The sequence below is a fragment of the Streptomyces purpurascens genome (assembly GCF_045040895.1).
Taxonomy (GTDB): Bacteria; Actinomycetota; Actinomycetes; order Streptomycetales; family Streptomycetaceae; genus Streptomyces; species Streptomyces purpurascens.
Map to the genome: position 1 here is coordinate 2,045,190 of NZ_CP108341.1, position 56,480 is coordinate 2,101,669.

General features: G+C 69.7%; 52 protein-coding genes and 3 rRNA genes (1 of these 55 only partly in view). 21 read left to right on the forward strand and 34 right to left on the reverse strand.

What is annotated here, in order from left to right; translation table 11 throughout:
* The 4 genes from recN to OHU35_RS09330 form a co-directional block, all read right to left on the reverse strand.
* A protein-coding gene (recN, locus tag OHU35_RS09315) for a DNA repair protein RecN (RefSeq protein WP_359897217.1) crosses the window boundary here: on the reverse strand, positions 1–1,317 show its 5' portion. The gene continues 402 nt to the left of window position 1, outside the view; only the first 1,317 of its 1,719 coding nucleotides appear in the window; its start codon is at positions 1,315–1,317; its stop codon lies off the left edge, out of view.
* 171 nt (positions 1,318–1,488) lie between these two features.
* Positions 1,489–2,394 (reverse strand): NAD kinase, encoded by a 906-nt coding sequence (locus tag OHU35_RS09320; RefSeq protein WP_189731107.1) that lies wholly within the window; start codon positions 2,392–2,394, stop codon positions 1,489–1,491.
* Positions 2,391–3,206, reverse strand: a complete 816-nt coding sequence (locus OHU35_RS09325; protein WP_189731105.1) for a TlyA family RNA methyltransferase — start codon at positions 3,204–3,206, stop codon at positions 2,391–2,393. The genes OHU35_RS09320 and OHU35_RS09325 overlap by 4 nt, the downstream gene beginning before the upstream one ends.
* A gap of 7 nt (positions 3,207–3,213) precedes the next feature.
* A complete protein-coding gene (locus OHU35_RS09330; protein WP_189731103.1) occupies positions 3,214–3,492 on the reverse strand; it encodes a hypothetical protein in 279 nt (92 codons plus the stop codon).
* A gap of 42 nt (positions 3,493–3,534) precedes the next feature.
* Here OHU35_RS09330 and OHU35_RS09335 point away from each other — a divergent pair, with 42 nt between their 5' ends.
* The gene (locus tag OHU35_RS09335) at positions 3,535–3,882 is read left to right on the forward strand and encodes a sterol-binding protein (RefSeq protein WP_189731101.1); all 348 of its coding nucleotides are present in this window, start codon (positions 3,535–3,537) and stop codon (positions 3,880–3,882) included.
* Here the strand turns inward: OHU35_RS09335 and OHU35_RS09340 are convergent.
* The 4 genes from OHU35_RS09340 to OHU35_RS09355 form a co-directional block, all read right to left on the reverse strand.
* The gene (locus tag OHU35_RS09340) at positions 3,866–4,726 is read right to left on the reverse strand and encodes an ABC transporter ATP-binding protein (RefSeq protein WP_189731099.1); all 861 of its coding nucleotides are present in this window, start codon (positions 4,724–4,726) and stop codon (positions 3,866–3,868) included. The genes OHU35_RS09335 and OHU35_RS09340 overlap by 17 nt on opposite strands.
* Entirely contained in the window at positions 4,723–5,763 is a 1,041-nt protein-coding gene (locus OHU35_RS09345; protein WP_189731097.1) for an iron chelate uptake ABC transporter family permease subunit, read from the reverse strand. The genes OHU35_RS09340 and OHU35_RS09345 overlap by 4 nt, the downstream gene beginning before the upstream one ends.
* Positions 5,760–6,803 (reverse strand): iron ABC transporter permease, encoded by a 1,044-nt coding sequence (locus tag OHU35_RS09350; protein ID WP_189731095.1) that lies wholly within the window; start codon positions 6,801–6,803, stop codon positions 5,760–5,762. The genes OHU35_RS09345 and OHU35_RS09350 overlap by 4 nt, the downstream gene beginning before the upstream one ends.
* A 114-nt stretch (positions 6,804–6,917) precedes the next feature.
* A complete protein-coding gene (locus OHU35_RS09355) occupies positions 6,918–7,949 on the reverse strand; it encodes an HAD hydrolase-like protein (protein WP_189731093.1) in 1,032 nt (343 codons plus the stop codon).
* Between the two features lie 72 nt (positions 7,950–8,021).
* Between OHU35_RS09355 and OHU35_RS09360 the strand changes: the two genes are divergently transcribed.
* The gene (locus OHU35_RS09360; RefSeq protein ID WP_405505143.1) at positions 8,022–9,314 is read left to right on the forward strand and encodes a DUF1015 family protein; all 1,293 of its coding nucleotides are present in this window, start codon (positions 8,022–8,024) and stop codon (positions 9,312–9,314) included.
* A gap of 58 nt (positions 9,315–9,372) precedes the next feature.
* Here the strand turns inward: OHU35_RS09360 and OHU35_RS09365 are convergent, their stop codons facing one another.
* The 6 genes from OHU35_RS09365 to OHU35_RS09390 all read right to left on the reverse strand — a co-directional run bounded on the left by OHU35_RS09365 (position 9,373) and on the right by OHU35_RS09390 (position 17,743).
* Positions 9,373–10,116, reverse strand: a complete 744-nt coding sequence (locus tag OHU35_RS09365) for a tetratricopeptide repeat protein (RefSeq protein WP_194545923.1) — start codon at positions 10,114–10,116, stop codon at positions 9,373–9,375.
* A complete protein-coding gene (locus tag OHU35_RS09370) occupies positions 10,008–11,177 on the reverse strand; it encodes a hypothetical protein (protein WP_405509437.1) in 1,170 nt (389 codons plus the stop codon). Before OHU35_RS09370 ends, OHU35_RS09365 begins: the two co-directional genes overlap by 109 nt.
* Positions 11,178–11,405: 228 nt before the next feature.
* A 5S ribosomal RNA gene (gene rrf, locus OHU35_RS09375) occupies positions 11,406–11,522 on the reverse strand.
* A 105-nt stretch (positions 11,523–11,627) separates the two neighbouring features.
* Positions 11,628–14,749, reverse strand: a 23S ribosomal RNA gene (locus OHU35_RS09380).
* Between the two features lie 302 nt (positions 14,750–15,051).
* Positions 15,052–16,577: ribosomal RNA gene (locus OHU35_RS09385) — 16S ribosomal RNA — on the reverse strand.
* The 16S, 23S and 5S rRNA genes sit together here, the layout of an rRNA operon.
* A 524-nt stretch (positions 16,578–17,101) precedes the next feature.
* Positions 17,102–17,743 (reverse strand): DNA-3-methyladenine glycosylase, encoded by a 642-nt coding sequence (locus OHU35_RS09390; protein ID WP_189730187.1) that lies wholly within the window; start codon positions 17,741–17,743, stop codon positions 17,102–17,104.
* 146 nt (positions 17,744–17,889) lie between these two features.
* Between OHU35_RS09390 and OHU35_RS09395 the strand changes: the two genes are divergently transcribed.
* The 3 genes from OHU35_RS09395 (at position 17,890) to OHU35_RS09405 (ending at position 19,981) form a co-directional block, all read left to right on the forward strand.
* Complete coding sequence (locus OHU35_RS09395) at positions 17,890–18,672, forward strand: sporulation protein (protein ID WP_189730189.1); 783 nt, start codon at positions 17,890–17,892, stop codon at positions 18,670–18,672.
* Positions 18,673–18,725: 53 nt separating this feature from the next.
* Positions 18,726–19,265 (forward strand): YbhB/YbcL family Raf kinase inhibitor-like protein, encoded by a 540-nt coding sequence (locus OHU35_RS09400; protein WP_189730191.1) that lies wholly within the window; start codon positions 18,726–18,728, stop codon positions 19,263–19,265.
* 209 nt (positions 19,266–19,474) lie between these two features.
* Positions 19,475–19,981 carry an HNH endonuclease gene (locus tag OHU35_RS09405; RefSeq protein ID WP_184599740.1) on the forward strand — a complete coding sequence of 169 codons (507 nt, stop codon included), beginning with the start codon at positions 19,475–19,477 and terminating at the stop codon, positions 19,979–19,981.
* A 58-nt stretch (positions 19,982–20,039) separates the two neighbouring features.
* Here OHU35_RS09405 and OHU35_RS09410 read toward each other — a convergent pair whose 3' ends face one another.
* The 3 genes from OHU35_RS09410 to OHU35_RS09420 form a co-directional block, all read right to left on the reverse strand.
* A complete protein-coding gene (locus OHU35_RS09410; RefSeq protein WP_184599739.1) occupies positions 20,040–20,999 on the reverse strand; it encodes an SPFH domain-containing protein in 960 nt (319 codons plus the stop codon).
* A gap of 131 nt (positions 21,000–21,130) precedes the next feature.
* The gene (locus OHU35_RS09415; RefSeq protein ID WP_189730193.1) at positions 21,131–21,562 is read right to left on the reverse strand and encodes an NfeD family protein; all 432 of its coding nucleotides are present in this window, start codon (positions 21,560–21,562) and stop codon (positions 21,131–21,133) included.
* Positions 21,563–21,657: 95 nt separating this feature from the next.
* A complete protein-coding gene (locus OHU35_RS09420) occupies positions 21,658–22,455 on the reverse strand; it encodes an ABC transporter ATP-binding protein (RefSeq protein WP_189730195.1) in 798 nt (265 codons plus the stop codon).
* A 161-nt stretch (positions 22,456–22,616) separates the two neighbouring features.
* Here OHU35_RS09420 and OHU35_RS09425 point away from each other — a divergent pair, with 161 nt between their 5' ends.
* The gene (locus OHU35_RS09425; protein WP_189730197.1) at positions 22,617–23,405 is read left to right on the forward strand and encodes a hypothetical protein; all 789 of its coding nucleotides are present in this window, start codon (positions 22,617–22,619) and stop codon (positions 23,403–23,405) included.
* A gap of 186 nt (positions 23,406–23,591) precedes the next feature.
* Here the strand turns inward: OHU35_RS09425 and OHU35_RS09430 are convergent, their stop codons facing one another.
* The 3 genes from OHU35_RS09430 to OHU35_RS09440 all read right to left on the reverse strand — a co-directional run bounded on the left by OHU35_RS09430 (position 23,592) and on the right by OHU35_RS09440 (position 25,773).
* Positions 23,592–23,837, reverse strand: a complete 246-nt coding sequence (locus OHU35_RS09430) for a chaplin (protein ID WP_189730199.1) — start codon at positions 23,835–23,837, stop codon at positions 23,592–23,594.
* A gap of 156 nt (positions 23,838–23,993) precedes the next feature.
* Complete coding sequence (locus OHU35_RS09435; protein ID WP_189730201.1) at positions 23,994–24,635, reverse strand: response regulator transcription factor; 642 nt, start codon at positions 24,633–24,635, stop codon at positions 23,994–23,996.
* Complete coding sequence (locus OHU35_RS09440; protein ID WP_189730203.1) at positions 24,628–25,773, reverse strand: GAF domain-containing sensor histidine kinase; 1,146 nt, start codon at positions 25,771–25,773, stop codon at positions 24,628–24,630. The genes OHU35_RS09435 and OHU35_RS09440 overlap by 8 nt, the downstream gene beginning before the upstream one ends.
* 236 nt (positions 25,774–26,009) lie before the next feature.
* Between OHU35_RS09440 and OHU35_RS09445 the strand changes: the two genes are divergently transcribed.
* From OHU35_RS09445 to OHU35_RS09455, 3 genes are all read left to right on the forward strand, one after another.
* Positions 26,010–26,708 carry an SDR family NAD(P)-dependent oxidoreductase gene (locus OHU35_RS09445; protein ID WP_405505144.1) on the forward strand — a complete coding sequence of 233 codons (699 nt, stop codon included), beginning with the start codon at positions 26,010–26,012 and terminating at the stop codon, positions 26,706–26,708.
* The gene (locus OHU35_RS09450) at positions 26,705–27,823 is read left to right on the forward strand and encodes an S-adenosylmethionine:tRNA ribosyltransferase-isomerase (RefSeq protein WP_405505145.1); all 1,119 of its coding nucleotides are present in this window, start codon (positions 26,705–26,707) and stop codon (positions 27,821–27,823) included. The genes OHU35_RS09445 and OHU35_RS09450 overlap by 4 nt, the downstream gene beginning before the upstream one ends.
* Positions 27,824–28,102: 279 nt before the next feature.
* The gene (locus tag OHU35_RS09455) at positions 28,103–28,831 is read left to right on the forward strand and encodes a transglycosylase SLT domain-containing protein (protein WP_359896776.1); all 729 of its coding nucleotides are present in this window, start codon (positions 28,103–28,105) and stop codon (positions 28,829–28,831) included.
* Between the two features lie 90 nt (positions 28,832–28,921).
* Here the strand turns inward: OHU35_RS09455 and OHU35_RS09460 are convergent, their stop codons facing one another.
* Positions 28,922–31,432, reverse strand: coding sequence for an FHA domain-containing protein (locus tag OHU35_RS09460; RefSeq protein ID WP_189730211.1), 2,511 nt, complete (start codon positions 31,430–31,432; stop codon positions 28,922–28,924).
* 241 nt (positions 31,433–31,673) lie between these two features.
* Here OHU35_RS09460 and OHU35_RS09465 point away from each other — a divergent pair, with 241 nt between their 5' ends.
* Together OHU35_RS09465 and serB are read left to right on the forward strand one after the other, a co-directional pair.
* On the forward strand, positions 31,674–33,653 hold the full coding sequence (locus tag OHU35_RS09465; RefSeq protein ID WP_405505146.1) for a streptophobe family protein: 1,980 nt from the start codon (positions 31,674–31,676) through the stop codon (positions 33,651–33,653).
* Between the two features lie 111 nt (positions 33,654–33,764).
* Positions 33,765–34,979 carry a phosphoserine phosphatase SerB gene (gene serB / locus OHU35_RS09470; protein WP_189730215.1) on the forward strand — a complete coding sequence of 405 codons (1,215 nt, stop codon included), beginning with the start codon at positions 33,765–33,767 and terminating at the stop codon, positions 34,977–34,979.
* A gap of 113 nt (positions 34,980–35,092) precedes the next feature.
* Here serB and OHU35_RS09475 read toward each other — a convergent pair whose 3' ends face one another.
* The 4 genes from OHU35_RS09475 to OHU35_RS09490 form a co-directional block, all read right to left on the reverse strand.
* Positions 35,093–35,611: a histidine phosphatase family protein gene (locus OHU35_RS09475; protein WP_189730217.1), complete on the reverse strand. Its 519-nt coding sequence runs from the start codon at positions 35,609–35,611 to the stop codon at positions 35,093–35,095.
* A 65-nt stretch (positions 35,612–35,676) separates the two neighbouring features.
* Complete coding sequence (locus tag OHU35_RS09480) at positions 35,677–35,883, reverse strand: hypothetical protein (protein ID WP_189730219.1); 207 nt, start codon at positions 35,881–35,883, stop codon at positions 35,677–35,679.
* A gap of 167 nt (positions 35,884–36,050) precedes the next feature.
* Entirely contained in the window at positions 36,051–36,167 is a 117-nt protein-coding gene (locus tag OHU35_RS09485) for an SGM_5486 family transporter-associated protein (protein WP_104779641.1), read from the reverse strand.
* Positions 36,168–36,234: 67 nt separating this feature from the next.
* Positions 36,235–37,680, reverse strand: coding sequence for a CynX/NimT family MFS transporter (locus OHU35_RS09490; RefSeq protein ID WP_405505147.1), 1,446 nt, complete (start codon positions 37,678–37,680; stop codon positions 36,235–36,237).
* Positions 37,681–37,759: 79 nt separating this feature from the next.
* Between OHU35_RS09490 and OHU35_RS09495 the strand changes: the two genes are divergently transcribed.
* Positions 37,760–38,452, forward strand: a complete 693-nt coding sequence (locus OHU35_RS09495) for a FadR/GntR family transcriptional regulator (protein ID WP_233878775.1) — start codon at positions 37,760–37,762, stop codon at positions 38,450–38,452.
* On the opposite strand, the gene OHU35_RS09500 is transcribed toward OHU35_RS09495, so the two are convergent.
* From OHU35_RS09500 to fabG, 3 genes are all read right to left on the reverse strand, one after another.
* Complete coding sequence (locus tag OHU35_RS09500; protein WP_189730225.1) at positions 38,430–38,783, reverse strand: hypothetical protein; 354 nt, start codon at positions 38,781–38,783, stop codon at positions 38,430–38,432. The genes OHU35_RS09495 and OHU35_RS09500 overlap by 23 nt on opposite strands.
* Positions 38,784–38,944: 161 nt before the next feature.
* Positions 38,945–39,712 (reverse strand): enoyl-ACP reductase FabI, encoded by a 768-nt coding sequence (fabI, locus tag OHU35_RS09505; protein ID WP_189730226.1) that lies wholly within the window; start codon positions 39,710–39,712, stop codon positions 38,945–38,947.
* A gap of 5 nt (positions 39,713–39,717) precedes the next feature.
* A complete protein-coding gene (gene fabG, locus OHU35_RS09510) occupies positions 39,718–40,422 on the reverse strand; it encodes a 3-oxoacyl-[acyl-carrier-protein] reductase (protein WP_189730228.1) in 705 nt (234 codons plus the stop codon).
* A 273-nt stretch (positions 40,423–40,695) separates the two neighbouring features.
* Between fabG and OHU35_RS09515 the strand changes: the two genes are divergently transcribed.
* Genes OHU35_RS09515 through tyrS form a run of 3 tightly spaced genes read left to right on the forward strand, consistent with a single transcriptional unit; the run spans position 40,696 to position 44,931 of the window.
* Complete coding sequence (locus tag OHU35_RS09515) at positions 40,696–42,219, forward strand: TldD/PmbA family protein (RefSeq protein ID WP_189730230.1); 1,524 nt, start codon at positions 40,696–40,698, stop codon at positions 42,217–42,219.
* On the forward strand, positions 42,216–43,619 hold the full coding sequence (locus tag OHU35_RS09520) for a metallopeptidase TldD-related protein (RefSeq protein ID WP_189730232.1): 1,404 nt from the start codon (positions 42,216–42,218) through the stop codon (positions 43,617–43,619). The genes OHU35_RS09515 and OHU35_RS09520 overlap by 4 nt, the downstream gene beginning before the upstream one ends.
* Positions 43,620–43,662: 43 nt before the next feature.
* A complete protein-coding gene (gene tyrS, locus OHU35_RS09525; protein WP_189730234.1) occupies positions 43,663–44,931 on the forward strand; it encodes a tyrosine--tRNA ligase in 1,269 nt (422 codons plus the stop codon).
* 60 nt (positions 44,932–44,991) lie between these two features.
* Here the strand turns inward: tyrS and OHU35_RS09530 are convergent, their stop codons facing one another.
* Positions 44,992–45,267, reverse strand: a complete 276-nt coding sequence (locus tag OHU35_RS09530; RefSeq protein ID WP_189730237.1) for a GlsB/YeaQ/YmgE family stress response membrane protein — start codon at positions 45,265–45,267, stop codon at positions 44,992–44,994.
* Positions 45,268–45,511: 244 nt separating this feature from the next.
* Here OHU35_RS09530 and OHU35_RS09535 point away from each other — a divergent pair, with 244 nt between their 5' ends.
* Together OHU35_RS09535 and OHU35_RS09540 are read left to right on the forward strand one after the other, a co-directional pair.
* Positions 45,512–45,907 carry a DUF3099 domain-containing protein gene (locus tag OHU35_RS09535; RefSeq protein ID WP_189730239.1) on the forward strand — a complete coding sequence of 132 codons (396 nt, stop codon included), beginning with the start codon at positions 45,512–45,514 and terminating at the stop codon, positions 45,905–45,907.
* A 230-nt stretch (positions 45,908–46,137) separates the two neighbouring features.
* A complete protein-coding gene (locus OHU35_RS09540) occupies positions 46,138–46,344 on the forward strand; it encodes a hypothetical protein (protein WP_189730241.1) in 207 nt (68 codons plus the stop codon).
* Between the two features lie 69 nt (positions 46,345–46,413).
* On the opposite strand, the gene moaA is transcribed toward OHU35_RS09540, so the two are convergent.
* The 3 genes from moaA to OHU35_RS09555 form a co-directional block, all read right to left on the reverse strand.
* Entirely contained in the window at positions 46,414–47,403 is a 990-nt protein-coding gene (moaA, locus tag OHU35_RS09545) for a GTP 3',8-cyclase MoaA (protein WP_359896788.1), read from the reverse strand.
* 171 nt (positions 47,404–47,574) lie between these two features.
* Complete coding sequence (locus OHU35_RS09550) at positions 47,575–49,200, reverse strand: cation acetate symporter (protein ID WP_189730245.1); 1,626 nt, start codon at positions 49,198–49,200, stop codon at positions 47,575–47,577.
* The gene (locus tag OHU35_RS09555) at positions 49,197–49,553 is read right to left on the reverse strand and encodes a DUF485 domain-containing protein (RefSeq protein WP_189730247.1); all 357 of its coding nucleotides are present in this window, start codon (positions 49,551–49,553) and stop codon (positions 49,197–49,199) included. The genes OHU35_RS09550 and OHU35_RS09555 overlap by 4 nt, the downstream gene beginning before the upstream one ends.
* A 254-nt stretch (positions 49,554–49,807) precedes the next feature.
* On the opposite strand from OHU35_RS09555, the gene OHU35_RS09560 reads away from it, so the two are divergent.
* From OHU35_RS09560 to OHU35_RS09575, 4 genes are all read left to right on the forward strand, one after another.
* On the forward strand, positions 49,808–51,337 hold the full coding sequence (locus OHU35_RS09560; protein WP_405505148.1) for a S8 family serine peptidase: 1,530 nt from the start codon (positions 49,808–49,810) through the stop codon (positions 51,335–51,337).
* A 60-nt stretch (positions 51,338–51,397) separates the two neighbouring features.
* The gene (locus OHU35_RS09565; RefSeq protein ID WP_405505149.1) at positions 51,398–52,918 is read left to right on the forward strand and encodes a S8 family serine peptidase; all 1,521 of its coding nucleotides are present in this window, start codon (positions 51,398–51,400) and stop codon (positions 52,916–52,918) included.
* 77 nt (positions 52,919–52,995) lie between these two features.
* On the forward strand, positions 52,996–53,526 hold the full coding sequence (locus OHU35_RS09570; RefSeq protein ID WP_189730253.1) for a hypothetical protein: 531 nt from the start codon (positions 52,996–52,998) through the stop codon (positions 53,524–53,526).
* A 52-nt stretch (positions 53,527–53,578) separates the two neighbouring features.
* Positions 53,579–54,613, forward strand: coding sequence for a CopD family protein (locus OHU35_RS09575; protein WP_189730255.1), 1,035 nt, complete (start codon positions 53,579–53,581; stop codon positions 54,611–54,613).
* A 3-nt stretch (positions 54,614–54,616) separates the two neighbouring features.
* Here OHU35_RS09575 and OHU35_RS09580 read toward each other — a convergent pair whose 3' ends face one another.
* A complete protein-coding gene (locus OHU35_RS09580; protein ID WP_189730257.1) occupies positions 54,617–55,297 on the reverse strand; it encodes a lysoplasmalogenase in 681 nt (226 codons plus the stop codon).
* The gene (locus tag OHU35_RS09585) at positions 55,294–56,238 is read right to left on the reverse strand and encodes a sterol desaturase family protein (RefSeq protein WP_189730259.1); all 945 of its coding nucleotides are present in this window, start codon (positions 56,236–56,238) and stop codon (positions 55,294–55,296) included. Before OHU35_RS09585 ends, OHU35_RS09580 begins: the two co-directional genes overlap by 4 nt.
* Positions 56,239–56,480 lie beyond the last annotated feature (242 nt).

Genomic DNA, 56,480 nt, shown 5'->3' on the forward strand with positions numbered 1-56,480 from the left:
CCGCGGCGGCGCGCCCGGGTGCGGGGCCAGCAGCAGCTCGACCTCGTCGGCTCCCGCGGGCCCGTACGCGACCGCACGGCCGCCGACCTCGACGCCCTCCGGGTCCTCGGTCTGCCGGATGTCGAAGGACACGCGCGCGTGCGGCATGGCGAGCGAGGCCAGCTCGGCGGTCACGGCGGCGGCGAACCGCTCGGCGGCCTCCGTCCGCGCGTCCGTCAACGCCTGTGCGAGACCACCCAGTTCGGACCGCAGCGCGTCCCGCTCGGCGGTCAGCTCCCCGATCCGCTCGTCGTCGCCGTCGAGTTCGGTCAGCCGGGCGGCACTCGTCTCGGCCCAGGCCAGCACGGTGGCGATGTCCTCGCCGTACTTCCGGGTCAGCCCGGTGAGCGCGGCCCGCCGCTCCTCGACGGCCGACAGCCGCAGCGGATCGGCGTCCAGATCGTCGGCGTACCCGGCCAGGTCCCCCGCCGCGTCGCGCAGCAGGATCCCGATCTCCCCGATGCGGTCGGCGAGCGCGGCCAGCGCCGGATCGTGGGACCGTACGGCGTCCAGGGCCCGCTGGCCGCCCGCGACGAGCGTCCCGGCGTCGACGCCCTCGGGGTCCTCCGGATTGCCCGCGAGCGCCGCGTGTGCGGCCGCCGCGGCGGCCGCCAGCGCCTCGGCGTGCCCCAGCCGCTCGGCCTCCTCGGCCAGTTCCACGTCCTCACCGGCCCGGGGCTCGACGGCGGCGACCTCGTCGAGCCCGTAGCGCAGCATGTCGGCCTCCTGGGCCCGTTCCCGTGCGCGCGTGGTGATCTCGTCGAGCTCGACGGAGGCGGCCCGCAGCCGCTTGTACGCCTCGCCGTACTTGGCCAGCGGCACGGCGACGGAGTCGCCCGCGTACCGGTCGAGCGCCTGCCGCTGCCGGGACAGCTTGAGCAGCCCCTGCTGATCGGTCTGCCCGTGCACGGCCACCAGCTCGTCGGCGAGCTCGGCGAGCACCCCCACGGGCACGCTGCGCCCGCCCAGGTGCGCCCGCGAGCGCCCCTCGGCGGAAACGGTACGGCTGATCAGCAGGGCACCGTCGTCGAGCTCGGCCCCGGCCTCCTCCGCGCGTACGGCGGCCGTGGCATGGTCCGGGACGGTGATCCGCCCCTCCACGACCGCCTTCCCGGCCCCGATCCGCACGAGCGCCGGGTCGGCGCGCCCGCCCAGCAGCAATCCCAGGCTGGTGACCACCATGGTCTTGCCCGCACCCGTCTCACCCGTGACAGCGGTGAACCCGGGCGACAGCTCGACCACGGCGTCGTCGATCACGCCGAGCGACCGTATCCGCATCTCCTCCAACACGGACACGACCTTACGAGGTCCGGGCCAGGGATTGCGACTGGCCCACTCCTGTCACCCACGCGAGTGGCAGCGCCCCACTTTTGGGGGCGCGGGGAACTGCGCGGCAAGCCACAGACGCCCCGCACCCGCCGACGAAGCGAAACCACCCCCCACCAGCGGCTAGTGAGGAGCCCCCCGCCACCCCGAAACAGGCAGCGCGAACTTGGCCACCAGCCGGTCCGTGAAGGACGCGTGATGCAGCCGAGCCAGCCGAACCGGCACAGCTCCCCGCCGCACCTCGACCCGCGCCCCCGCGGGCAACTCCACGGTCCGCCGCCCGTCACACCACAGCACCCCCGGCGGAATGTGTGGCAGAACCTCCACAGCCAACACAGAATCCGGCGATGTCACCAACGGCTTCGCGAACAGCGCGTGCGCGCTGATCGGCACCATCAGCAGCGCCTCGACCTCCGGCCACACCACCGGCCCACCGGCCGAGAACGCGTAGGCGGTCGACCCGGTGGGCGTCGCGCACACGATCCCGTCACAGCCGAACCCCGTGACGGGCCGCCCGTCGATCTCGAGGACGATCTCCAGCATCCGCTCGGCGGACACCTTCTGCACGGCCGCCTCGTTCAGCGCCCAGTCCGTGTGCACGATGTCACCGTTGCGGTGCACCACGACGTCGACGGTCATCCGCTCCTCGACCTCGTACGCCTTGGTCACCACCCGGTCGACGACCTTGTCGAGGTCGTCCCGCTCGGCCTCCGCGAGGAACCCGACCCGTCCGAGGTTGACGCCGAGCATCGGCACGCCCGACGCCCGCGCGAACTCGGCGCCGCGCAGCAGCGTGCCGTCACCGCCCAGCACTATGAGCAGCTCACACCCGTCGAGGCACTGCGGAGTGGCCTCCTTGACCAGCTCCACCTCGTCCGGCAGCGGCAGGTCACGTGCCTCGGCCGCCAGGACGCGCACGCCGAGGCCGGAGCGCAGCAGCCCCTTCACGACGAGCTCGGCACTGCGCACGGCCGCGGGCCGCCCCGTGTGGGCGAGCAGGAAAACAGTACGAGCTCGGTTCTCGGTCAACGCGGCCCCTCCGCCACTGCACGGTCGACATCGGCCGGGTCCAGTTCCGGTGCACCGGCCCGCAGCCACAGAAAGTATTCGACATTCCCCGACGGCCCGGGCAGCGGACTCGCCGTCACGCCCTTCACCCCGAGCCCCAGTCCCCAGGCCTTCTCGGCCACCCCCCGCACCGCTTCGGCCCGCAGCTGGACGCTGCGGACGACTCCCCCGCTGCCGAGGCGCTCCTTGCCCACCTCGAACTGCGGCTTGACCATCATCACCAGATCGGCGTCCGGTTTCACGCACCGCACCAGTGCGGGCAGGACCAGCCCGAGCGGGATGAAGGACAGATCCCCCACGACAAGATCCACAGGCTCCCCATCGATCACTTCAAGCGTCAACTCGCGTACGTTCGTACGGTCCTTGACGGTGACGCGTTCATCGTTTTGGAGGGCCCATGCGAGTTGTCCGTATCCGACGTCCACCGCGACGACATGGGCGGCGCCCGACCTCAGCAGAACATCGGTGAAACCGCCGGTGGAGGCGCCCGCGTCGAGCGCTCTGCGCCCCTCGACGGCCAGCCCCTGCGGCACGAACGCCTCCAGCGCGCCGGCGAGCTTGTGGCCGCCCCGGGACACGTAGTCGGGATCGCCGTCGTCCTGGGCCACCACGATCGCGGCCGCCGTCTCCACCTGTGTGGCGGACTTGGTCGCGACGGTCTTGCCGACGGAGACGCGCCCGGCGGCGATCAGCTGGCCGGCATGCTCGCGCGAGCGCGCGAGCTTCCGGCGGACCAGCTCCGCGTCGAGACGGCGGCGTGCGACTCCTGCCACGTTCGGTTCAGCTCCTCGGTCCGTGCGGCGACGGGGGCACCGGAGGTCCCGGGCGGGCGTCGAGCGCGGTGAGCGCGTCGCGCAGCCCCCGGTGTACATCCTCGTACACCTCGATGTGTCCGTCCGTGGCGAGGTGGTCCGCGTCGCCGAGCCGGTCCAGGGACGCGTCCACGTCGGCCACGCCCGTGGGGGTGCGGGGCACGTTCAAGGGCCCGGGGGCGGCGGGGTCGTACTCGGGCTCGGTTTCTTCCCGCACCGGCGTCGCTTCGGGAACTGCGTCGTCCATGCCCCGACGCTACCGCGAACCGCTGCGGTACCGTCGTCGGCGATGGCCACGATCGAGGAGTGCCGCAGCGCACTCGACAAGCTCTCGGACAACATGCAGCGCGCCGAAGGGGACGTCCGCGACGCCGCGGCCCTGGACCGTTCGGTGAGCTGCCACATCACGGACCTGGACGTCACCTTCGTCGGCCGGATGCGCGGCGGGCGGATCGAGGTGCACGAGACCGTGCAGGGACCGCCGCCCGCCAAGGCGGAGATCAGACTCGTCATGGCCGGCGACGACCTGGTGGCCCTGGTCGACGGCGAGCTGAGCTTCGCCAAGGCCTGGGGCTCGGGCCGGGTGAAGCTGCACGCGGGCGTGCGGGACCTGCTCCAGCTCAGGAAGCTTCTGTAGCGGCCACCTTCTCGGCCCCGGCCACCGCCCCGGCGCGTGCCCGCCGCGCCGCCGGCACCACCAGCGGCGTCCCCGTCTCCGGGTCGTCGATGACCTGGCAGCGCAGCCCGAAGACCTCCTCGACCAGCTCGGCCGTGACGATGTCCTTCGGCGCTCCCTCGGCGATGACGCTCCCCTCGCGCAGGGCGATGAGGTGCGTGGCGTAGCGGGCGGCGTGGTTCAGGTCGTGCAGCACGGCGACGAGCGTGCGCCCCTGCTCCTCGTGCAGCTCCGCGCACAGGTCCAGTACGTCGATCTGGTGCTGGATGTCCAGGTACGTCGTCGGCTCGTCGAGCAGCAGCAGCGGGGTCTGCTGGGCGAGCGCCATGGCGATCCACACACGCTGGCGCTGACCGCCCGAGAGTTCGTCGACGTAGCGCTCGGCGAGCTCGGCGACGCCCGTCTGCCGCATGGACTCCTGGACGACGCGCTCGTCGTCGGTCGACCACTGGCGCAGAATGCCCTGGTGCGGGTAGCGGCCCCGGCCCACCAGGTCGCCGACGGTGATGCCGTCGGGCGCGATGGACGACTGGGGCAGCAGACCGAGGGTGCGCGCGACCTTCTTCGCGGGCATCGACTGGATGACCTGGCCGTCGAGCAGCACCCGGCCCTCGCTGGGCTTGAGCATCCGCGACAGTGCCCGCAGGAGCGTCGACTTGCCGCACGCGTTGGGGCCGACGATCACGGTGAAGGAGTTGTCGGGTATCTCCACCGACAGCTGCTCGGCGATCACCCGCTGGTCGTAGGCGAGGGTGACGTTCTCGGCGGACAGACGGTTCACAGTGCTCCTTTGGTTCTTGCTCATATCCGGCCCGCCCTGCGCTCGGTGACCAGCAGCCACAGCAGGTAGACACCGCCGAGCACGCCGGTGACCACGCCCACGGGCAGCTGCTCGGCGCCGAACGCCCGCTGCGAGAGCCAGTCGGCGGTAACCAGCAGGGCCGCGCCCATGCACAGGGAGGGCAGCAGGTTCGGGCCGGGCGAACGGGTCAGGCGCCGGGCCAGCTGCGGCGCGGTGAGCGCGACGAAGCTGACGGGACCGGCCGCGGCGGTCGCGGACGCGGTGAGCAGCACGGCCGCCACCATCAGCAGCAGACGCACCCGCTCCACCCGGACCCCGAGGGCGTACGACACGTCGTCGCCCATCTCCATCATCCGCAGCCCGCGCGCGTTGCAGAGGGCGAGCGGCACGAGCACGGCGCACAGCCCGAGCAGCGGCCACACCTGGTCCCAGTCACGGCCGTCGAGCGATCCGGTCATCCACACGACCGCTCGGGCCGCGTCCACGATGTCGGACTTGGTGAGCAGATAGCCGTTGACCGCGGTGACGATCGCGGAGACGCCGATGCCGACCAGCACCAGCCGGTAGCCGTGCACGCCCCGCTTCCAGGCGAGCACGTAGATCGCGAGCCCGGTCACCAGGCCGCCCACCAGCGCGCCCAGGGCGACCTGGTTCGCGTCCCCGGAGAACAGCACGATCATCGTGAGCGCGCCGGCCGTCGCTCCCTGTCCGAGACCGAGCACGTCCGGACTGCCCAGCGGATTGCGGGAGATGGACTGGAACAGCGCGCCGCCGAGTCCGAGGGAGGCGCCGACCAGCAGTCCGACCAGGACCCGCGGCAGCCGCAGCTCGTTGACGATGAACTCCTGGCCCTCGTTGCCCTGGCCGAACAGCGTCCGCAGCACATCGGCGGCCGGGATCGGGAAGTCGCCGGTGCCGATGAGCACGACACTCGCCGTGAGCGCCGCGGCCAGCAGCAGAAGCACGACGACGAAGGCCCGCACGTCCAGGCGTATCGAGAGCCCGCCCGGGGACCTCACAGCACGGTTGATGGTCTTCACAGCTGCGCCGTCCTCCGCCGTCGTACGAGGTAGATGAACACCGGTCCGCCGAGGATCGCGGTCACGATGCCCACCTGGAGTTCCGCCGGCCGGGCCACGATCCGGCCGACGACATCGGCCCCGAGCAGCAGCACGGGCGACAGGATCGCCGCGTACGGCAGGATCCAGCGCAGGTCGGGCCCGGTGAAGGAACGCACGACGTGCGGCACCATCAGCCCGACGAACACGATCGGCCCGCAGGCGGCGGTCGCGGCCCCGCACAGCACGGTCGCGGCCAGCATGGACAGCGCCCGGGTCCGGTTCAGGTTGGCGCCGAGCGCCTTGGCGGTGTCGTCGCCCATGGCCATGGCGTTGAGCGGCCGGGCCAGGGCCAGCGCCAGGACCGTACCGGCCAGCAGGAACGGCAGGACCTGATCGATGGTCGAGTCGGTCGCCGAGGACAGCGAACCCACCGTCCAGAAACGCATCTTGCCGAGCGCCGCGTCGTCCATGATCATCACGGCCTGGAGGTAGCCGTAGAGCGCGGCGCTGATCGCCGTACCGGCGAGCGCGAGCCGCACCGGCGTCGCGCCCCGGCTGCCGCCGAGGAACCAGACCAGCGCCCCGACCGCGGCCGCGCCGAAGAACGCGAACCAGACGTACCCACTGAGCGAGGTGACCCCGAGGAACGTGATGGCCGTGACGACCGCGGCGGACGCACCGGCATTGATGCCGAGCAGTCCGGGATCGGCGAGCGGGTTGCGCGTGAGCGCCTGCAGGACCGCGCCGGCCAGACCGAGGGCGGCACCTGCGAGCAGCCCCAGCACGGTCCGTGACATCCGCTCAGCTACGACGACATCGCCGTACGTCCCGGAGTCCTCGAACAGACCGTGCCAGACCTGTCCGAGGGACAGCTCTTTCGCTCCGATCGCGATACTCGCCAGCGCGACGAGCACCAGGATCGCGACGGCCAGGACCAGCCCAAAGGCTCGTACCACCCGTCGAGTCGGGGGCGCGGGGGCGGTCTCCGCGCGCTGTTCGGGGGGACTCTCGACCAACACGCAAGTTAGGTTAGCCTACCCTGCCATTCGATCACGATTCCGGATCCCGCCAGCGGTGCCCCGGACGCACGCACAGCCGCAGCGTGCCCGCGCACCGCGGGTCCCAACCGGTGCTCAGAGGCCCAGCTTTGCCAGCGCCTTCCCCCCGTCCAGCTCGCACACACCCTCACCGGCTGCCGTCCACGCCGCCGCACACAACGCGCGCAGCCCGTCCAGCGCCTCGCCGTCCCCCTCGAGCTCCAGCACCTCCGCACCAGCCGTCGCCGTCCAGCCTCCGCACCGGAACCCGCCGTCGCCCGCCGCGTCGATGTCCGGCTGGCCGCTGAGCATCCCCCGCAGATCGGCGTCCACATACGTCGGCCGGTGCTGCGGCGGCGCGGCCAGCAGCTGCGCTCCGTCGGTGACCCCGGTCAGGACGAGCAGCGAGTCGACGTCCCCGTTGAACGCGCCCTCGATGTCCGTGTCCAGCCGGTCCCCCACCACGAGCGGCCGCTTCGCCCCGGTCCGCAGGATGGTCTCCCGGTGCATCGGCGGCAGCGGCTTCCCCGCGACCTGCGGCTCGGCACCCGTGGCGATCCGGACGACCTCCACCGCCGCGCCGTTGCCCGGCGCGATCCCGCGCCCGCTCGGAATCGTCAGGTCGGTGTTGGACGCGAACCACGGCACGCCACGCGCGACCGCGTAACTGGCCTCCGCGAACCGGCCCCACGGCAGCTCGGGCCCACCGAACCCCTGCACCACCGCCGCCGGATCGTCGTCCGCCGACTCGACGGGCACGAGCCCGCGCTCGCGCAGCGCCACCCGCAGCCCCTCACCGCCGATCACCAGCACCCGGGCGCCCTGCGGCACCTGCTCACTGATCAGCCGCGCGACCGCCTGCGCCGAGGTGATGACGTCGTCCGCGCCCGTCGGTATCCCCAGCTCGGTCAGATGCGCGGCCACGGTGTCCGGAGTGCGCAGCGCGTTGTTCGTGACGTACGCGAGCCGCATCCCGCCCGCCCGCGCCTCGGCCAGCGACTCGACGGCGTACGCGATCGCGCTCCCACCCGCGTACACGACCCCGTCCAGATCGAGCAGCGCCGTGTCGTACGCCTCGCTCAGGGCCTGCCCACTGCCCTCGGGCCTCGTCCTGACGCTCCGGCTCATCCCGCATCGCTCCTCGTTCGACGGCTTTCCCCCGATCATCCCCCATGCCACTGACACCCGTACGATGCCGGGATGAACACAGCAGGTCACTCGGAGGCAACGGAGCACCGAGGCCTGGAACTCACCCCGTTCCGAGGCCTTCGTTACGACCCCGACCGGGTCGGCAGCCTTGCCGCCGTGACATCTCCGCCGTACGACGTCGTGGTGCGCCCCGACGGCCTGCACCACCTCGAGTCCTCCGACCCGCACAACATCGTGCGTCTGATCCTGCCCCAGGCCGCCACGCCCAGCGCCCGCAACGAACAGGCCGCCGAGACCCTGCACCGCTGGCTCTCCGAGGGCGTCCTGGCCACCGATCCGGAACCCGGCCTGTACATCTACGAGCAGCGGGACGGCGACGGCATGCTGCAACGCGGCATCATCGGCGCCCTGCGCGTGTCGGACCCCGCCGAGCAGGTGGTGCTGCCGCACGAGGACGTCATGCCGCACATCGTCGCCGACCGCGCGGCCCTGATGCGGGCCACCTCCGCGAACCTCGAGCCCCTCCTGCTGACCTACCGCGGCGACGGCCCGACGACCGCCACGGCGGACCTGATCGAGCGCACCGCCGACCGGCCTCCCCTCCTCTCCACCACCACGGAGGACGGTTTCAGCCACCGCCTGTGGTCCGTGACCGCCCCCGCCGACCTGACCGCGATCCAGACCGACCTGGCCCGTCACCAGGCCCTCATCGCCGACGGCCACCACCGCTGGGCGACCTATCGCCGGCTCCGCACGGAACACCCCTCCCCCAGCCCGTGGGACCACGGCCTTGTCCTCCTGGTCGACACGGCCCGCTACCCCCTCCGGGTCCGCGCCATCCACCGTCTCCTCCACGACCTGCCGGTCGACCGGGCCGTGGCGGCCCTGCACGGTCTGTTCCGGGTACGCCGCCTGGTGGCCCCCCTGCCCGAGGCTCTGGAGGCGCTGGCGGACGCGGCCTGCGAAGGCAACGCGTTCCTGCTGGCCGGCGCCGGTTCCTTCCATCTCGTCGACCACCCGGACCCGGATCTCCTGGCCCGTACGATCCCCGCCGACCGCCCCGCGGCCTGGCGCACCCTCGACGCGACGGTCCTGCACGCCACGCTCCTCGAACACGTCTGGCACATTCCCGAGGACTCCCCCGCCCACATCGCCTACATCCACGACACGGCCGCCACGGTCGCCAAGGCGGAACGCGACGGCGGTACGGCGGTCCTGATGCACCCGGTCCGCGAGGAGGTCGTCCGCGACCTGGCCCGCCAGGGCGTGACGATGCCGCGCAAGTCGACGTCGTTCGGCCCGAAGCCGGCATCGGGCCTGGTCCTGCGCACGCTGGACCTCTGAACACAAGAAGGGGGCGGATCCCCACCGGGATCCGCCCCCTTCCACCGTCCACCGGACGTCAGTCCTTCTCCTCCTCGGAGGAGTCCCCGCCGTCGCTCTCGTGGTCGGTGTCGCTCTCGTCATCGGTCACGACGTCGACGAACTCCACACCGTCCAGTTCGGCGAGCCGGTCCGACGCGTCCGTGCTGCCGTCCCGGTCGGCCTCCACGGCCTTCGCGAACCACTCCCGCGCCTCGCTCTCCCGCCCGGCGGCGAGCAGCGCGTCGGCGTACGCGTACCGCAGTCGCGCCGTCCACGGCTGCACGGAGTTGGCGGCCAGCTCAGGGCTCTGCAGCGTCACGATGGCCGCGTCCAGCTGCTCCATGTCACGCCGCGCACCGGCGGCGACGAGCCGCATCTCGACCTGTCCGGCCTTGTCGAGCTTGTGCACCTCGGGGGCCCCGGCCATGTCCAGCGCCTTCTCCGGCCGCCCGAGCCCACGCTCGCAGTCGGCCATGACGGGCCACAGATCGATGTTCCCGGTCATCCGCTTGGCGGCCCGGAACTCGGCCAGCGCCTCGCCGTACTTCTGGTTGGCGTACGCGGCGAACCCGGCGGCCTCCCGCACGGCGGCGACACGCGACGCCAGCCGCAGCGCGACCCTCGAGTAGCCGTACGCGCCCTCGGGGTCCTCGTCGAGGAGCCGCGCGACCATCACCAGGTTCCTGGCGACGTCGTCCGCGAGCGTCTTCGGCAGGCTCTGCAGCTCCTGCCGTACGTCCTTGTCGATCTCGTCGCCCGTGACGTCCTCGGGGATCGGCAGCCGCTTGATCGGCTCCCTGTCCCGCTCCCGCTCCTCACGGAACCGGCCGGCGCCACGCCGGTCGTCGCGGCCACGGAAACCACCACGGTCACCGCCCTCGCGCCGGAAGCCGCGATCGCGATCGTCCCGCCGGGGCCCACGCCCGCCACGGTCGTCGCGGCCGGCACGGTCGTCGCGCCCACGGAAGCCGCCCCGCTCACTGCGATCACCACGGTCGCCGCGGTGGTCGTCGCGCCGGAACTCGCCGCGCTCGCCGCGAGGAGCGTCGTCGCGACGGAAGCCACCACGCCCGCCTCGACCGGCGTCGTCCCGACGGAAACCGCCACGCTCCCCGCGGTCGTCCCCACGACGCTCGTCACGGCGCTCGTCGCGACGGTCATCGCGCCTGTCGTCCCGACGGAACCCGCCGCGGTCGTCACGCCGGAAACCACGGTCGCGATCGTCACCACGGGAGCTGCGGTCCCGATCGTCACCACGGAAGTTACGGTCCCGGTTGTCGCGACGCTCTCCACGGTCGTCGCGCCGCGGGAACCCTCCGCGGTCGCCATCGCGGCGGTCGTCACGCCTGTCGTCCCGACGGTCATCGCGCCTGTCGTCACGCCGGAAACCACCGCGCGGTCCACGGTCGTCTCCGCGACGGACATCACCCCGGCGGTCGTCGCGCCGACCGTAGCCACCACCACGGTTGTCGTCGCGACCACGGCTGTCGTCGCGACGGTCATCACGCCGGAAGCCACCGCGGTCACGATCGTCGCGGCGCTCTCCACGATCGTCGCGCCGGAAGGAGGGACGGTCACCGCGGTCGTCCCGCCGGAACCCGCCGCGGTCGCGGTCGTCCCTGCGCGGCCCCCGGTCACGGTCGTCGCGCCGGCCGTAGCCACCACCACGGTTGTCGTCACGACCACGGCTGTCGTCGCGACCACGGTTGTCGTCGCGACGGTCATCACGCCGGAAGCCACCACGGTCGCCGCGGTCCGCCCGATCGCCTCGGTCACCTTCACGACGCCCGTAGCCACCACGGTCGTTGTCGCGACGGCTGTTGTCGCGGCGGAAGCCCCCACGGTCTCCACGGTCCCCGCGCGGACCGCCGCCACGGTCGCTTCGGTCCCCCTCCCGTCGCCGCTGGTCGCGCTCCGGTCGGTCGTCGGGAGAGTTGGTGGACATGGTGACTCCTGTCTTCGGTACCGCAAGTCATTCTCGCGCAGCCGGCTACCCGGTGCGCACCGCAAAAATAAAAAAGGACCCCTGGTCCCAGCTGAACGCTGGGACCAGGGGTCCTTCCAAAGATTGTTCGGCGGCGTCCTACTCTCCCACAGGGTCCCCCCTGCAGTACCATCGGCGCTGTAAGGCTTAGCTTCCGGGTTCGAAATGTAACCGGGCGTTTCCCCTACGCTATAACCACCGAAACCCTAATGGTTTCGAGCGAACAAGCACACTCTTTAATTGTTCGTTCTGCTCAAAGCCGACAACTGTTCGTTGTCTCAGAACTAACACAGTGGACGCGAGCAACTGAGGACAAGCCCTCGGCCTATTAGTACCGGTCAACTCCACACGTTACCGTGCTTCCATATCCGGCCTATCAACCCAGTCGTCTACTGGGAGCCTTACCCTCTCAAGGAGGTGGGAATACTCATCTCGAAGCAGGCTTCCCGCTTAGATGCTTTCAGCGGTTATCCCTCCCGAACGTAGCCAACCAGCCATGCCCTTGGCAGAACAACTGGCACACCAGAGGTTCGTCCGTCCCGGTCCTCTCGTACTAGGGACAGCCCTTCTCAATATTCCTACGCGCACAGCGGATAGGGACCGAACTGTCTCACGACGTTCTAAACCCAGCTCGCGTACCGCTTTAATGGGCGAACAGCCCAACCCTTGGGACCGACTCCAGCCCCAGGATGCGACGAGCCGACATCGAGGTGCCAAACCATCCCGTCGATATGGACTCTTGGGGAAGATCAGCCTGTTATCCCCGGGGTACCTTTTATCCGTTGAGCGACGGCGCTTCCACAAGCCACCGCCGGATCACTAGTCCCGACTTTCGTCCCTGCTCGACCCGTCGGTCTCACAGTCAAGCTCCCTTGTGCACTTACACTCAACACCTGATTGCCAACCAGGCTGAGGGAACCTTTGGGCGCCTCCGTTACTCTTTAGGAGGCAACCGCCCCAGTTAAACTACCCATCAGACACTGTCCCTGATCCGGATCACGGACCCAGGTTAGACATCCAGCACGACCAGACTGGTATTTCAACGACGACTCCACCCACACTGGCGTGCGAGTTTCAAAGTCTCCCAGCTATCCTACACAAGCCGAACCGAACACCAATATCAAACTGTAGTAAAGGTCCCGGGGTCTTTCCGTCCTGCTGCGCGAAACGAGCATCTTTACTCGTAGTGCAATTTCACCGGGCCTATGGTTGAGACAGTCGAGAAGTCGTTACGCCATTCGTGCAGGTCGGAACTTACCCGACAAGGAATTTCGCTACCTTAGGATGGTTATAGTTACCACCGCCGTTTACTGGCGCTTAAGTTCTCAGCTTCGCCACCCCGAAGAGTGACTAACCGGTCCCCTTAACGTTCCAGCACCGGGCAGGCGTCAGTCCGTATACATCGCCTTACGGCTTCGCACGGACCTGTGTTTTTAGTAAACAGTCGCTTCTCGCTGGTCTCTGCGGCCACCCCCAGCTCGAGGAGCAAGTCCTCTCACCAGATGTGGCCCCCCTTCTCCCGAAGTTACGGGGGCATTTTGCCGAGTTCCTTAACCATAGTTCACCCGAACGCCTCGGTATTCTCTACCTGACCACCTGAGTCGGTTTAGGGTACGGGCCGCCATGAAACTCGCTAGAGGCTTTTCTCGACAGCATAGGATCATCCACTTCACCACAATCGGCTCGGCATCAGGTCTCAGCCACATGTACGACGGATTTACCTATCGCACGGCCTACACCCTTACCCCGGGACAACCACCGCCCGGGATGGACTACCTTCCTGCGTCACCCCATCACTCACCTACTAACCGCTTGGTCCGGCGGCTCCACCACTTTCCTTTCCCCGAAGGGTCCGGAACGGCTTCACGGCCTTAGCATCACGATGCTCGATGTTTGACGCTTCACAGCGGGTACCGGAATATCAACCGGTTATCCATCGACTACGCCTGTCGGCCTCGCCTTAGGTCCCGACTTACCCTGGGCAGATCAGCTTGACCCAGGAACCCTTAGTCAATCGGCGCAAACGTTTCTCACGTTTGTATCGCTACTCATGCCTGCATTCTCACTCGTGAACCGTCCACAACTCGCTTACGCGGCTGCTTCACCCGGCACACGACGCTCCCCTACCCATCACAGCAGGCGTTGGCCCTTATGCTGCAATGACACGACTTCGGCGGTACGCTTGAGCCCCGCTACATTGTCGGCGCGGAATCACTAGACCAGTGAGCTATTACGCACTCTTTCAAGGGTGGCTGCTTCTAAGCCAACCTCCTGGTTGTCTCTGCGACTCCACATCCTTTCCCACTTAGCGTACGCTTAGGGGCCTTAGTCGATGCTCTGGGCTGTTTCCCTCTCGACCATGGAGCTTATCCCCCACAGTCTCACTGCCGCGCTCTCACTTACCGGCATTCGGAGTTTGGCTAAGGTCAGTAACCCGGTAGGGCCCATCGCCTATCCAGTGCTCTACCTCCGGCAAGAAACACACGACGCTGCACCTAAATGCATTTCGGGGAGAACCAGCTATCACGGAGTTTGATTGGCCTTTCACCCCTAACCACAGGTCATCCCCCAGGTTTTCAACCCTGGTGGGTTCGGTCCTCCACGAAGTCTTACCTCCGCTTCAACCTGCCCATGGCTAGATCACTCCGCTTCGGGTCTTGAGCGTGCTACTAAAACGCCCTATTCGGACTCGCTTTCGCTACGGCTTCCCCACCCGGGTTAACCTCGCAACACACCGCAAACTCGCAGGCTCATTCTTCAAAAGGCACGCAGTCACGAGAATGAAGACAAGTCTTCATTCCGACGCTCCCACGGCTTGTAGGCACACGGTTTCAGGTACTATTTCACTCCGCTCCCGCGGTACTTTTCACCATTCCCTCACGGTACTATCCGCTATCGGTCACCAGGGAATATTTAGGCTTAGCGGGTGGTCCCGCCAGATTCACACGGGATTTCTCGGGCCCCGTGCTACTTGGGTGTCTCTCAAACGAGCCGCTGATGTTTCGACTACGGGGGTCTTACCCTCTACGCCGGACCTTTCGCATGTCCTTCGCCTACATCAACGGTTTCTGACTCGTCCTGTTGCCGGCAGACAACAGAAGAGAGATCCCACAACCCCGTATACGCAACCCCTGCCGGGTCTCACACGCATACGGTTTGGCCTCATCCGGTTTCGCTCGCCACTACTCCCGGAATCACGGTTGTTTTCTCTTCCTGCGGGTACTGAGATGTTTCACTTCCCCGCGTTCCCTCCACACTGCCTATGTGTTCAGCAGTGGGTGACAGCCCATGACGACTGCCGGGTTTCCCCATTCGGAAACCCCCGGATCAAAGCCTGGTTGACGACTCCCCGGGGACTATCGTGGCCTCCCACGTCCTTCATCGGTTCCTGGTGCCAAGGCATCCACCGTGCGCCCTTAAAAACTTGGCCACAGATGCTCGCGTCCACTGTGCAGTTCTCAAACAACGACCAGCCACCCATCACCCCACCCTTTCAGGCGAGTTCACTGGGGCCGGCGACTGAGGAAAAGTTCGTTCCCTCAGACACCCAACAGCGTGCCCGACACACTCCCCGCTCCCCTCAACGTTCCACACTCAAAGAGCAGTACTAGAAGGAGAAGACGATCAAGTGTGCCGAATAGTCAACGTTCCACCCATGAGCAACCAGCATCAGACATTCGCTGATGTACTGGCCTCTGAACCAGGCAAGCCTGGCTTAGAAGTGCTCCTTAGAAAGGAGGTGATCCAGCCGCACCTTCCGGTACGGCTACCTTGTTACGACTTCGTCCCAATCGCCAGTCCCACCTTCGACAGCTCCCTCCCACAAGGGGTTGGGCCACCGGCTTCGGGTGTTACCGACTTTCGTGACGTGACGGGCGGTGTGTACAAGGCCCGGGAACGTATTCACCGCAGCAATGCTGATCTGCGATTACTAGCGACTCCGACTTCATGGGGTCGAGTTGCAGACCCCAATCCGAACTGAGACCGGCTTTTTGAGATTCGCTCCACCTCGCGGTATCGCAGCTCATTGTACCGGCCATTGTAGCACGTGTGCAGCCCAAGACATAAGGGGCATGATGACTTGACGTCGTCCCCACCTTCCTCCGAGTTGACCCCGGCGGTCTCCCGTGAGTCCCCAGCACCACAAGGGCCTGCTGGCAACACGGGACAAGGGTTGCGCTCGTTGCGGGACTTAACCCAACATCTCACGACACGAGCTGACGACAGCCATGCACCACCTGTACACCGACCACAAGGGGGCGCCTGTCTCCAGACGTTTCCGGTGTATGTCAAGCCTTGGTAAGGTTCTTCGCGTTGCGTCGAATTAAGCCACATGCTCCGCCGCTTGTGCGGGCCCCCGTCAATTCCTTTGAGTTTTAGCCTTGCGGCCGTACTCCCCAGGCGGGGCACTTAATGCGTTAGCTGCGGCACGGACAACGTGGAATGTTGCCCACACCTAGTGCCCACCGTTTACGGCGTGGACTACCAGGGTATCTAATCCTGTTCGCTCCCCACGCTTTCGCTCCTCAGCGTCAGTATCGGCCCAGAGATCCGCCTTCGCCACCGGTGTTCCTCCTGATATCTGCGCATTTCACCGCTACACCAGGAATTCCGATCTCCCCTACCGAACTCTAGCCTGCCCGTATCGACTGCAGACCCGGGGTTAAGCCCCGGGCTTTCACAACCGACGTGACAAGCCGCCTACGAGCTCTTTACGCCCAATAATTCCGGACAACGCTCGCGCCCTACGTATTACCGCGGCTGCTGGCACGTAGTTAGCCGGCGCTTCTTCTGCAGGTACCGTCACTTTCGCTTCTTCCCTGCTGAAAGAGGTTTACAACCCGAAGGCCGTCATCCCTCACGCGGCGTCGCTGCATCAGGCTTTCGCCCATTGTGCAATATTCCCCACTGCTGCCTCCCGTAGGAGTCTGGGCCGTGTCTCAGTCCCAGTGTGGCCGGTCGCCCTCTCAGGCCGGCTACCCGTCGTCGCCTTGGTGAGCCATTACCTCACCAACTAGCTGATAGGCCGCGGGCTCATCCTGCACCGCCGGAGCTTTCCACCATCAAAGATGCCCAAGATGGTCAATATCCGGTATTAGACCCCGTTTCCAGGGCTTGTCCCAGAGTGCAGGGCAGATTGCCCACGTGTTACTCACCCGTTCGCCACTAATCCCCACCGAAGTGGTTCATCGTTCGACTTGCATGTGTTAAGCACGCCGCCAGCGTTCGTCCTGAGCCAGGATCAAACTCTCCGTGAATGTGTACCGGTAATCCGGTGCAACACCACGAGAGCGGAACAGTCAGGCGGAATAAGCCCGACCGTTCACAGCGTCCTCGCTGTGTTTTTTCAAAGGAACCTCGTCCCAGCGAATGCTGGAGACGGGGTATCAACATATCTGGCGTTGACTTTTGGCACGCTGTTGAGTTCTCAAGGAACGGTCGCTTCCTTTGTACTCACCCTCTCGGGCTTTCCTCCGGGCGCTTCCCTTCGGTCTTGCGTTTCCGACTCTATCAGATCCTTTTTCGATCCGATTCCCTGTCGGCGGGATTTGCCGTTGGGCTCTGGCTTTCGCCTGTCGGCCTTTCGACATTCACTACGTTAGCCGATTCGCCGTCCAACTCATAATCGAGTCCGTCGGCATCGAATTCAGGCATGCGGGCACGCCGAATTCGCCCCTGCTGAGGGGAGTGACTAGGTAGTGGGTTGGCCGCTTCCGACTGCTGGCGATTGCCGTACCCGGTTCAGCGGCTCGGGCCACATTACGCACCTTGCGGGGACGCGTCAACTTCGGCGGCGCCTCGGGACGTGGGCGCGATAGGGGCTCACCGTCGCGTCGTCGGCGACCCAGAAGCGCCAGGGGTGTACGGCTCCGTCTCCCGACACCCCGGTGCGGGGTCCGTTGAGTACCTGGTCGGAGGGCACGGGACTGCCGGCCAGCATGCGGAGGGGGGTGTCCTCGGGGGTGCATGCGTCCGTGCCGTCCAGGGAGCGGTCCACGCCCAGGGCCGTGGCCAGTCGGGCGGGGCCTTTGGCCAGTTCCTTGTCGTTTCGGGCCGAGAGTCGACGAGTGCGGGCCAGTTCGGCGCCCTCGATGATCTCGCCGGCCCGGAGCAGGACCGCGCTCGCCTTGTCCTCCGGACCGCACACCAGGTTCATGCAGAACCACATGCCATAGGTGAAGTAGACGTAGACGTGCCCAGGCGGACCGAACATCACCTCATTGCGGGCCGTGCGACCGCGATAGGCGTGGGAACCGGGGTCGTCAGAGCCGTCGTAGGCCTCGACCTCTGTGAGGCGGAGGGCGATCGGACCGTCCGAGGTGGTGCGCACCAGGATGCGGCCGAGGAGGTCAGGGGCCACATCGAGGACGGGCCGGTCGAAGAACTCCCTGGACAGGGGCGTACGGTCGGGGGTCGCGATCATGCCGTCCGAGGGTACTAAAAGACGGGTGGTGCGGCGGGGTGGCCAGCGGGCACCGGCCTTGCCAGGGTGAGGGCATGGAACCGGCCACGGCCGGATCGCGTTTGTATGGATCAAGGATCCACCCGTAGTGGGCGAGAGGGAGAGACATGGCGTTCAAGAAGCTGCTCGCGAGCCTGGGGGCCGGCGGGGCTTCGGTCGAGACGGTGCTGCACGAGGTCAACGTCGTCCCGGGCGGTGTCGTCCAGGGTGAGGTGCGGATCCAGGGCGGGTCCGTGAATCAGCAGATCGAGGGGCTCTCGGTCGGGCTGCAGGCCAAGGTCGAGGTGGAGAGCGGCGACCAGGAGTACAAGCAGGACATCGAGTTCACGAAGTCGCGGCTGGGCGGGGCGTTCGAGCTCCAGGCGAACGCCGTGCACGCGGTGCCGTTCGGGCTGGAGATCCCGTGGGAGACCCCGATCACGATGATCGACGGGCAGGCGCTGCGCTCGATGCACATCGGTGTCTCCACGGAGCTGGAGATCGCGCGGGCCGTGGACTCGGGTGACCTGGACCCGATCAACGTGCACCCGCTGCCGGCGCAGAAGGCGATCCTCGACGCGTTCATCCAGCTGGGCTTCCGGTTCAAGAACGCGGACATGGAACGCGGTGTCATCCGGGGTACGCGGCAGAAGCTGCCGTTCTACCAGGAGATCGAGTTCTACCCGCCGCAGCAGTACCGGGGCCTGAACCAGGTCGAGCTGAGCTTCGTGGCCGACGAGCAGGCCATGGACGTGGTGCTCGAGATGGACAAGAAGCCGGGGCTGTTCAGCGAGGGCAGCGACACCTTCCGCTCCTTCAAGGTGGGGCTCCAGGACTATCAGGGCACCGACTGGACCGCGTACCTCAACCAGTGGCTGTCCGAGGTCGGCAGCAAGCGCAACTGGTTCTAGACGCAGGCCCTAGGCTCGGGGCTGACTGAACGAATCGATCAGGAGGTACCGAGGTGACCGAGCTCAAGCGGCGGCCGCTCCCCCACGATTTCCATCCGCCCGTGCCGTCGTTCACGGTCACGAGCAAGGATGTCGAGGAAGGCGCGACGCTCCAGGACGCTCAGGTCTACGCGGCCGGCAACACCTCGCCGCAGTTGCGGTGGGAGGGCTTCCCGCCCGAGACCAAGAGCTTCGCCGTGACCTGCTACGACCCCGACGCCCCGACGGGCAGCGGGTTCTGGCACTGGGTGCTGTTCGACATTCCGGGCTCGGTGACCGAGCTGCCGGTGGGTGCGGGCAGCGGCGCGTTCGAGGGTCTGCCCGAGGGCGCGATCCAGGCGCGTAACGACTACGGAGGCAAGGAGTTCGGTGGTGCCGCGCCGCCGCCCGGGGACGGTTCGCACCGTTACGTGTTCACGGTGTACGCCGTGGATACGGAGAAGCTCGGTCCGGATGCGGAGGCTTCCCCCGCCGTCGTGGGCTTCAACCTGCGGTTCCACACGATCGCGCGGGCCCAGCTGATCGGTGAGTACGAGGTGCCCGCCGACAGCTGAGCAACCGCCCGGCGATCCCAGCGTTCACAGAACGTTTGCCCGCTCCTGGTCTTGGAATTGATCAGGAGCGGGCATTTTTGTTGCCGGGGGTCATGGGGGTCACCCCCCGTGGGAGCAGCAGATATTGCGTTGTCCATCTCGGCGTGCCCGGCCAGAGTTGATCCCAGCCCGCCAGGGGGTGGGCCGGTGCACACGGGAGGTGGGCTGGTATGCGGGACACGCTGGTACTCAACGCGAGCTTCGAGCCGCTGTCGACGGTAACGCTGAACCGAGCCGTCGTTCTGGTGCTCCAGGACAAGGCCGTCGTCGAGCAGTCCCACCCCGAACTGCGGATGCGGGGAGCCGCGGTCGACATACCGGCGCCCCGTGTGATCAGGCTCTGCCAGTACGTACGGGTGCCCTTCCGAAGACGAGCGCCGTGGTCGAGGCGGGGTGTGCTGGTCCGGGACCGGAACCGGTGCGCGTACTGCGGGAGGCGGGCGACGACTGTCGACCACGTGGTGCCGCGGTCGCGGGGCGGGCAGGACACGTGGCTGAACACGGTGGCCTCGTGTGCCGAGGACAATCACCGTAAGGCGAACCGGACTCCGGTGGAGGCGGGTATGCCGTTGCTCAGGGAGCCGTTCGAGCCGACGCCGGCGGACGCGATGCTGCTGGCGCTGGGGCAGGACGACTTCGACGCGCTGCCGGAGTGGCTGGCGCAGCCCGCTGCCTAGCTGTCATGCGAAGGGGGCCCGCTTCTCTCGGAAGCGGGCCCCCTTCGTGCGTGCCGGGTCAGTCGATGGACGGCTTCTCGCGGCGTTCCTGGGCGGGGACCCCGGCTCCGGACCCGCCTCCGTTGCCGCCGGAACCGCCGCCGAGGCCGCCGAAGTTGCCCATCGCGCCGGAGAGGCCCTTGAGGGCGTCGCCGATTTCGCTGGGGACGATCCAGAGCTTGTTGGCGTCGCCCTCGGCGATCTTCGGGAGCATCTGGAGGTACTGGTAGGAGAGGAGCTTCTGGTCCGGGTCTCCGGCGTGGATGGCCTCGAAGACCGTACGGACGGCCTGGGCCTCGCCTTCGGCGCGCAGGGCGGCCGCCTTGGCCTCACCTTCGGCGCGCAGGATCTGGGACTGCTTCTCACCTTCGGCGCGCAGGATCTCGGACTGCCGGACACCTTCGGCCTGGAGGATCGCGGCGCGCTTGTCGCGGTCGGCGCGCATCTGCTTCTCCATCGAGTCCTGGATGGAGGTGGGCGGTTCGATCGCCTTGAGCTCGACGCGGTTGACGCGGATGCCCCACTTGCCGGTGGCCTCGTCCAGGACGCCGCGCAGGGCCGCGTTGATCTCCTCGCGGGAGGTCAGGGTCCGCTCGAGGTCCATGCCGCCGATGATGTTGCGGAGGGTGGTGACGGTGAGCTGCTCGATCGCCTGGATGTAGCTGGCGACTTCGTAGGTGGCGGCCCGCGCGTCGGTCACCTGGTAGTAGATGACGGTGTCGATGTTGACCACCAGGTTGTCCTGGGTGATCACCGGCTGCGGCGGGAAGGGGACGACCTGTTCACGCAGGTCGATGCGGTTGCGGATGGTGTCTATGAACGGGACCACGATGTTGAGGCCCGCGTTGAGTGTCCGCGTGTAGCGGCCGAACCGCTCGACGATGGCCGCGCTGGCCTGTGGGATGACTTGGATCGTCTTGATCAGGGCGATGAAGACCAACACCACCAGAATGATCAGGACGATGATGACCGGTTCCATCGTCGTTCCCCGTACCCTTCTCCGCCTCGGCGACTTCGGCAGATCTTATGGTTGTTGAAGATCTTGCTGGTCGAGTCTGTCAGACCGTCGCGTAGCTGGCGAGGAGTTCACTCCAGTTACGTCCTGCGAGGTCACATGACGATCGCAGTGGCTCCCTCGATGTCCACGACGTCCACTTCCTGGCCTACTTCGTAAGCGCGGTCGGTGTCGAGGGCGCGGGCCGACCAGACTTCTCCGGCCAGCTTGATCCGGCCGCCGGAGGCGTCGACGCGTTCCAGGACGACGGCTTGTCTGCCCTTCAACGCGTCCACGCCCGTGGCGAGTTGGGGCCGCTGGGCGCGATGCCGGTTCGCGATGGGCCGTACGACGGCGATGCCGGCGGTCGAGACGACGGCGAAGACCACGACCTGGGCGACGGCTCCGCCACCGAAGACGCCGGTGGCCGCCGCCGCGGCGACGGCGCCCACCGCGAGCATGCCCAGTTCGGGCATCGCTGTGACCACGAGCGCGATGCCGAGCGCTGCCGCGCCGATCAGCCACCACAGCCATGCGTCGATTTCCACATGGTCATGGTAGGTCCGACGCCCCTGTCGCCGACAGGGCGCCCAGCGTGTGAAATGCCGTTCTTACTCTGGCATTTGTGCGGCGTGGGGCCGGGTCAGGACAGCGGGAGGCCCTGTGCGGTCCAGCGCTCGCCCGCCTGTTCGACGACGAGCGGGAGGCCGAAGCAGAGGGAGAGGTTGCGGGAGGTGAGTTCGAGCTCCAGCGGGCCGGCGGCGAGGACCTTGCCCTGGCGGATCATGAGGACGTGGGTGAAGCCCGGGGGGATCTCCTCGACATGGTGCGTGACCATGAGCATCGAGGGGGCGATGGGGTCGCGGGCGAGCCGGCCGAGGCGGCGGACGAGGTCCTCGCGGCCTCCGAGGTCGAGTCCGGCGGCGGGCTCGTCGAGGAGGAGCAGCTCGGGGTCGGTCATCAGGGCGCGGGCGATGAGGGTGCGCTTGCGCTCACCCTCGGAGAGCGATCCGAACCTGCGCTCCAGGTAGTCGCTCATGCCGAGGCGGTCGAGGAAGGCGCGGGCGCGCCGCTCGTCGATCTCCTCGTAGTCCTCGTGCCAGGTGGCGGTCATGCCGTACGCGGCGGTCAGCACGGTCTCCAGGACCGTCTGGCGCTTGGGGAGCTTCTCGGTCATGGCGATGCCGGCCATGCCGATGCGCGGGCGCAGCTCGAAGACGTCGGTGCCGGGCCTGCCGAGGGTCTCGCCGAGGATGGCGGCGGTGCCCGAGCTGGGGAAGAGGTAGGTGGAAGCGAGGTTGAGGAGGGTGGTCTTGCCGGCGCCGTTCGGGCCCAGGATGACCCAGCGCTCGCCCTCCTTGACCGACCAGGAGACCTGGTCCACCAGAGCCCGGCCCTCGCGGACCACGGATACGTCCTGAAGCTCCAGAACATCGCTCATGAGCGCGTTGTCTCCCCTTGCAGTGTGGCCGGTCTCGGCTGTCGCGTAAGCCTGTGGCTCGGTCCGCCGCGCCGGTGGGCGCAGCCCTCCATGAAATCTACGCCACCGGTCGGTCCGGGCATTCCCTCGGTCCGGGTCTTGGGCTCTCTTAGGGTGGAGGCATGCTCTCGGAACCGCGTGCTGGACGTCTCGCAGCTTGGGGAAATGCCCTTTTGGCCGGACTTGTCTCACCTGATGACGCCGTGCTCGCCATCGTCGGCGAGGACGCGGTGCACCGGGTGGAGGGGCTGCCCGGGGAGTCGGCGCCCGTCGGGCTCACGCTCGCGCTGGGGCGGCTGCGGACGCTCGGGGTGACCGGGCTGCGGCTCGCGCTGCCCGCGCCCGGGCATCCGCTGGGGCTGAGCGGGCCGCCGGAGTTCAACGCGCGGGCGCTGGATGCCGAGCAGGCGGTGGTCTGTTACGGCGCCTCGTTCGGGCTGGTGCCGGAGGTGTACGAGGCCGGGCCCGAGGGTGATGTGCACGTCGAGGTCGTGTGGCATGTGCTGCCCGTGCGGGAAGCGCCGCCCGCGGATGTGCCGTCGCTTGGTGAGGCCGAGCGGGAGCTGGCGGAGGCCCTGCGGGAGGCGACGGAGGTGCTGACGCGGCTGGATGTGGCCGGGTCGGGGCCGGTGGCCGAGGCGGCGGTCGATGCGTATCGGGCGCGGGCCGAGCGGGGGCGGGAGGTGCTGGCGCCGGGGTATCCGCCGCGGGCGGTGCGGGTGCTGGAGCTGGCGCAGCGGGTGGGGACGTTGATCGTGGTGGCGACGGAGAGTGGGCACGGGGGTGCGGTGAGTGCGTCCGAGATGGGGGCGCGGCGGGAGGCGTTGCGGCCGGTGGAGCGGACGGCTCGACGGGCGCAGGTCGCTGCGTACAACTCCGTTGTGGAGGAGCGGGAGCGGGGGGTGCGGTGACTGTAGGTCGCCGGGTGCTCGGCGTTCGTGCCGGGGACGGGGGGTGCGCAGCCCGGCGGTGCGGGGTGGCGCTGCGCCCACCCGTGCCGCCCTTGGCGGCACGCATGCCCGCAGCTGAGCCGAACGGCCTCCCAGGCGTGCCTGGGAGGCCGGTGGTCACCTTCGGCTCGGAGACGGAGGTGAAGGTCAGTGGTTGACGGCGAGGTTGCCGAACGCCGGGTTCAGGACGCCGATGACGTTCACGCTGTTGCCGGACACGTTGACCGGGACGTGCACCGGGGCCTGGACCACGTTGCCCGAGGCGACGCCCGGCGAGCCGATGGCGCTGCCGTCGGCGTGCGAGCCGCTCGTGGCGGAGGCCATGCCCGCACCGGCGGCCAGCAGTCCACCGGTCACCATCGTCACGGCAGCGGCCTTCTTCAGGTTCTTCACTTCTGAGCCCTCCTTGCGATCGCCGCGGCAGGCGCCGCAGCACGCACTGGAGAACGGCGGAGAACCACCGAGGATGCGCCATGCGAGGGACATTCCCACGACAGTATGAATCTCGGTCCGGAGTGGAACCTTCCGCGTTGCCGTGGGGTGAGCGTGTCAGCCGGTCACGCCATGGCGAACGGCCCACAGGGCGGCCTGGGTTCGGTCGGACAGGTCGAGCTTCATCAGGATGTTCGAGACGTGGGTCTTGACGGTCTTCTCGGAGAGGACGAGCGCGCGGGCGATCTCCCGGTTGGAGCGGCCGTCCGCTATCAGGCCGAGCACCTCGCGCTCCCGGTCGGTGAGCGAGCCGGCCCTTCCCGGCCCCGAGTTGGCCTCCTCCTGGGACAGCAGGGCGCCGGCGACCTCCGGCTGGAGGAGGATGTGCCCGGCGTGGACGGAGCGGATGGCTCCGGCGAGGGCGTCGGGGTCGACGTCCTTGTAGACGTATCCGGCGGCGCCCGCGCGCAGGGCCGGCACCACCGTGCGCTGCTCGGTGAAGCTTGTGACGACCAGCACGCGCGCGGGGTTGTCGAGTTCGCGGAGTCTGCGCAGGGCGTCGACACCGTCCATGCCCGGCATCTTGACGTCCATGAGGATGACGTCAGGCTTCAGCTCCTCGGCGCGGTCGACTCCTTCGGCGCCGTCCGCGGCCTCGCCGACGACCTCGATGTCGTCCTGCACCTCGAGGAATGTGCGCAGGCCCCGGCGGACGACCTGGTGGTCGTCGACGAGCAGGACCTTGATCGCGTCAGCCACCGGGTACCTCCATCTCGATCGTGGTGCCCTTGCCGGCCACCGATTCCACGGTCAGCGTGCCGCCGGCCCCGCTCGCCCGGTCCCGCATGGAGACCAGGCCCAGATGGCGCCCCGCGCGACGCACCGCCTGGGGGTCGAAGCCGCAGCCGTCGTCCGAGACCCGCAGGACGGCACCGCCGCCGCGTCGGTCCAGGGTCACGTCGACGTGGTCGGCGCCGGAGTGGCGCAGGGCGTTGTGCAGGGCCTCCTGGGCGACGCGCAGGACTGCTTCCTCCTGGGAGGCGGGCAGGGCCTTCACGCCGTGGCAGGCGAAGGTCACGCGGGCGGTGTGGGCGCGGTCGAGGACCTGAATCTGCGTGCGGAGGGTGGCCACGAGGCCGTCCTCGTCGAGGGCCGCGGGGCGCAACTCGACGACCGCGGCGCGCAGTTCGTCGGCGGCCTCGGCGGCCAGCACCGCCACCTGATGGAGCTCCCCCTTGGCGCGGGAGGGGTCCCGGTCCACCAGGCGGGCCGCGGCCTGGGCCGTCAGGCGGAGGGAGAAGAGCTTCTGGCTGACCGCGTCGTGCAGTTCGTGAGCGAGGCGGGAGCGCTCCTCGGCGATGGTCAGTTCGCGGCTGCGTTCGTAGAGGCGGGCGTTGGTGAGGGCGATCGCGGCGTGCTGGGCGAGGATGCCGAGGAGCTCCTCGTCCTCCGCCGTGAAGCCGCAACTGCCTTCCGGTTTCGGACAGTTCTTGTTGGCCAGGAAGAGCGCGCCGATGACCTCGTCGCCGTCACGGATCGGCAAGCCCAGGAAGTCGACCAGGTCGGGGTGGGCCTTCGGCCAGCCCTCGAAGCGGGGGTCCTTGCGGACGTCGGCGAGGCGCTCGGACCTGGCCTCGTGCAGCATCGCGGCGAGGATGCCGTGCTGGCGCGGGAGGGGGCCGATGGCCTTCCACTGTTCCTCGCTGACGCCGTCGACCACGAACTGGGCGAAGCCGCCGTGATCGTCCGGCACGCCGAGCGCGGCGTACTGGGCGTCGAGCAGCTCGCGGGCCGAGGCGACGATCGTCTTGAGGACGTCGCGCACCTCGAGATGCCTGCTCATGGCCAGCAACGCGGAGCTCACCGCGGCGAGGCCGGACGGGGGACCGTGACTCATGTCCTCACGGTACCGGCGGGCTGTGACAGCGCGGATCGGACCAGTGGCGGCGGGTGCCCGGTCCGGTGGGCCTAGGTCGCGAGGCCGAGCCGCAAGGGCGGCGCGGCGTAGGACCGGGGGCGCCGGGCCGGTGGCGTAGGGCGAAGGGACCCGGCGGATTGCGGCCCGCGTCCGAGGTGGTCCGGGCGGCTCCGTTCCTACGTTGAGGGCACGCGATCACGACGAGGGAGCCGATCATGCCGGTTGCGATCATCACCGGGGTCTCGAAGGGCCTGGGCCGTGCGCTCGCCGAGGCCCTGGCCGGGCGTGGCTGGGACCTGGTGCTCGATGCCAGGGGTGCCGAGGCGCTGACGGAGGCGGCCGGGGCCGTCTCCACGCACGGCACGCGCGTGACCGCCCTGCCCGGGGACGTCACCGACGCCGGACACCGGGCGGAGCTGGTGTCGGCGGCGTGGCGGCTGGGCGGCGTCGACCTGCTGGTGCACAACGCGAGCGCGCTGGGCGCCGAGCCGCTGGTGCGGCTGGAGGAGCTGCCCCTGGAGGGGCTGCGCCGGGCGCTGGAGGTGAACCTGGTGGCGGGTCTCGGCCTGGTCCAGGAGGCGCTGCCGCTGCTGCGGGTTTCGGGGGCGGGCACGGTTGTCGCCGTCAGCTCGGACGCGGCGGCCGAGGCGTACGAGACCTGGGGCGGCTACGGGGCGTCCAAGGCGGCTCTGGACCAGCTGGTGGCGGTGCTCGCCGCGGAGGAGCCGGGGCTGCGGGTCTGGGCGGTGGATCCCGGGGACATGGCCACGGACCTGTACGCGGCGGCCGTACCGGACGATCATGATCCGCGGCCGGAGCCGGCGGCTGTGGTGCCGGGGTTCCTGCGGCTGCTGGACGAACGTCCGGCGAGTGGGCGGTACGGGGCCCCGGCTCTGCTGGACGGGGCCCGATGACACCGGCCGTGCGCGTACCGGAGGAGCTGTCGGCCCGGGTGCCGGTGGAGCAGCGCGGGCCCGGGCTGGACCGGGACGCCGTACGGATGCTGGTGTCGCGGGGTGCCGGGGTGGCGCATCACACGTTCGCGGAGCTGCCGCGGCTGTTGCGGGCGGGGGATCTGCTCGTGGTCAACACCTCGGCCACGCTGGCGGCGGCCGTCGACGGGTGGATCGGGCACGCACGCGTGGTGGTGCACTTCTCCACCTCCGGGGACGACGGCCGCTGGGCGGTGGAGCTGCGGGAGCCCGACGGGCGGGGCACCACACGCGCGCGTGCGGCCGGGCCCGTGGGTACGGAGGTGTGCCTGCCGGGCGGCGTACGCCTGGTTCTGGAGGAGCCGCTGAGCGGGCGGAGCGAGCGCCTGTGGTGGGCGCGGGTGGCCGGGCCCGGGGTCGCGGGGCTGCTGCGGGAGTACGGGCGGCCCATTCGCTACTCCTACACGGAGCGGGACCAGCCGCTGTCCGTCTATCAGACGGTGTTCGCGCTGCCGTCGGCGGACGGGGCGGGCAGTGCGGAGATGCCGAGTGCGGCGCGGCCCTTCACCGCGCGGCTGGTGGCGGAGCTGGTGGGCCGGGGGGTGCGGTTCGCGCCGGTCACGCTGCACACGGGGGTGGCGTCGGCGGAGGCGCACGAGCCGCCGTATCCGGAGCGCTTCGCGGTGCCCGGGGCGTCGGCGCGGCTGATCAACGCCGCGAGGGCCGGTGCGGGGCGGGTCCTCGCGGTCGGGACGACGGCGGTGCGGGCCGTGGAGTCGGCGGCGGGTACCGACGGGGTCGTACGGCCGCGGGCGGGGTGGACCTCTCTCGTGGTGACCCCGGAGCGCGGGGTACGGGTGGTGGACGGGCTGCTGACCGGGCTGCACGAGCCGGAGGCCTCGCATCTGCTGATGCTGGAGGCGATCGCGGGGCGGGCGGCGGTCGAGCGCGGCTACGAGGCCGCACTGCAGGGCCGTTACCTGTGGCACGAGTTCGGGGACGTGCACCTCGTCCTGCCGGGGCAGAGCCGTGACAGGCCGCTCACACAGAGCATTGCTCAAGCAACTGCCAGTGAGACCGGGCCCCGCCCGATGTGAGCCCTCGCATAGGACCCACGTCACGTACGAAAGGACGTAGGAGACAAAGCCGCACCTATTGAGCGGCACATACAGTCCAGTCTGCCCCGATTTGCCCTTCCCTGATCCACTATCTCCCTTCGTACGTCACACCTTTGCCACGCCATTTTGCGGCCGCTAAGAATGGCTGCCGTCGCTCAGCGCCGTGGGTTCACCTCCGCGGCGTTTGTGTCGGAAACACACCGAGTCCAACGCCGGACGCCGAGCGACTCCCGCGCTATTCGAAGAGGTCCAACCACCATGCCCAAGAACATCTTCAGCCGTGGCCCCAGTCGTAACCTGACCCGTCACCACAAGATCGCCATGGCGGGTGTCGCCACCCTCGGCGCCGCCGCCATCGGGTTCTCCGCGGTGCCGAGCGGTGCTTCGACGAAGACCACGACGGAAGCCGCTCAGTCGGCTCCGGTGGCGTTCAGCAACCAGCAGATCAAGGACGTGAAGGCGAGCGTCACCGACCAGATGGCCGGTGCCAGCCTGAAGGCCGAGCAGATCGAGGCGAAGAAGAAGGCCGACGCCGCGGCTGCCGCCAAGAAGAAGGCCGCCGCCGAGGCGGCGAAGAAGAAGGCCGAGGCCGCGCGCGAGGCCAAGGAGGCCGCGAGCCGCGACGCCAAGCGCGCCGAGGCCAAGAAGGCCGCCGCCAAGAGCTACCCGAACAACCTCGACGGCTGGATCCGCGAGTCGCTCGACATCCTGAAGAAGCACGACATCCCGGCGTCCTACGACGGCATCCACCGCAACATCATCCGCGAGTCGTCCGGTGACCCGAAGGCCATCAACGACTGGGACATCAACGCCATCAACGGCATCCCGTCGAAGGGCCTGCTGCAGGTCATCCCGCCGACCTTCAAGACCTGGCACGTCCCCGGCACCTCCTGGGACATCTACGACCCGGTCGCCAACATCACCGCCGCCTGCAACTACGCGGCCGACAAGTACGGCTCGATGGACAACGTCGACAGCGCGTACTGAGGTAGCGCGGACCTCTGCTCGCTGAACGGAACGCCGAAGGGCGGCACCCTCCTGACGGGGTGCCGCCCTTCGGGCGTCTTGCCGAGGTGACTACTTGCGCATGACCTCGGGCTCGTGGCGGCGCAGGAAGCGGGCCACGAAGAAGCCGCAGAGCACGCCGAGCGCGAGGAGCGCGCCCATGTCCATGGCCCAGGCGCCGACCGTGTGCTCCCACAGCGGATCGTTGTCCCCGGCGGTCTCCGGCGGGGCGATCTTGTTGAAGTCCAGCGTCGCGCCGGACGCGGCGACCGCCCAGCGCGACGGCATCAGGAACGAGAACTGGTTGACGCCGATGGAGCCGTGCAGCGTGAACAGGCAGCCCGTGAAGACGACCTGGATGATGGCGAACATCACCAGCAGCGGCATGGTCTTCTCGGCGGTCTTCACCAGCGAGGAGATGATCAGGCCGAACATCATCGAGGTGAAGCCCAGGGCCATGATCGGCACGGACAGCTCGACGAGCGTGGCGCCGCCGAAGACCAGGCCCTCCTCGGGGATCTCCCGGCTGGAGAAGCCGATGACGCCGACCAGCAGGCCCTGCAGCACGGTGATCATGCCGAGCACGAACACCTTGGACATCAGATACGCCGAGCGTGACAGGCCGGTCGCCCGCTCCCGCTCGTAGATGACCCGTTCCTTGATCAGCTCACGGACGGAGTTCGCCGCGCCCGCGAAACAGGCGCCGACGGCGAGGATCAGCAGGACCGTGGTGGCGGTGCCGTTCGGGATGATCCGGCCGGACTGCGGGTTGACCGGGTTCGGCAGCAGGCCCTTGTCCGCGTCGATGAGCAGGCTGACCGCGCCGAGCACGGCCGGCAGGATCACCATCAGGGCCAGGAAGCCCTTGTCGGACGCGATCACCGAGACGTAGCGCCGCACCAGCGTGACGAACTGGGACATCCAGCCCTGTGGCTTCGGCGGCTTCATCGCCTGCATGGGCGGAACCTGTACGGACTGCGGTGCCACGGCGTCGATGTCCGCGGCGTACATCTGGTAGTGCTGCGAGCCCTTCCAGCGGCCCGCCCAGTCGTAGTCGCGGTAGTTCTCGAAGGCGGAGAAGACATCGGCCCAGGTGTCGTAGCCGAAGAAGTTCAGCGCCTCCTCGGGCGGGCCGAAGTAGGCGACGGAGCCGCCCGGCGCCATCACCAGGAGCTTGTCGCAGATCGCCAGCTCGGCCACGGAGTGGGTGACGACGAGGACCGTACGGCCGTCGTCGGCGAGGCCGCGCAGCAACTGCATGACGTCGCGGTCCATGCCCGGGTCGAGGCCGGAGGTCGGCTCGTCCAGGAAGATCAGCGAGGGCTTGGTGAGCAGCTCCAGGGCCACGGAGACACGCTTGCGCTGGCCACCGGAGAGGGAGGTGACCTTCTTCTCCTTGTGGATGTCCAGCTTCAGCTCGCGCAGCACCTCGTCAATACGGGCCTCGCGCTCGCGGGCCGTGGTGTCGGCGGGGAAGCGGAGCTTGGCCGCGTACTTCAGGGCCTTCTTGACGGTCAGTTCCTTGTGCAGGATGTCGTCCTGCGGGACCAGGCCGATGCGCTGGCGCAGCTCGGCGAACTGCTTGTAGAGGTTCCTGTTGTCGTAGAGGACCTCGCCCTGGTCGGCCGGGCGGTAGCCCGTGAGCGCCTTGAGCAGGGTGGACTTGCCGGAGCCGGACGGGCCGATGACCGCGATGAGCGACTTCTCGGGGACGCCGAAGGAGACGTCCTTGAGGATCTGCTTGCCGCCGTCGACCGTGACGGTCAGATGGCGGGCGGAGAAGGACACCTCACCGGTGTCGACGAACTCCTCGAGCCGGTCCCCGACGATCCGGAACGTCGAGTGGCCGACGCCGACGACATCGGCCGGGCCGAGCAACTGCCCGCCGCCCTTGGGGATCGGCAGGCCGTTGACGTACGTGCCGTTGTGCGAGCCGAGGTCGCGGATCTCCATGCGGCCGTCGGGCGTCGCGTGGAACTCGGCGTGGTTCCGGGAGACCTGCAGGTCGGAGACGACCAGCTCGTTCTCCAGGGCGCGGCCGATGCGCATCACACGGCCGAGCGAGAACTGGTGGAACGTGGTGGGGCTGCGGTCGCCGTGGGCCGGCGGCGCCCCCGCGGCACCGCCGGGGGCCTGCTGCTGCGGGATGTGCCCGCCGGGCTGCTGCGGCTGCTGCCAGCCGGCCTGCGGAGCCTGCTGCTGGGGCGCCTGCTGGGCCCAGCCGGGGTTCGCGCCCTGCGCGGCGTACGGCTGCTGCTGGGGCTGGGCCTGCGGCGTGGCGACGGAGGCCGCGGCGTCGGAGAGGTTCAGACGCGGTCCGTCGGTGGCGTTGCCCAGGTTCACCGCCGAGCCCGGGCCGAGCTCCATGTGGTGGATCCGCTGACCCTGCACGAAGGTGCCGTTGGTGCTGCCATGGTCCTCGATGACCCAACTGCGGCCGTTGAAGCTGACCGTGGCGTGACGCCAGGAGACCCTGGCGTCGTCGAAGACGACGTCCCCCTGCGGATCACGTCCGAGGGTGTATGCCCTGGACGGATCGAGCGTCCAGGTACGTCCGTTTGATTCCAGTACGAGTTCCGGCACTCCATGCCCCACTGAGTTGTCCCCCGAGTTACCCCCGACATGGGGAGTCTAGGGATGTCGAACATCGGGGGGAACTATTTCAGGAGCGGCCCCCTGACCGAAAGTCGGGCCTTGTGAAAACCGCGTACGGGCGCCTCGGCCGATTCCGTTGACGGGGTTGAAACCGGGCCGGAGAGTGGTATTTCGTCGCGAGGGGGACATGCGCGGTGTTCCCGCCGTGTAGCGGATCGGGGGGTCTGCCATGGGTGCCGGTGCAGGTGTCGAGAAGGCGAGTGACGGCACACGCGTGCCGTGGGGGGACGTGCTGCTGTCCGCCGTCGCCGCTGTGAGCTGGGCGTTGATCGGGATGGCGGGCACGGCGGCGCTGGGGCTGCGTCTGCTGGAGGCGGACACGGCGGGCTCGTTGGGGCCGATGACCGCGGCGGTGGTGGCCCTTGGGGCGGGTGGTTCGGTCACACCGTCCGGCGATGTGTCGGTGTTCGGCCTCACGGGCGCGGAGGCGGACACGGCCATCGAGATCACGCCACTGGGGGTGAGCCTGGTCGGGGCGGTGGTGCTGTCGTACTTCTTCCTGCGGTCTTTGCGGGCGGCGGGAGTTGTGATCTCACCGGCCGAACTCCTCGCGCGTGCGGGCGCGGTGGTCGCGCTGTTCGTGGCGATGCTGGGCGGGCTGGCCTGGGCGGGGCACGACGTCATCACGATCGACGGCGGCTCGCTGGGGCTGGACGACCTGACCGGCGGGAGCGGAAGCGGCGGCCTGGACATCCCCGGGCTCGGGGACGTCGGGGACATCGGCGGGCTGCTGCCGGACCGGATCGGGGACCTGGTCGACGCGCAGGCGGCGGTCGGTTTCACGGTCGACACCGTGCCCACGCTGTTCGGCGGTCTTGGCTGGTCGGCCGGGATCCTCCTCGTGGCCCTGCTGGCCTCGCGCCGTACGCCGCTGCCCCCGGGGTGGGAGGCCGTGCACCGGGTCGTACGGCCGGCCGTTTCCGCGGTGGTGACCGTGCTGCTGGTGGCCGTGGCGGCGGGGTTCGCCGCGGCGGCGTACGCGGCGAGCGGCGACGACCACCCCGAGCGCATCGCCGGCGCGGCACTGCTCGGGGCACCGAACGGGGTCTGGCTGGGCGTGCCGATCGGCCTGTTCGTGCCGTGGGACGGCCGGGCTACGGGTGAACTGACCCGTTTCCTGCCGGACCCGCTGGACGACCTGCTCGTGGCCCGCCCCGACCAGCAGGTGACGCTGGGGAGGCTGGCCGAGCTGGACGGGCGGGTGTGGCTGCTGGGAGTGGCGGCGGCGCTGATGATGCTGCTGGCGGGGGTGCTGACGGCGGTGCGGTCGCCGGTGGGGAGCGTCGCGGGCAGGCGGGCCGAGGCGGCCGTACGGGGTTCCGGTGCCCTCGGTTTCGCGGGCAGGTGCGCGCTGCGGCTGGGGGTCGCGACCGCGCTGGCGCTGCCGTTGCTGGCCTGGCTGACGGATGTGTCCGTGACCGCCTCCCTGTCCGTGCTCGGCTTCGACGCGTTCGGCGCGGGCATCGAACTGCACGGGCATCTCGGCATGGCCCTGCTGCTGGGCGCGGTGTGGGGCGCGGGGGCCGGGGCGGCGGGGGCGTTGCTGGCATGGGCGAGCGGGGCCGCCGGGCGGTCGGCGGCGGCGTTGGCCCGAGGGGTCGGGTCGGCAGGGGCAGGGGTGGGGGCAGAGGGCGGCTCGGGCCCGCCCGGGTACGACGAAGGCACCGGCCGGCACCACGAAGGCACCGGCCGGCACCACGAGGGCACCGAGCGGTCCGGGGACCGGGGCGATCCGCGAGGCGCGCGGGCGTCGCACGGGAAGGAAGCCGGGCCGTACGCGCCGGGTACGCCGTACCGGCCGCCGAACCCGGCCACCAATCCGTATCTCCGGGTTCCCGACGAACTGCGAGAACCGGAGGACGCACGGCCCGCCGGTGAGGAACGGCGGCCGGGAGAGAGCTGGAGCCGGCCGGGCGACGCGCGCCGGGGCCGGCAGGACGAAGAGCGGTCGGGCTCAGGGCCCACCGAGCCCGGGAACGGCGACGTGTACGGCGCGCCCACCGTGGCGCGGCCGGTCGGGCCGCCTCCGCGAGGCCCCCGCCAGCCGCCCGGGCCGCGGGGCGGGAACGGGCCGCCGGCCCGGCCGGACGACGGGCCGCCGCCCCCGCCTCCTCCCCCGCCGCCGCGGAAACCGCGGGGCGGGAGGTGATCCATACCGGTACGCAAGATTCACGCCATCGACACGACACCCAGTGTTCGCTGTCCGCCAGCCGGACCTCACGGGCGGTGTGACCTGCCTGCCCGATACGGTGGAACCACCATGAGCGCATCGCAGACCTCGTCCTCTGACGTCCCCACCCTCCTTGTCAAGATCTTCGGCAAGGACAGGCCGGGCATCACGGCCGGCCTCTTCGACACTCTCGCCGCCTACTCCGTCGACGTCGTCGACATCGAGCAGGTCGTCACCCGTGGCCGGATGGTGCTGTGCGCGCTCGTGACCGAGCCGCCCCCCGGTCTCGAGGGGGATCTGCGGGCGACCGTCCACAGCTGGGCCGAGTCGATGAAGATGCAGGCGGAGATCATCTCCGGCCTCGGCGACAACCGGCCGCGCGGACTGGGCCGCTCCCTGGTCACCGTGCTCGGGCATCCGCTCACCTCGGAGGCGACCGCCGCGGTCACCGCGCGGATCACCAGGACCGGCGGCAACATCGACCGTATCTTCCGGCTCGCCAAGTACCCCGTGACCGCGGTCGAGTTCGCCGTGTCCGGTGTGGAGACCGAGCCGCTGCGCACCGCCCTGGCGCCCGACGCGGCGAAGCTCGGCATCGACGTGGCGGTCGTGGCCGCCGGTCTGTACCGGCGTGCGCAGCGCCTGGTCGTCATGGACGTCGACTCGACGCTCATCCAGGACGAGGTCATCGAATTGTTCGCCGCGCACGCCGGCTGCGAGGACAAGGTCGCCGAGGTGACGGCGGCCGCGATGCGCGGGGAGCTGGACTTCGAGCAGTCGCTGCACGCGCGCGTGGCGCTGCTGGAGGGGCTGGACGCCTCGGTGGTGGACAAGGTGCGCAGCGAGGTGCGGCTGACGCCGGGCGCCCGCACCCTGATCCGGACGCTGAAGCGGCTCGGCTACCAAGTCGGCGTCGTCTCGGGCGGGTTCACCCAGGTCACCGACGATCTGAAGGAACGGCTGGGGCTGGACTTCGCCCACGCCAACACGCTCGAGATCGTCGACGGCAGGCTGACGGGCAAGGTCACCGGCGAGATCGTCGACCGCGCGGGCAAGGCCCGGCTGCTGCGCCGGTTCGCGGCGGAGGCGGGCGTGCCGCTGTCGCAGACCGTGGCGATCGGTGACGGTGCGAACGACCTGGACATGCTGAACGCGGCCGGTCTGGGCGTCGCCTTCAATGCCAAGCCGGTGGTGCGCGAGGCCGCGCACACCGCGGTGAACTTCCCGTTCCTGGACACGGTCCTCTACCTGCTGGGCGTCACGCGCGAAGAGGTCGAGGCGGCGGACACCCTCGACACGGTCTGAAGACACCCGCGACACCGCCCGAACCACCCGAGACACCGCCCGCCCCGCCGGGCAGGGCCCGGCACCGCTGCGGTGCCGGGCCCCCTGTCACAGCCTCTGTCACGCGGAGAGGGTCACTCGGTCGGCGCCCAGTAGTCCCGCAGCTCGGCCACGCCCGGCTCCACGCTCTTCCACGAGCCGGTGAACGACAGGACGGCGAAGGCGGCGGCCGGGAACCCGCGGCGGTCCATCCGCTCACGGGCGTCGTCCTCGGCCGAGCCCGCCAGGATGTCGGCGAGGCCCTGGATGCCCGGATTGTGGCCGATCATGAGGACGTTCTGCACATCGTCGGGGGTCTCGTTGAGCACGGCGATCAGTTCGCCCGGCGAGGCGTCGTAGATCCGCTCTTCGTAGACGGTTTTCGGCCGATGCGGGAACTCATGGACGGCGAGCTTCCAGGTCTCCCGGGTCCGGACCGCGGTGGAGCACAGGGCCAGGTCGAAGGGGATGCCGGTGTCGGCCAGCCTGCGCCCGGCCTCCGCCGCGTCTTTTCGGCCCCGGTCGGCAAGCGGGCGCTCGTGATCGGTCACCTGTGGCCAGTCGGCTTTCGCATGGCGGAAGAGGACAATCGTGCGGGGTTCTGCGACGCTCATGAGATCCAGCTTCGCATGAAACACGCCATGGGGCGCAGGGAGTTGACCACCGGCTTTGGCCGTGCTCAGCGGGCTGTCAGCTGCCGCAGTCGCTCGAAGAGGTGGGTGACCACGGGGTCACCGGTGGCCGCGTGGGCGTCGGACGGGTTCAGGATCAGGACGAGCAGCGCCGTGAAGAGAAGCGCCGGCAGGGCCAGGGCCCACCAGGGAAGCCGGCTGTCGGCGCCGCACCGGGTCACCGGGTGGGGCGGGGTCTGCGTAGGGGCCGACATGGGTGCCTCCGCTCTTCGAGTGGCCGGTGGCCCCCGTCTCACGGCCACACCTCGAAGCTACGGAATCCGCGCCGGCCAACCCATCCGGTGACCCACCCACTTGACCCTGACCCTCACCCCCTAGGGGACAGGGGGGCTAGCCCCACCATCGGCGGGGCCAGGGCCGGTCACGGCGAGGCGAGCGTCGCGATGACGGCGATGACGATGAAGATCGCGAAGAACGCGCCGAACACGAGCAGCATCTTCTTCTGACCATGCTGGGGATTCGGATCGAGCACTGGCATGGGGCAAGTGTCGCACCCACCCCGGGCGCGGTACGCCCCGGGGTGAGGCCGACGCGACGAGGCCGGTTCAGCGGCCCGCCTCGTCCTCCACCGTGCGGTCGCGGCCCGCCAGCCAGCCGACCACCATCTGCGGGACCATCAGGGCGCTCATCAGCGTGATCGGCAGGCCCCAGCCGCCGCTGTGCTGGTAGAGGACGCCCACCAGGAGCGGTCCCGGGATGGAGATGAGGTAGCCGGTGCTCTGCGCGAACGCCGACAGCTGGGCCACGCCCGGGCCGGTCCTGGCCCGCATGCCGACCATGGTGAGGGCGAGCGGGAAGGCGCAGTTCGCGACGCCGAGCAGCAGGGCCCAGGCCCAGGCGCCGTCGGCCGGCGCGAGATACAGCCCGGCGTAGCCGATCAGGCCGCAGATGCCCAGGGCGAGCACGATCGGGCCCTGGTGCGGCAGCCGGGTGGCCAGGCGGGGTATGACGAAGGCCAGGGGCACGCCCATCGCCATGGTGAGCGCCAGCAGCAGTCCGGCGGTGCCGGCGGGCACGCCGGCGTCCCGGAAGATCTGCGCCATCCAGCCCATCGTGATGTAGGCGGCGGTGGCCTGGAGCCCGAAGAAGACGGCCAGCGCCCAGGCGGTACGGCTCCGGGTGATCCGCATCCGCGGCGCCTCGCCGCGCGCGGGGTCCGCCGGGGCGGGGGCCGGAGTCTCCTCGTGGCCGGCTTCCGACCGGTCCTCCTTCCCGGCTTCCGACCGGTCCTCGCGCCCGGCTCCCGTCCGGACGGAGGCCGACGCCTCCGTGGCGGCATCCGGGTGCCGCGTAGCCCCGTCGGCCCGCTGCCCGGGCCCCGAGGCCGCCGCGCGCCCCCGTACGAACGGCAGCCACGGCAGGATCGCCGCGACGGCGAGCCCCGACCACAGGGCCAGGCCCGACTGCCAGCTTCCGCCCAGCGCGTCGGACACGGGCACCGTGACCGCGGCCGCGAGAGACGTGCCCAGGGCGAGTCCCATGGAGTAGACCCCGGTCATGGAGCCCACACGGTCGGGGAACCACTGCTTGACGATGGCCGGCATCAGGACGTTGCTGACCGCGATGCCCATGAGGGCGAGGGCACTGGCGGCCAGGAAGCCGGCCGTGCCGCCGGCGTACGGCCGGATCGCCAGGCCGGTGGCGATGGCGGCCATGCCTGCGCACACCACGGCGCCCGCTCCGAAGCGGCGGGCGAGCCGCGGGGCCATGACGCCGAAGACGGCGAAGCACAGCGGCGGAACGGAGGTGAGCAGTCCGGCCACGCTGCCGCTCATGCCGAGCCCGTCGCGGACCTCCTCCAGGAGGGCGCCGAGGCTGGTGATGGCGGGCCGGAGGTTCAGGGCGGACAGCACGATGCCGAGGACGAGCAGCCGTGTCGTCCACGCGCGCGTGGACGGGCCGCCCGGTTTCCGGGCGTCGTGCGCGGCCGAGCTGCGAACGGTCGGGGGCGTCATCGTCCGGGTTTCCTCACTAGCCATGAGGCCCATCATAGAATCATGGGATGATTGACTGTCCAATCCGTCCACTCCTCGGCTGCCGTCCGGCGCCCCGGCCGTGCGAAGGTGAGCCATGCCTCTGAGCCATCCCCGTCGTTCGGCGCTGTCCGAACAGGTCATCGCCGAGCTGCGGGCCCAGATCACGTCGGGCGAGTGGCCGGTCGGGTCGCGTATCCCGACCGAGCCGGAACTGGTCGAGCAGCTGGGCGTCGCCCGCAACACGGTCCGTGAGGCCGTCCGCGCGCTCGCGCACAACGGCCTGCTGGACATCCGCCAGGGCTCCGGCACCTATGTCGTGGCGACGAGTGAGCTGGCGGGAGTGATGCAGCGGCGGTTCGCCGGCGCCGATCCCCGGCACATCGCCGAGCTGCGCTCCACGCTGGAGTCGTCCGCCGCCCGGCTGGCCGCCGAGCGGCGGACCGAGAAGGACCTCAAGCAGCTCGACGCGCTGCTGCTGCGGCGTGAGGAGGCCTGGGAGTCGGGTGACGCGGAGGCCTTCGTGACCGCGGACGCGACCTTCCACCTGGCCGTGGTGTCCGCCTCCCACAACGACGTGATGACCGCCATGTACGCGGACCTGGGCGAGGTGCTGCGGGACTGGCTGCGTGAGGACGTCGGCGAGGAGCTGACGCCGGAGACGTACATGGACCACGGGCGGCTGCTCGACGCGATCCGCACGGGGGACGCGGACCGGGCGGGGGCCGAGGCGGCCCGCTATCCGTTCCTGTGCCGCCTGGGCGGGCTCAGCTCGCCCGCCGGTGGCTGACCCACGCGTCGCCGACCTCCTTCCAGCAGCGTCCCGTGAGCCGCACGGTCTGGGCGGGCCCGGCCTCCACCGGGGAGCTGTCGGTGTCGATGTCCCACCAGCGGGCGCACTCGACGTGCAGGCTCACGCGGTCGGTCTCCGGAAAGGGGTTGTGACAGAACGCGGTCACCCTGGAGTCGTTGACGCGGACCCGGCACGCGGCGCCGAAGAGGTCGGCCCGCTCCTGCTCGTCGTCGGCGGGCACGCGCGCGTGCGGCACCGCCTCGTACGCCAGGGTCAGTACGAGAGCGGCGGCGACGGACAGTGAGGCCATGCGGCGGGACAAGCGCACAAGGGTTCCTCCTCGGCCGTGCTGGGGAGGGGACCGCGTGGTGAACGCGTACTCCAGGGTGCCCGGCTGGAGGCCTCCCCCGCCCGGTCGGCTGGCCCGAACGGGTGACGCCCCGCTCCCCGCGCGCTGCGGGGAACGGGGCGTCGACGGCGTACGGGAGATCAGGCGCCGATGGCGTGCAGACCGCCGTCCACGTGGATGATCTCGCCCGTGGTCTTCGGGAACCAGTCGCTCAGCAGCGCGACGATGCCGCGGCCGGCCGGCTCGGGGTCCTTCAGGTCCCACTCCAGCGGCGAACGGTCGTCCCAGACGGCGGCCAGCTCGCCGAAGCCCGGGATGGACTTGGCGGCCATGGAGGCGAGAGGGCCGGCGGAGACGAGGTTGCAGCGGATGTTCTGCTTGCCCAGGTCGCGGGCGACGTAGCGGCTGGTGGCCTCCAGGGCGGCCTTGGCCGGGCCCATCCAGTCGTACTGCGGCCAGGCGAACTTCGCGTCGAAGGTGAGACCGACGACCGAGCCGCCGTTCTGCATCAGTGGCAGGCAGGCCATGGTCAGCGACTTCAGCGAGTACGCCGAGACGTGCATGGCCGTGCTGACCGACTCGAACGGCGTGTTGAGGAAGTTGCCGCCGAGGGCGTCCTGCGGGGCGAAGCCGATGGAGTGCACGACACCGTCGAGGCCGCCGAGCTCCTCGCCGACGATGTCGGCCAGGCGCCCGAGGTGCTCGTCGTTCGTGACGTCGAGCTCGATGACCTTGGTGGGCTTGGGCAGCTTCCTGGCGATGCGCTCGGTCAGCGTGGGCCGCGGGAACGCCGTGAGGATGATCTCGGCGCCCTGCTCCTGGGCCAGCTTGGCGGCGTGGAAGGCGATGGAGGACTCCATCAGCACACCGGTGATCAGGACGCGCTTGCCCTCGAGAATTCCGCTCATGGTGATCAGTGACCCATTCCCAGTCCGCCGTCAACGGGGATGACGGCTCCAGTGATGTACGAGGCGTCGTCCGAGGCGAGGAACCGCACCGTCGCGGCGACCTCCTCCGGCTGGGCGTACCGGCCGAGCGGGATCTGCGACACGATGCCCTTGCGCTGCTCGTCGGAGAGCACCTTGGTCATGTCGGTGTCGACGAAGCCAGGCGCGACGACGTTGAAGGTGAGGTTCCGCGAGCCCAGCTCACGGGCCAGGGAGCGCGCGAAGCCGACCAGGGCCGCCTTGGAGGCGGCGTAGTTGGCCTGGCCGGGGCCGCCGTAGAGGCCGACGACCGAGGAGATCAGGACGACGCGGCCCTTCTTGGCCCGCAGCATGCCGCGGTTGGCGCGCTTGACCACACGGAAGGTGCCGGTGAGGTTGGTGTCGATGACCGAGGTGAAGTCCTCCTCGGACATGCGCATCAGGAGCTGGTCCTTGGTGATGCCGGCGTTGGCGACGAGGACCTCCACGGGGCCGTGGCTCTCCTCGATCTCCTTGTAGGCCTGCTCCACCTGCTCGGGGTCGGTGATGTCGCACTTGACGGCCAGGAAGCCTGCCGGCGGCTCACCCGAGCGGTACGTGATGGCGACCTTGTCGCCGGCATCGGCGAAAGCACGGGCGATGGCGAGGCCGATGCCCCGGTTGCCTCCGGTGACGAGAACCGAGCGGCTCAACGGATCACCCTTTCGATAGCGGTCTGATACGCCCGCCCGGGCGCCTGGACGACAGGCGGCGATGACAGGCGGCTTCCTCGAAAACCTATCGGTCCGGACACGCCCGCGGACAATCGGGCACCGACAGTGGCGTACGGGACTCACTGTCGGGTCCCTACAGAAAGCCACGCACCCGGGGTACGGAAACTCATGGCCCGCGGGCGGGATGGACGACATGATCGGAGCAGTCACGCAGTACGGCAACCACGCTCACCTCGACAGAAAGAGACGGCGGTGCCTCATACCATCGACGAGGCCTTCACGGCCCTCCCCCTACGCGCCCTCGCCGACGCGGCCCTCGCACGCGCGCGTGCGCTCGGTGCCGAGCACGCGGACTTCCGGTTCGAGCGGGTGCGAGGCGCCTCCTGGCGGTTCCGGGACGCCAAGCCCGCCGGGTCGTCGGACACCACCGACCTCGGGTACGCGGTGCGGGTGGTGCACGGCGGTACGTGGGGTTTCGCGTCCGGCGTCGACCTCAGCCTGGACGCCGCCGCCAGAGTCGCCGGGCAGGCGGTGGCCATGGCCAAGCTGTCCGCCCAGGTGATCAAGGCGGCCGGGTCGGACGAGCGGGTGGAGCTGGCCGGCGAGCCGGTGCACTCCGAGAAGACCTGGGTCTCGTCGTACGAGATCGATCCGTTCACCGTGCCCGACGAGGAGAAGGCCGGGCTGATCGCGGACTGGAGCGCGCGGCTGCTGGCGGCCGACGGGGTCGACCATGTCGACGCCTCGCTGCTCACCGTCCACGAGAACAAGTTCTACGCCGACACCGCGGGGACCGTGACCACACAGCAGCGGGTACGGCTGCACCCGGTGTTCAACGCCGTGTCGGTGGACGAGTCGAGCGGCGAGTTCGACTCGATGCGCACCCTCGCGCCGCCCGTGGGACGCGGCTGGGAGTACCTGCGGGGCACCGGCTGGGACTGGGAGGGCGAGCTGGAGCGGATCCCGGAGCTGCTCGCCGAGAAGATGCGCGCCGCGAGCGTCGATCCGGGCCTGTACGACCTGGTCGTCGACCCGTCCAACCTGTGGCTGACGATCCACGAGTCCATCGGGCACGCGACCGAGCTGGACCGGGCGCTCGGCTACGAGGCCGCCTACGCCGGCACCTCCTTCGCCACGTTCGACCAGCTGGGCAGGCTGCGGTACGGCTCGGAGCTGATGAACGTCACCGGCGACCGCACCGCCGAGCACGGGCTCGCCACGATCGGGTACGACGACGAGGGCGTCGAGGGCCAGTCCTGGGACCTCGTCAAGGACGGCACGCTCGTCGGCTACCAGCTGGACCGGCGGATCGCGAAGCTGACCGGGTTCGAGCGCTCCAACGGGTGCGCCTACGCCGACTCCCCCGGGCACGTGCCGGTGCAGCGCATGGCCAACGTGTCGTTGCAGCCGGACCCGGCCGGGATGTCGACCGAGGATCTGATCGGGGGCGTGGAGCGGGGGATCTACGTCGTCGGCGACCGGTCCTGGTCGATCGACATGCAGCGCTACAACTTCCAGTTCACGGGTCAGCGCTTCTACCGGATCGAGAACGGGCGGCTCGCCGGGCAGCTGCGGGACGTGGCCTACCAGGCGACGACCACCGACTTCTGGGGTTCCATGTCCGCCGTCGGTGGTCCGGGGACCTATGTCCTGGGCGGCGCCTTCAACTGCGGCAAGGCCCAGCCGGGCCAGGTCGCGGCCGTGTCGCACGGCTGCCCGTCGGCCCTCTTCAAGGGCGTCAACATCCTCAACACGACCCAGGAGGCCGGTCGATGAGCGCGCGTTCCAGCAAGCCGCACGAGGTCGTCGAGCGCGCCCTCGAACTGTCCCGGGCGGACGGCTGTGTCGTCATCGCCGACGAGCAGTCCACCGCCAACCTGCGCTGGGCGGGCAACGCCCTGACCACGAACGGCGTCACGCGCGGGCGCACGCTCACCGTCGTCGCCACGGTCGACGGCAAGGAGGGCACCGCCTCGGGGGTCGTGTCACGGTCCGCCGTGACCGCCGACGAGCTGGAGCCCCTGGTGCGGGCGGCCGAGGCGGCCGCCCGCGGTGCCGGGCCCGCCGAGGACGCGCAGCCGCTGGTCACGGGCGTGGCCGCGAGTCCGGAGTTCACGGAGGCGCCCGCCGAGACCTCCTCCGCGGTGTTCGCCGACTTCGCCCCGGCGCTCGGCGAGTCTTTCGCACGCGCGCGTGCGGGCGGCCGGGAGCTGTACGGGTTCGCCAACCACGAACTGGTGTCGACGTACGTGGGCACCTCCACGGGGCTGCGGCTGCGGCACGACCAGCCGAACGGGACGCTGGAGCTGAACGCCAAGTCACCGGACCGGACCCGGTCCGCGTGGGCCGGGCGCTCCACGCGGGACTTCAAGGACGTCGACCCGGCGGCCCTGGACGCGGAGCTGGCCGTGCGCCTCGGGTGGGCCGAGCGACGGGTGGAGCTGCCCGCCGGCCGGTACGAGACGCTGCTGCCGCCGTCGGCCGTGGCGGACCTGCTGATCTACCAGTTGTGGTCGGCGTCGGGCCGGGACGCGGTGGAGGGCCGCACGGTGTTCTCCAAGCCGGGCGGGGGCACGCGGGTCGGCGAGAAGCTGACCGACCTGCCGCTGACCCTGCGCAGCGACCCGAACGAGCCCGGCCTGGAGTCGGCGCCCTTCGTGATCGCGCACTCCTCCGGTGGCGATGAGTCGGTGTTCGACAACGGGCTGCCGCTGGCGGCGACCGAGTGGATGCGCGAGGGAGAGCTGCGGCATCTGACGACCAGCCGTCACAGTGCGGGCCTGACCGGTCTGCCGGTGGCGCCGGGCATCGACAACGTGATCCTGGACGGGGGCGAGGACCGCTCCCTGGACGAGATGGTGGCGAGCACGGACCATCGTGGGCCCTGCCTGCTGCTGACCTGCCTGTGGTACATCCGCGAGGTCGACCCGGCCTCGCTGCTGCTGACGGGCCTGACCCGGGACGGCGTCTACCTGGTCGAGAACGGCGAGGTGACCGGCGAGGTGAACAACTTCCGGTTCAACGAGACGCCGGTCGGTCTGCTGGGCCGGGTGACGGAGGCCGGGCGGACGGAGAAGACGCTGCCGAGGGAATGGAGCGACTGGTTCACCAGGGCCGCGATGCCGGCCCTGCGGGTGCCGGACTTCAATATGAGCTCTGTCAGCCAGGGCGTATAACCTCGTACCTGATTACGAGCCCACTCAAGGAGATACGAGAACCGTGACGGACATCGTCGACGAGCTGAAGTGGCGCGGGCTGTTCGCCCTGTCCACTGACGAGGACGCTTTGCGCAAGGCGCTCGCGGACGGTCCCGTCACGTTCTATTGCGGCTTCGACCCGACGGCGCCGTCGTTGCACGTGGGGCACCTGGTGCAGGTGCTCACCGTGCGGCGGCTCCAGCAGGCCGGTCACCGGCCGCTGGCGCTGGTCGGCGGTGCCACGGGCCTGATCGGCGACCCGCGCCCGACGGCGGAGCGCACGCTGAACGACCCGGAGACGGTGACCGGCTGGGTCGGCAAGCTGCGTTCCCAGATCGAGCCGTTCCTGGCCTTCGAGGGCGAGAACGCGGCCGTCATGGTCAACAACCTCGACTGGACGGAGAACCTCTCCGCGATCGAGTTCCTGCGGGACATCGGCAAGCACTTCCGCGTCAACAAGATGCTGACGAAGGACTCCGTGGCCCGGCGTCTGGAGTCCTCCGAGGGCATCAGCTACACGGAGTTCAGCTACCAGCTCCTGCAGGGCATGGACTTCCTGCAGCTCTACCGGCGCTACGGCTGCACGCTCCAGCAGGGCGGCAGCGACCAGTGGGGCAACCTCACGGCCGGCCTGGACCTGATCCACCGCCTGGAGCCGGACGCCACGGCGCACGCCCTGGCGACGCCGCTGATGACCAAGGCCGACGGCACCAAGTTCGGCAAGACCGAGGGCGGCGCCGTCTGGCTCGACCCGGAGATGACGACGCCGTACGCGTTCTACCAGTTCTGGCTGAACGTGGACGACCGGGACATCTCGAAGTACATGCGCATCCTGTCCTTCCGCTCCCGTGCGGAGCTGGAGGAGCTGGAGAAGCAGACCGAGGAGCGTCCCCAGGCCCGTGCCGCGCAGCGGGCGCTCGCCGAGGAGCTGACGACGCTGGTGCACGGCGCCGACCAGACGGCCGCCGTGATCGCCGCGTCCAAGGCCCTCTTCGGGCAGGGCGAGCTGGCGGAGCTCGACGGCAAGACGCTGGCCGCGGCCCTGTCGGAGGTGCCGCACATCCAGGTCTCCGAGCTCGGCCCGGTCGTCGACCTGTTCGCCGAGGTCGGCCTGGTGGCCAGCAAGTCGGCCGCGCGCCGTACGGTCAAGGAGGGCGGCGCCTACGTGAACAACGTCAAGGTCGCCGGCGAGGACGCGGTCCCCGCCAAGGAGGACCTGCTGCAGGGCCGCTGGCTGGTGCTGCGCAGGGGCAAGAAGAACCTGGCGGCGGTCGAGGTCACGGGCGGCTGAGCACGCGTGGGAAGGGGGCCGTCTCCGGTACGGAGGCGGCCCCCTTCGCCGTGCGCCCCCTCATGCGCTGCGTCTGTCTCCCCGGGCCGCCGTCCAGGCCTTGTCGCCGAGGCCGACGAGGATGATCGCCATCACCAGCTGGAAGACGTGCCGCCACCAGTCGATACCCGCTGTGGCGTCGACGCCAGCCGCCCGGGCGATGGCGTTGCCGGCGACGCCTCCGATGATCCCCAGGATCACGGTCAGCCACAGGGGCAAATGCTGCTTGCCCGGAATGATCGCCTTGGCGAGCAGGCCGAGTACCAGTCCCACGATGATCGCCCACAACCAGCCCATCGCTGCCTCCTCGTACGGCTCGACGTGAGCTCTACGGCCAGTGTCGGCCCAGGTGCCGTACGCCGCATGCCGGGGCTGGCCGTACGCGCCACGGCCCACGCCGTTCGCCTCGGCCGGACGGCCCCCGGTCTCGTAGCGGGCGCAGGCTCGGCGTAACGTGGGAGCTGTCCTGGTCAGGTTCCCCGGCCGGCCGGGGACGGCCACGGGGCGGGGAGAGTCCGATACGGGCGGATGGTGGAATGCGATGCGGAAGCAGCATGGCGGCGGCAACGTCCAGGTTTTCCGGATCACCGGCGCCCGGACGGGACTTCAGGAGGACGTACGCGGGCGGCAGCGCCGGTACGTGATCTCGATGACGGTCCGCACGATCTCCGTGATCCTGGCGGCCACGTTGTGGAACGTCGAACGGCACGTCGCCATCGTGGCGTTGGTGCTCGGGCTGGTGCTGCCGTACATCGCGGTGGTGATCGCTAACGCCGGGCGCGAGAACGCGCCGTCTCTGCCGTCGACGTTCGTGGCGGCGCCGACGCGTCCGATGATCGCGCCGCCGGGTGCGCGGGACGACTCCGCGGAATCCGCCGCGGAAGATGCCGTGTCGGGGCCCGCGCCGGGTGCGAAGACCGATTCGCACGAGCGATAGGGACGCCCGGGGGCGATCGCGAACGGAAGTCATCTTCCCGCCAAGCTCAAGAAAAGCTCAGATCAATCATGTTGTTCAGGTGCCGGGCTCGGGGTTACCCGTGACATACTTCGTACGCGCTCCGCATCCCCCGTCGGAGCGACGGACCGACGCCGGGCAGCTCCCCCCGTGGCTGCTCGGCGTCGCCTTTTCTGTGTGCGGTTCTATGTGTGCAGTGGTGAGACAGAGCTGTGAGTGACGAGACGCCCATCTGTTCCGCGAAGGGCTGCCGCGTCGACGCGGTGTGGGTGCTTGCGTGGAACAACCCGAAGATCCATACGCCGGAGCGGCGCAAGACGTGGCTCGCGTGCGAGGAGCATCGCGAGCATTTGTCGCAGTTCCTCGGGGTGCGGGGGTTCTTGAAAGACGTGGTGCTTTTCGAGGAGTGGGACGGCTGAGTTCCGGCTTCGTCTGCGGGCCGGTGGGGGTTGTTCGCGCAGTTCCCCGCGCCCCTTGGGGACGCTCCTCTATCCCCCGATAGCCGACATGGGACGGTCCGGCTGTACGAACGTCGGGTCGTCCAGGCCCGCGCCCGCCTTCTTGCCCCACATCGCCAGGCGCCAGATACGGGCGATCTCCTCGTCCGGGGCGTCGGAGCGCAGGGCGGCGCGGAGGTCGGTTTCCTCCTGGGCGAACAGGCAGGTGCGGACCTGCCCGTCGGCGGTGAGGCGGGTGCGGTCGCAGGCCGCGCAGAAGGGGCGGGTGACGGAGGCGATGACGCCGACCACATGCGGCCCGCCGTTCACCAGCCAGCGCTCCGCCGGGGCCGAGCCGCGCTTCTCCTCGCCCTCGGCGGTCAGCTCGAAGCGGGTGCGCAGGGAGGTCAGGATGTCGCCTGCCGTGATCATGCCGTCGCGCTTCCAGCCGTGCTGGGCGTCCAGGGGCATCTGCTCGATGAAGCGCAGCTCGTAGTCGTGCTCCACGGCCCAGGCGAGGAGGTCCGGGGCCTCGTCGTCGTTGAGCCCCGGCATCAGGACCGAGTTGACCTTGACCGGGGTCAGGCCGGCGTCGCGGGCGGCGTACAGACCCTCGATGACGTCCTTGTGGCGGTCGCGGCGGGTGAGGGTCTTGAAGACGTCCGGGCGGAGTGTGTCGAGGGAGACGTTGACCCGGTCCAGGCCCGCCGCCTTCAGGGCCGCCGCCGTGCGCTTGAGGCCGATGCCGTTGGTCGTGAGGGACATCTGGGGGCGCGCGTCGAGGGCCGCGACCCGCTCGACGATGCCGACCAGGCCGGGGCGCAGCAGGGGCTCGCCGCCGGTGAAGCGGACCTCCTCGATACCGAGGGAGGTGACCGCGATGTCGATCAGGCGGACGATCTCGTCGTCCGTGAGCAGGTCCGGCTTGGCCAGCCACTGCAGGCCTTCCTCGGGCATGCAGTAGGTGCAGCGCAGATTGCACCGGTCGGTCAGCGAGACCCTCAGGTCGGTTGCCACTCGGCCGTAGGTGTCGATGAGCACGTGGGCCCCCTCCCTCGACGCGGATCGTGCCCGGAGCACTTCCTCTCCGACATCTGCGAGCCTACGTGACCCCACCGACAACTCCACAGGCCCGATCCCACGACGCGGAACGCGGCCGCGCCGCAGGGACCTGGAGGTTCCTACGACGCGGCCGCGCGAGGGGGTTGGTGCTCAGTGGGCGCCGGTGCCGGTCAGGGACCGGACCTCCAGCTCGGCGTACTTCTTGGCGTCCGGCTCCTCCTTGGACAGGACGGTGCCGAGCCAGCCCATGAGGAAGCCGAAGGGGATGGAGATGATGCCCGGGTTCTTCAGCGGGAACCAGGCGAAGTCCACCTCGGGGAACATCGCCTTGGGGTCGCCGGAGACGACGGGCGAGAACAGCACCAGGCCGACGGCGACGATCAGACCGCCGTAGATCGACCACAGGGCGCCCTGGGTGGTGAAGCGCTTCCAGAACAGGCTGTAGAGGATCGTCGGCAGGTTGGCGGAGGCCGCGACCGCGAAGGCGAGCGCGACCAGGCCGGCCACGTTCAGGTCGCGGGCGAGGGCGCCGAGGCCGATGGAGACGACGCCGATGAAGACGGTCGCCCAGCGGGCCGCGCGGACCTCCTCGGCGCCGGACGCCTTCCCCTTGCGGATGACGTTGGCGTAGATGTCGTGCGCGAAGGACGACGACGAGGCGAGCGTGAGGCCGGCGACGACGGCGAGGATCGTCGCGAAGGCCACCGCCGAGATCGTGGCGAGCAGGATCGCGCCCCAGGTCGAGTCGACACCGCCGAGGTGCAGGGCCAGCAGGGGTGCCGCCGTGTTGCCGGACGGGTTGGACGCGATGATCTCCTCCTGGGAGATCAGCGCGGCGGCGCCGAAGCCGAGGGCGATGGTCATCAGGTAGAAGCCGCCGATGATGCCGATGGCCCAGTTCACCGACTTACGGGCGGCCTTGGCGTCGGGCACCGTGTAGAAGCGGATCAGGATGTGCGGCAGACCCGCCGTGCCGAGCACCAGGGCGATGCCCAGGGAGACGAAGTCCAGCTTGGAGGTGCCGGTCATGCCGTACTGGAGGCCGGGCTCCAGGAAGGCGGCGCCCTTGCCGCTGTTCTCGGCGGCCGTGCCGAGCAGGTCGGAGATGTTGAAGTTGAACTTCAGCAGCACCAGGAAGGTGATCAGGATGGTGCCGCCGATGAGCAGCACGGCCTTGACCATCTGGACCCAGGTGGTGCCCTTCATACCGCCGATGGAGACGTACACGACCATCAGCAGGCCGACGAGGGCGACGATGAGGATCTTGCCCGCGTCGGAGGTGATGCCCAGCAGCAGCGAGACGAGGACGCCCGCGCCGGCCATCTGGGCCAGCAGGTAGAAGATCGACACGACGATCGTGGACGTACCGGCGGCGGTGCGGACGGGGCGCTGGCGCATGCGGTACGCGAGCACGTCGCCCATGGTGTAGCGGCCGGAGTTGCGCAGCGGCTCGGCCACCAGGAGGAGGGCGACCAGCCAGGCGACCAGGAAGCCGATGGAGTACAGGAAGCCGTCGTAGCCGAAGAGGGCGATCGCGCCCGCGATGCCGAGGAAGGACGCGGCCGACATGTAGTCGCCGGAGACCGCGAGTCCGTTCTGGAAGGCGCTGAACTGGCGGCCGCCCGCGTAGAAGTCGGCGGCGTCCTTGGTCTGGCGGCCGGCCCAGACGGTGATGCCGAGCGTGGCCAGGACGAACAGCGCGAACAGGGTGATGATCAGCGGCCGGTGCTCGCTGGCCTCGTTCGCGGCGAGCAGGGTGTGCTGTACGGGGCTCATGCGCCGCCCTCCATCCGGGACTTGATGGCCTCGGCCTTGGGGTCGAGCTTCGCGGCGGCGTGCCGCGAGTACCACCAGGCGATGAGGAACGTGGTGAGGAACTGGGCGACGCCGAGGACGAGGGCGACGTTGATGTTGCCGAAGAGCTTGGTGCCCATGAAGCCGCCCGCGTAGTTCGACAGCAGCACGTACAGCAGGTACCAGGCGATGAAGGCGACGGTCAGCGGGAAGGCGAAGGAGCGGTAGGAGCGGCGCAGTTCACCGAACTCCGCGCTCTCCTGCACCTCGGTGAACTCCTCGGGTGAGGGGAGTTTGTGTTGCTCTTTCGAGGGGGGCGGTGCATCGGTGGACACGGAGAGTCTCCTCGTGACGACGGAAGCGGTTCGAACGGGGACGGAGGCGAGTGTCCTCGCGCTCCCTGCTCAACGTCACGGCGGCACGCGAGAACCGGTTCAACCGCCCGGCGTTCTTTCCGAAGTCGTTTCGGTAAACCGTTGCTGGCCAGCGAGAGCGCGGGATAGCTTCGCCCTGAACCACCCGTCATGTACCTGCCCGAGCACCACCTGTGCCTCGGGCCGGTTTCGTTTCCGGATGATGTGGAGACCCCATGTCTCAGCTGCGTTCCAGACGCCGGCTCGCCCTCGCCGTGCCCGTCGCGCTGTCGCTGACGGCCTCGTTGGGCTTTCTGCCGGCCGCCGCTTCGGCGGCCCCGCGCGTGGAGTCGTCCGCGCCCTCGGCGGACGCGCCCAAGCTGGCGTACGTCGTCAACACCAAGGTGGACCGTCGCACGATCGCGTCGGTGAAGAAGGCGATCGGCGCGGCCGGCGGCTCGGTCGTGACCACGTACGAGCGGATCGGCGTGATCGTCGTCCACTCCTCGAACCCCGACTTCGCCAAGACCATCCGCAAGGCAGGCGGGGTCCGGTCGGCGGGTGCGACGCGGACGACACCGCTGACCGCGGCGGGGACGAAGGAGGAGGGCGCGGCGCAGTATCTGACCGACGCCCAGGCCGCGCGGGTCGAGGCCGCCTCGGCCAAGGCACCCGAGAGCGAGCCCCTCGAGGCCGACCAGTGGGATCTGCGCGCGATCGGCGCCGACAAGGCCGCGAAGATCAACCCGGGCAGCCGCAAGGTGACCGTCGCCGTGATCGACACCGGCGTCGACGACACCCACCCCGACATCGCGCCGAACTTCTCCGCGTCGCAGTCCGCCAACTGCGCCGGCGGCAAGCCCGACACCAGCGAGGGCGCCTGGCGGCCGTACACCCCCGAGGACTACCACGGCACGCATGTCGCCGGTGAGATAGCCGCCGCCCGCAACGGCATAGGCGTGGCGGGCGTCGCCCCCGGTGTGAAGGTCTCCAGCATCAACGTCACCGACCGGGCCAACGGCCTCTTCTACCCGGAGAGCGTCGTGTGTGCCTTCGTGTTCGCCGCCGACCACGGCGTCGAGATCACGAACAACAGCTACTACGTCGATCCCTGGCTGTACAACTGCATGGACGATCCGGACCAGCGGGCCATCGTCGACGCGGTCAACAGGGCTCAGCTGTACGCCCAGAAGAAGGGCACGCTCAACGTCGCCGCGGCGGGCAACTCCAACCACGACCTGGACTCGGACGCGATCGTCGACGACTCCAGCCCGGACGACTCCACCCCCGTCGAGCGCACCATCGACCCGCACGAGTGCTTCGACGTGCCGAACCAGCTCCCGGGTGTCGTCACGGTGAGCTCGACGGGCGTCAACAGCGCCAAGTCGTACTTCTCGACGTACGGCAAGGGCGTCGTCGACGTCGCGGCGCCGGGCGGTGACGGGCGCTACCAGATACCCGACACGCCCTCGAAGAACGGCCGCATCCTGTCCACCATGCCGGGCGGCGCGTGGGGCTTCCTCCAGGGCACCTCGATGGCCTCCCCGCACGCCTCCGGTGTCGCCGCGCTGCTGAAGTCCAAGCACCCCAAGGCGTCTCCGGCCCAGCTCCAGGCCCTGCTGAAGGCGCAGGCCGACCGGACCGCCTGCCCCGAGTCCTACGACCAGGACGGCGACGGCACCCAGGACGCCACGTGCGAGGGCGGCAAGCGCGTCAACGGCTTCTACGGATACGGCATCGTCAACGCGCTGCGCGCGGTCAAGTGACTTGTACATCCTGAGACTTCACGCACCGTCAGCTCGTACCGCGAACCTACTGGAGACACCATGACAGCGCCGCACGCGCGCTACCGCCGCGCCGTCGCGATCCCGGCCGGGATGGCCATGGCCACGGCCCTCGCGTTCCTGCCGAACACCACGGCCACGGCCGCCGACGCCGCCCCCGCGGCGGTCTCGGCCGACGCGACGTCGCTCAGCTACGTCGTCAACGTCAAGCCGGGGCACAGCACTTCGGCGTACGTGAAGAAGGCCGTCGGCAAGGCCGGGGGCACGATCGTGACGTCGTACGACCAGATAGGCGTCATCGTCGTCCACTCCTCGAACCCCGACTTCGCCAAGAGCATCCGCAAGGTGCGCGGGGTCCAGTCGGCCGGTGCCACCCGCACCAAGCCGCTGCCCACGGCGACGACGGGCGACCTGGGCACGCCGAAGGCGCTGAGCGCGGCCGAGGTCGCCAAGGCCGAGGCCCCCGCCGGACAGGACCCGCTGCAGCCCCAGCAGTGGGACCTGCCGGCCATCAAGGCGGACAAGGCGCACGAGAAGTCGCTGGGCAGCAAGAAGGTCACGGTCGCCGTGATCGACACCGGCGTCGACGACACCCACCCGGACATAGCGCCCAACTTCGACCGCAAGGCGTCGGTCAACTGCGTGTCGGGCAAGCCGGACACCGCGGACGGGGCCTGGCGGCCCGGTGCCTCGGAGAGCCCGCACGGCACACACGTGGCGGGTGAGATCGCGGCCGCCAAGAACGGCGTCGGCATGACCGGTGTCGCGCCCGGGGTGAAGGTCTCCGGCATCAAGGTGTCCAACCCGGACGGCTTCTTCTACACGGAGGCCGTGGTGTGCGGCTTCGTGTGGGCGGCCGAGCACGGGGTCGGCGTCACCAACAACAGCTATTACACCGACCCCTGGTACTTCAACTGCGCCGGCGACCCGGACCAGAAGGCGCTCCTGGACGCGGTCGCCCGGGCCTCCCGGTACGCGGAGAAGAAGGGCGCGGTCAACGTCGCGGCGGCGGGCAACGAGAACTACGACCTCTCGTCCGACGAGATCACCGATCCGTCGTCCCCGAACGACACCACGCCGGGCGACCGGACCGTCGACCCCTCGGAGTGCCTCGACATCCCGACCCAGCTGCCGGGAGTCGTCACGGTCGCCTCGACGGGTGCGAAGGGCATCAAGTCGTCCTTCTCCAACTACGGGCTGGGCGTCGCCGACATCGCCGCCCCGGGCGGCGACTCGACCTCCTACCAGAAGCCGGAGGCGCCGGCCACGAGCGGGCTGATCCTGGGCACGCTGCCGGGCGGCAAGTGGGGCTACATGGCCGGTACGTCGATGGCGTCCCCGCACGTCGCGGGCGTCGCCGCCCTCATCAAGTCGACGCACCCGTACGCTTCCCCGGCCCTGGTGAAGGCCCTGCTGTACGCGGAGGCCGACGCCACGCCGTGCACGGACCCGTACGACATCGACGCCGACGGCAAGATCGACGCGGTGTGCGAGGGCTCCAAGAACCGCAACGGCTTCTACGGCTGGGGCATCGCGGACGCGCTGGACGCGGTGACCAAGTAGAGCTCGTGTGAAGGCGGTCCGGGCCGGGCGGGGGCACCCGCCCGGCCCGCTGCGTCCCTGCGGCAGGATCTCTCGTCATGGACGTGTACGAAGATCCCGCGACCTGGACCGCCGAACCGGTCCGGCCGCGGTGGCAGTTGGCCCTGCGGTTCGCGGGGAGCGTGGTGTGGTTTCCGGTGGTGTGTGTGCTGTGGGCGGCGGTGGCGGCTGTGCTCCTCGTCGTCGGCATGTTCGCCGAGGTGATCACGACTTTCAGCAGCACCCTCGAACGCCGCTTCATCGAAGCCGCGGGCGGGATGGTTCTGCGCGTCGGACGCCTGGCCTCCTGGTGCGTGTCCTGGCCGGAGCTGCGCCATGAGGGTGACGTCGATCACTACAAGGCGCGCGTGGACAAGCGGGTCGGGAAGTGGACCGCGCGGGCCTCGAAGCCGGTCGAACCACAGAAGCCGAAGCCGCCGGTGGAGTGTGCCATACCGCTGCGGGCGTACCGCGGTGTCGGCGGGTGGTACGTCGCCGAGGTCGCGCTCGCACAGGGATGGGAGCTGCGCCCCACGGACGTGGGCAAGGAAGTGCGGCTGTGGTGGTCGGCCGCACCGAAGGGCGACTGAGTTCGCTCCCCTGGACTTGCCCGACCATGTGAAGGTTGGTGAAGATCTTGGGGTGACCTTGACAAGACCCACGCCAGGAGTGGCCGGCAGCGGCGGGCCCGTGCGGCGCGCCGGTGCGGGCCGGGCCGTCGCCGTCCTGGTCCTGGTGGCCCTGGCCGCGCTGATCCCGCTGCTCGGCCCGTCCACCGCGCTGCACGGCACCGGAGAGGCCGGCGCGCCCGGTGCCGGCGGCATCGCGCTGCTGCGCACGGTGCTGTTCGCGGCGCTGTGCGTGCCGGTCGGCGAGCTGTTCGTGAACCGGCTGGCGCGTTCCGTACCCGGCGCGGAGGAGGCCACCGGCCGGCCCCTGGCCGTGCCACGCAGCTGGTCACCCTTCGCCGCGGTCGTCGGTTTCGTCGCCGCCCTGGGGCTCGCCTCGGTCGTGGCCACGGGCAATCTCGTCCCGGGCGGCCTGTCGGACATGGACGTCGGCGGGCTCCACGCGTCCCGGGACGGCAAGCTCGCCCTGCTCGAGGTCAACGCGTTCCTGGTGGCGGGGCTGTGCACCCTGTCGCGCCGGCCGGCCACGCAGCTGTGGCCGCTGGCCGCCGTGATCGTCGCGGAGGCGCTGCGCGCGCACCCCCCGACCGAGCAGAGCCCGCTGACCGGCTCCGGGCTGACGCTCGTCCACCTGACCTGCGCGGCGCTGTGGGTCGGCGGTCTGCTGCACGCGCTGCGGACCCTGCGCCTGTGGCACGGCCGGTACGGCACGGGGGCGGGCGCGGCCCTGCTGGGCCTCTACGCGCGCGTGGCGGCCGTGCTGCTCGCCGCCATCACCGCGACGGGTGTGTGGAGTTCGCTGCGCCGGATGCCGCCGGGGACGATCCTGGAGCAGCTGACGGCCACGGCGTACGGGCGGGCGCTGCTCGCCAAGGTGCTGCTCGTGGCCGCCGTCGCCGCCCTCGCCCTGTGGGCCCGGAGCCGGCTGCGCCGGGCGGCCGATCCGCTGAGCGCCTGTGCGCCGGCGCGGGCGGAGGTCGTCGCGCTGGGCCTGGTGGTCGCGGTGTCCGGACTGCTGACGGCCCTTCCGGTCCCCATCCGCTGGTGAGCCTCAGACGGCCCGCATCTCGCCGTACGTCGCGGCCGGTGCCCTGCGCGCGTTGAGCGCCCCCAGTGTGCCGCCGGTCAGCAGGGCCTGCGCGGCGATGTACGTGAGCATGATCCAGAAGTCCGGCCGGGGCAGCTGCGGCCAGTCGGCGACGCCGGTCGCGATGAGCGTGTCGGAGAGCAGGAACAGCGCACCGCCGAGTCCGGCACAGAGGCCGAGCCGGGTGGCGGACCCGTACGCCATGGCCGTGAGCAGGAGGCTGTATCCGGCGACGGGCACGCGCAGGTCCGCGGGCAGGTCCGGCCACAGCAGCGCGACGGTCGTGACGAGTGCGGTGCCGTAACCGAGGGCGAGGAGGCCCGCACGCGCGCGTGGGACCGCGTTCCGGCTGCCGTACGTCCTGAAGAGGACGAGGTAGCAGACATGGCCCGCGGCGAAGGAGCCCATGCCGGCGAGGAAGGCCGGCTCGGCGTCGGACAGCAGCAGGACGTCCCCGCCCCAGCCGAACAGCAGGGCGGCCAGGAGGAGCCGAGGCGCCTGGCGCAGGGCGGCCCACAGGGCCAGGAGCGGCATCAGCAGGGGCTTGGCCACGGTGTGCCCGGTGTCGAAACCGACCGCCAGGGAGACGAGGTCGACGGCTGCGGCGAGACCGAAGGCGGCGAGGAGGAGGCGGGAGCGAGTCACGCCGATGTGCTCTCACCGGCGGGGGTGGGGGCCGCGGCGGGGTCCGGGGGCGGAGCCGTAGGCCCGGCGAGGGTCGCTGTCGCCACAGAGGCCGTCGAAGGCGCAGAGGCGGGCGTGGGCCCCCAGCCCGGCCCCATGAACACGCGTCCCGCCCGCTCGCGCCAGCTGCGCGCCGCCTTCAAGTCCCTCGCGATGGACACGTATTCGTGCGTCGCCACCTTCAGCGGGTTGTACGTGTCGATGTTCTTGGTCAGCCCGTACCGGGGCCGCTCGGTCTCCGCGGCGAACGACCCGAACAGCCGGTCCCAGACGATGAGGATGCCGCCGAAGTTGCGGTCGAGGTAACCGCCCTGGGAGGCGTGGTGGACGCGGTGGTGCGAGGGGGTGTTGAAGACGAACTCGAACCAGCGGGGCATCTTGTCGATCCGCTCGGTGTGGATCCAGAACTGGTAGACGAGGTTCGCGGAGGAGCAGAACGCGAGCGCGGCGGGATGCACGCCGGCGGCTATGAGGGGGACGTAGAAAGGCCACACGGTCAGGGACGTCCAGGGCTGGCGCAGCGCGGTGGTGAAGTTGAACTTCCGGCTGGAGTGGTGGACGACGTGGCAGGCCCACAGGACGCGGACGACGTGGTGGCCGCGGTGGGACCAGTAGTAGAAGAAGTCCTGCCCGAGCAGCATCAGCGGGACGGTCCACCACAGGACGGGCACGCGCAGGGGCGTGAGTTCGTAGAGGGCCGTGTAGAGGGCGACGATCGGGATCTTCCAGAGGAAGTCGAAGACGAGACTGCCGAGGCCCATGCCGACGCTCGTGGCGGCGTCCTTCGCCTCGTAGCCCTCCGCGTCCTCGTCGGGGTGGAGACGGTAGCTCACCATCTCGACCACGGTGAGCAGCACAAAGGCGGGGATCGACCACAGCACGACATCGGGCAGGTTCGGCATGCAAGCACCGTAGGACCGCCGTCCGGCCCCGACTAGACGTTGTTACCCACAAGTATTACCGACGGTACGCGCTTGCTTCTTGGTGATCTCCACCAATCGGGAACGCGCCACGGGGGCGACGGCGACCGCCCAGACCCTCGGCAGAGTGACTGACCGTCGGACAGACGTACGCCTCGTGAACGGACAGACCGGACAAGACGCCTGAGGGAGTATCGGAAGGGCCGAGGGAGCGCACCTGGCGG

Bases quoted from the DNA above. Each gene is read 5' to 3' on its own strand.
- OHU35_RS09330 (WP_189731103.1), bottom strand. From the start codon at position 3,492: ATGGACGACGCAGTTCCCGAAGCGACGCCGGTGCGGGAAGAAACCGAG.
- OHU35_RS09335 (WP_189731101.1), top strand. From the start codon at position 3,535: ATGGCCACGATCGAGGAGTGCCGCAGCGCACTCGACAAGCTCTCGGAC.
- OHU35_RS09340 (WP_189731099.1), bottom strand. From the start codon at position 4,726: ATGAGCAAGAACCAAAGGAGCACTGTGAACCGTCTGTCCGCCGAGAAC.
- OHU35_RS09355 (WP_189731093.1), bottom strand. From the start codon at position 7,949: ATGAGCCGGAGCGTCAGGACGAGGCCCGAGGGCAGTGGGCAGGCCCTG.
- OHU35_RS09360 (WP_405505143.1), top strand. From the start codon at position 8,022: ATGAACACAGCAGGTCACTCGGAGGCAACGGAGCACCGAGGCCTGGAA.
- OHU35_RS09390 (WP_189730187.1), bottom strand. From the start codon at position 17,743: ATGATCGCGACCCCCGACCGTACGCCCCTGTCCAGGGAGTTCTTCGAC.
- OHU35_RS09395 (WP_189730189.1), top strand. From the start codon at position 17,890: ATGGCGTTCAAGAAGCTGCTCGCGAGCCTGGGGGCCGGCGGGGCTTCG.
- OHU35_RS09405 (WP_184599740.1), top strand. From the start codon at position 19,475: ATGCGGGACACGCTGGTACTCAACGCGAGCTTCGAGCCGCTGTCGACG.
- OHU35_RS09410 (WP_184599739.1), bottom strand. From the start codon at position 20,999: ATGGAACCGGTCATCATCGTCCTGATCATTCTGGTGGTGTTGGTCTTC.
- OHU35_RS09420 (WP_189730195.1), bottom strand. From the start codon at position 22,455: ATGAGCGATGTTCTGGAGCTTCAGGACGTATCCGTGGTCCGCGAGGGC.
- OHU35_RS09425 (WP_189730197.1), top strand. From the start codon at position 22,617: ATGCTCTCGGAACCGCGTGCTGGACGTCTCGCAGCTTGGGGAAATGCC.
- OHU35_RS09440 (WP_189730203.1), bottom strand. From the start codon at position 25,773: ATGAGTCACGGTCCCCCGTCCGGCCTCGCCGCGGTGAGCTCCGCGTTG.
- OHU35_RS09445 (WP_405505144.1), top strand. From the start codon at position 26,010: ATGCCGGTTGCGATCATCACCGGGGTCTCGAAGGGCCTGGGCCGTGCG.
- OHU35_RS09450 (WP_405505145.1), top strand. From the start codon at position 26,705: ATGACACCGGCCGTGCGCGTACCGGAGGAGCTGTCGGCCCGGGTGCCG.
- OHU35_RS09455 (WP_359896776.1), top strand. From the start codon at position 28,103: ATGCCCAAGAACATCTTCAGCCGTGGCCCCAGTCGTAACCTGACCCGT.
- OHU35_RS09465 (WP_405505146.1), top strand. From the start codon at position 31,674: ATGGGTGCCGGTGCAGGTGTCGAGAAGGCGAGTGACGGCACACGCGTG.
- serB (WP_189730215.1), top strand. From the start codon at position 33,765: ATGAGCGCATCGCAGACCTCGTCCTCTGACGTCCCCACCCTCCTTGTC.
- OHU35_RS09475 (WP_189730217.1), bottom strand. From the start codon at position 35,611: ATGAGCGTCGCAGAACCCCGCACGATTGTCCTCTTCCGCCATGCGAAA.
- OHU35_RS09480 (WP_189730219.1), bottom strand. From the start codon at position 35,883: ATGTCGGCCCCTACGCAGACCCCGCCCCACCCGGTGACCCGGTGCGGC.
- OHU35_RS09485 (WP_104779641.1), bottom strand. From the start codon at position 36,167: ATGCCAGTGCTCGATCCGAATCCCCAGCATGGTCAGAAGAAGATGCTG.
- OHU35_RS09490 (WP_405505147.1), bottom strand. From the start codon at position 37,680: ATGATGGGCCTCATGGCTAGTGAGGAAACCCGGACGATGACGCCCCCG.
- OHU35_RS09495 (WP_233878775.1), top strand. From the start codon at position 37,760: ATGCCTCTGAGCCATCCCCGTCGTTCGGCGCTGTCCGAACAGGTCATC.
- fabI (WP_189730226.1), bottom strand. From the start codon at position 39,712: ATGAGCGGAATTCTCGAGGGCAAGCGCGTCCTGATCACCGGTGTGCTG.
- OHU35_RS09520 (WP_189730232.1), top strand. From the start codon at position 42,216: ATGAGCGCGCGTTCCAGCAAGCCGCACGAGGTCGTCGAGCGCGCCCTC.
- OHU35_RS09530 (WP_189730237.1), bottom strand. From the start codon at position 45,267: ATGGGCTGGTTGTGGGCGATCATCGTGGGACTGGTACTCGGCCTGCTC.
- OHU35_RS09535 (WP_189730239.1), top strand. From the start codon at position 45,512: ATGCGGAAGCAGCATGGCGGCGGCAACGTCCAGGTTTTCCGGATCACC.
- OHU35_RS09550 (WP_189730245.1), bottom strand. From the start codon at position 49,200: ATGAGCCCCGTACAGCACACCCTGCTCGCCGCGAACGAGGCCAGCGAG.
- OHU35_RS09560 (WP_405505148.1), top strand. From the start codon at position 49,808: ATGTCTCAGCTGCGTTCCAGACGCCGGCTCGCCCTCGCCGTGCCCGTC.
- OHU35_RS09565 (WP_405505149.1), top strand. From the start codon at position 51,398: ATGACAGCGCCGCACGCGCGCTACCGCCGCGCCGTCGCGATCCCGGCC.
- OHU35_RS09570 (WP_189730253.1), top strand. From the start codon at position 52,996: ATGGACGTGTACGAAGATCCCGCGACCTGGACCGCCGAACCGGTCCGG.
- OHU35_RS09585 (WP_189730259.1), bottom strand. From the start codon at position 56,238: ATGCCGAACCTGCCCGATGTCGTGCTGTGGTCGATCCCCGCCTTTGTG.